Raw genomic sequence first — 57,671 nt, 5'->3', positions numbered from 1 at the left:
TGGGGGATGAAGCCATGCACAACTGGGGCTGGCGCATTCCTTTCCTGATTGCCGGGCCGTTGGGGCTGGTGGGGCTGTGGCTACGAACCAACCTTGAGGATACGCCGGTCTTTAAAGCGATTGAACAGTCCGGCGAGGTCGAGAAAAATCCGCTGCGCACCGCATTGCGCAGCGAGTGGCGGGCGCTGTTATTCTGCGTTGGCTTTGTCGCCATTAAGGCGGTGGGGCACTGGGTGCTGCAGGCCTTTATGCCCAGCTATCTGATTCAGAACCTGAACTATTCGAAGATCGCCTCGTACTCCATTACCACCACCGGCCTGCTGGCGATTGCCATTCTGGTGCCGGTGATGGGACTGCTTTCGGACAAATATGGCCGTAAGCCGCTGATGCTGGCGGGCTGCGGCGGCTTTATTTTGCTGACCTGGCCTGCGCTGGTCTGGATGAGTCAGGGGGATGTGGCCTCGGCGCTGATGGCGATGTTGGTACTGGGAGTGTGCATTGCCGCCTTCGACGGCGCCTGTAGCGCGGCGATGGCGGAACTGTTTCCGACCCGTATTCGCTATGGCGGCATGTCGGTGGCCTATAACCTGACCGTCGCCTTCTTTGGCGGTATCACACCCTGGTTCTCGAGCTGGCTCATTCAGAGTACCGGCAGTAATGTCGCTCCCGCTTTCTACGTCATGGGAGCTGCACTGATCACCTTTGTGACGATACTCAAGGCGCGGGAAACGGCGGGCACGCCGCTGCGCCATCGCTAAGCCTTCGGCGGGCGGTTGCACTGCCGCCTGCCGGAGTTTGCTTTTGCTGGCACCGGCGATAGAATCGTTTTTTTCTCGACCGGGCCTGTTATGTCATCTCAACCCAACCAGAGTCTGATTGACGGTATTCGCTGTCTGCAATACCTGGTCTCCTGCGGCCGGGCCGTCGGCTGTCGTGAGCTGGCCCGACTGATGGGGCTCAATCCCACCCGCGTCAACCGGCTGTTAATGACCATGGCCGCCATCGGCCTGACCCAGCAGGATGAGCAGCGCCGCTATCTGCCGGGGCCGGGAATTCACGCGCTGGCGGCTCAGGCGATTCGCGGCTCCGCGCTCTTTTCCCATGCGCTGCCCCTGCTGGAACGCCACGCGCCCGCCGACGTGGTGGTGGCGCTGGGGGTACTGTGGGAAGATCAGGTGATCTACCTTTACCATTCGGAGCCCGGCGCCCGGGTTAGTCAGGCGCTGGCCGGTTTTGAAATGCTGCCTGCATGGCGTTCGGTCATCGGCATGAGCTTGCTGGCAACGGAGAGCGACGACAGGCTGCGCGAGCGTCTGACGCCGGAGCAGTATGCCCAGGTACAGCCTGCCATCGCCCGGCAGCGCGAGCAGGGATATGTGGTGTGGCATCACGACGACGGCGAAGTCTCTATGGCCCAGCCTCTGGGGGCTCACAGCGCCGCGCTGGCGCTGGCCGGTATGTGGCATATTTCTGATGATGAAGTCGCCAGCCGACTGGCGCAGCTTAAGCAACTGGTAGGTTGTCTGGTGAACCCGCTTTAAACTTAATACGGAAATCATGATGAATCACATTATCCGCGCCACGCCCCAACTGTTTCCGGCCCTTGGCGATGTGTGGGAAGCTTCGGTCAGAGCCACGCACCATTTTTTGCCGGAAGGTGAAATCGAAACCCTGCGCCCGCTGGTGCGTGACTGTTATATGCCTGCGCTTCAGGTATTTGCTTATCTTAATGAACAGAATATCCCGCTGGGATTTATGGGGGCTGGCGACGATCGACTGGAGATGCTGTTTGTCGCGCCCGAAGCCCGGGGGCAGGGGATTGGAAAAACGCTGCTGCGTTACGGCGTGGAAGTATGCGGCGTTCAGGAACTGGACGTTAATGAACAGAACCCGCAGGCCTGCGACTTTTACCGCCATATGGGGTTTGAAGTGGTGGGCCGCTCAGAGCGGGATGGCGAAGGTCGCCCTTTTCCGTTACTGCATATGCGGCTGGCGGAATAGTAGACTCAGGACAGTGGCTAAAAGTCAGGGGGATTGTATGTTATAAAAGCGTTGTGCCGCATATACCCCGATGATGTTATTTAAGGTAATGCTGTGATTACAGAGGTGAGAGAAAATACGATGAAAAAGTGTCTGCTTGCTTTGAGTTTTATTTCCGCTACCTGCTTTGCGGGAGGATTGTTTGATAAGCCGGTGAGTGAGGATCCTGAAAATTTCACCATGGCTAAGGTGGGGTCTCTGGATTTTCAACCGGTGCAATCGACTTCTCGTCTGGTGATGAGGAACGGCCATTTGAGTATTGATGGTGGCTCAGAGGCGGCTTGTCGTATTGAGAAAGGATTTGAAGGGCGTATGTCATCGAATCATACTGGTTTTTATGAGCTTAATAAGAATGGTTGCCATATTTTGGTCACGATAGATCCTTCAGTCGTCGGGGATAAAATAACATACAGCAGTACTGTTAGACTTTCACCCGGCTCTGGAAAAGCAGCCTGTCGATCTTATTGTCACACTGGAGATATCGATGCACTGGAAGGAATCTATAAATGAAATGCTACTTTTTACTTTTGCGTGGGAAGAATATAATCCTACCGATAAATACGACCAGGCATGTAATTACAGTGAAGATTAACCAATAAGTCTCTGGTAAAAAAAGGCTGGCAACATAAGATAGTCCGAAAACGATAAATATCTCAGCCGCCCATAGGACCCAGGCTTTTAAGTCGAAGATTAACATATCTATAAGTCTCATTCGAGGCTCCGTAATGTATACATGATAGCATTATAAACGGTATCCTCGGAATACGAAGGGATACTCAGGTAGCGGCGCAAAACTGGCTCGACAAAATACCACCAGGTCTCTAATCCTTCCTTATAGAGTATCTGATAGAATTCCGGGTTGATACGCTTAAGTGAATCGGCAGATGCTATTCTTTCCTGTAATAAGCCATAATGTTCTATTAGTGAAAATACTCCGGATGAAAATCCAGAGGCCAGTCTACCAAGGCTTCTGGAACCGATTGTAAAATTCACCAGGCCATAGGTTAATGCTTTTTTTGTCACTGAGCCAGAAACCATAATACCTAATTTATGTATATGGCCTCGTAAGAATGGATCCTGCTTCATTCTGTTATATATTCTATCGATTTGCTCATCAGATATACGACTTAATAGGTAATTAAAAAACAATGTAATTATTTTTCTTGTTGCGTCACCCTGGGAATATCCATGGGCAATAGATTGGAAGTGACGAGCATCTTCTCCCCGCAATTTGGAGCACACATCCTGGTAGTCATCAAATAAGCAGGAGGAATACCAGGAGAGACGAACTAACCCTTGATAGATATTAGTCAGTAATTCTTTACCATTTTCACCATGGAGTTTGTAACCTTTCTCTAAGGCGAGTGCTAATTTTTTATCATATTCATTTCTTATTTCAATAGCCCTTTCCGCCTGATTCATACTCTTTCCCCTCTGTTGTTTTAATTGATACGGTCTTTACCCCTGCCGTTCGAACCAGCTTTCCAGAATCACTACTGCCGAGGCGGAATCGACGCTGCCTTTATCCAGCGCCCGATAACCGCCGTGACTGAACAGGTCCGCACGGGCCTCTACGGTGGTGAGCCGCTCGTCGTGGAGCGTTACCGGAACGCCGAAGCGGCCATGAAGCCGGTTGGCGAATTTGCGCGCCCGGGCGGTCAGCGGTTGTTCGCTGCCGTCCATATTAAGCGGCAGGCCGACAATCACCTCGTCGGGCTGCCACTCCTTAAGCAGGCGCTCCAGCGCCGCCCAGTCGGGAATGCCGTCCCGGGCCTTTAGCGCCCCCAGCGGGCGGGCGGTGCCGGTAATGCTTTGCCCTACGGCCACGCCGATGCTTTTGGTGCCGAAGTCGAAAGCCAGCAGGGTTCCTGAAGCCATCAGGCATGCCCCGCAACGCCTGGCATGGTGAAGATATCCACACCGATCAGCCTTGCCGCATCGCGCCAGCGATCGGCGATGGGGGTCTGGAATAACAGGGCGGGATCCGCCGGGGCCGTCAGCCAGGCGTTATCCAGAATCTCGCTTTCCAGTTGTCCTTTTTCCCAGGAGGAGTAGCCCAGCGCAACCAGCGACTGCTTCGGTTGCTTCGGGGTGCCCAGAGTTTCCAGCACGTCACGGGAAGTGGTGATAACCGTTGCGTCGCTAATCAGAATGCTGGAGGTGAACATATCTGGCGGGCTGTGCAGAATAAAGCCGCGATCCTCCGCCAGCGGGCCACCAAGGAACACAGGGCGGTCAAGACGAATGGCCGGATCGCGCGGTTCCGGCACGATCTCCAGCTTTTCCAGAACTTCCCCAACGTTCAGGTTTTCCAGCGGTTTATTGATAATAATGCCCATCGCCCCATCGTCGTTATGCTCGCAGATATAAACCACGGCACGTTTGAACATGGGATCCTGCAGACCAGGCATGGCAATAAGAAAGTGGTGCTGTAAATTCATTGTCAGTCGTTTATATCCGGTTAGAACGGAGTCGATGTCCCGTCGTTATCAAAAAGCGCCATGGCCGGTATGACACACAGGGCGCGCCAGCAGCGCGCCCTACAGCATCTTATTTTGCCAGACGCTTTTCAATGGCGTCCATTAACATTCCGGTAATGGAAACAGGGAATTCGGCTTCGATTTCGCGCACGCAGGTCGGGCTGGTGACGTTAATTTCAGTCAGGCGATCGCCAATGATATCCAGGCCCACGAAAATTAGCCCCTTTGCTTTTAGTTCTGGCGCCACGCGGCGGGCAATGGCCCAGTCGCTTTCGGTGAGCGGGCGCGGTTCGCCGCGGCCACCAGCGGCCAGATTGCCGCGGGTTTCGCCGCCCTGGGGAATACGGGCCAGGCAGTAAGGCACCGGCTCGCCATCCACCACCAGCACGCGCTTATCGCCATCTTTAATTGCGGGCAGGTAGTTCTGTGCCATGCAGTAACGGCTGCCGTGTTCGGTCAGGGTTTCCACAATCACCGGCAGGTTAGGATCGCCCTCTTTAACCCGGAAGATGGAAGCGCCTCCCATGCCGTCCAGAGGCTTAAGGATGATATCGCCATGTTTTTGCCAGAAAGCTTTAATCTGCGCCAGGCTGCGGGTCACCAGGGTATCTGGCGTCAGGTCGGCGAACCAGGCAGTGTAGAGCTTTTCGTTGCAGTCACGCAGGCTCTGGGGCTTGTTGACGATGAGCGTACCCTGCTCTTCTGCGCGCTCCAGGGCGTAGGTGGCATAGATAAATTCGGTGTCGAACGGCGGATCCTTACGCATCAGGATCACGTCGAGTTCGCCCAGTCCAATCTCCTGCTCGTCCCCAAACTGATACCAGGCCTCATAGTTTTGCTCTACGCTCAGCTTACGGGTACGGGCGCGGGCTTCGCCATTGATCAGAAAGAGATCGTTCATCTCCATATAGTGCAGCTCATAGCCGCGGCGCTGGGCTTCCAGCAGCATAGCGAAGCTGGTGTCTTTCTTAATATTGATGGTTGCGATGGGATCCATCACGATGCCGAGCTTGATCATTATTTTCTCCTTAGCCCAGGTCGCCGAACCGGACCTGAAGTGCGGTTATGGCGGTCAGTGCTGTAGTCTCTGTACGCAAAACGCGTGGGCCCAGCAGAATGTCGGTAAAGCCGTGGCGCGCGGTCATGGCTATCTCATCCGCTGATAGCCCTCCCTCCGGGCCAATTAGCAACCGCAGACGCTGTACGGGCAGAGGAAGGGTATTGATACTGTGGCTGGCGCGCGGGTGAAGGTTAAGTCTCAGACCCTCTTCCGGCTCTGCGCACCAGGCTTCAAGCGTCATGGCGGGCCGGATCTCCGGTAGCCGGTTACGGCCGCACTGTTCACAGGCGGCGATAGCGATCTTACGCCACTGCTGAAGTTTTTTCCCGAGTCTCCCTTCATCGAGTTTAACCCCGCAGCGCTCCGAAAACAGGGGGGTAATGGTATTTACTCCCAGTTCGATGGATTTCTGTATGGTGAATTCCATCTTTTCGCCCCGGGACATCACCTGACCCAGATGCAAATTCAGGGGCGATTCGCGATCGTCAGTCGTGGCGTCAATCACCTGAACGCTTACCCGCTTTTTGCCTGCTTCGGTGATAGTGGCGTTAAAAACCTGGTTGCTGCCGTCGAACAACTGCAGCGCCTGGCCCGCTCCCATGCGCAGTACCCGGCCCACGTGGCCAGCGGCATCGTCGCTGAGGGCAATTTCTGTGTCGATCTGAAGAGGCTCAGGATGATAAATGCGGGGTATACGCATAGGGTTTCCAGTCCGGTTTGGCAGGTGCGCGCAAAGGTGCCGCGCAGTTTAACAATTGGCTGCTAGTGTAGGTTAGCCATTTTGCCGCTGGCAAGCTTTCAGCACCCAGGGGTTATGATTGCCCTGAATTCTGGCGATACGCGCATCGCGCTCGCACTCCCATGTTGTCACGGGGTAAAGCCTGTCCCAGGCTTCGAAAAGCCGGGTCTGCTGGCGCGACAGGCGCATATGATAAGTATCGCGCATATAGAAGTAAGTTCGGGCGATAGCGCCCCGAGCCTGCTGCGGTGGTTCAGCGCGTTTACCTTTAAAATCCACTTTCATGGCGCACTGGCCGTACTGGCCTTCGCCGCCGTTCCACTGACTGTACTGGAAATTATTGCGATCGCCGTTCACTTCCCCGATGGCGGGCTGCAGGTTATGCAGATCGGTTTCTATCTTGCGGTACACCGGGTCTTTATTGCAGTTCTTACGTCCGCCATTCTGCCAGCACTGGCGCTGATGGCCGAACTCCCAGGCGGGCATGACGTGTTCCCACTCAATGCGTGAGGCGCGATTTTGATTCTTACGTACCTGGTAGCCGCAGGAGGCCAGATCCGGCTCGCCTTTTTTGCCTTTCCAGGTGATTTTACACCCGCAATAGAAGGTGCCGGGGGCGTCAGCATTCAGTTTTACGCTGGCGGCTTTCGCCTTATAGAAACTGGTAATAGCCGCCTGGCTGGCGCCGCTCCACAGGGCGGTGCTGAGCGCGGCAGCGGCGGCCGCGAAAGCGATATTGCGATACATCTTCAACTCCGTGTCAAAACGAGCACGGATCCTGAAACAGACATCGCTTTGTTGCAATCAGTAAGATCGGTAAATTTCCAGAAAATCAGTCCGCTGAGGGCGCAGGACGTAAAAGCTGGCCGCAGTGTACGCAACGGTATTCGGCTTCGCCGCGCAGCACCCGGTTATGGCGGCGTACGGTCAGCTGGTGCGGCTGGCAGCCGCAGTGATAAGGAAAGGTCTTACGCGGCAGGGACTGCGTCGAAAAAGCGTGAGTGCGGCGGGCCGGTACTTCCAGCACTCGCTCCATCATCCACTTCCACTCTTTGCCGTGAGGGGCCACCCGGCCAAAGCGTTTCCACACCAGCAGGTGCGCCAGCTCGTGGGGCACCACTTCATCAATAAACGCCTGCTGGTTTTCCATCAGCAATACAGGGTTCAGGCGGATCTCATACTGCTCCAGCCAGGCCGTTCCGGCTGATGTGCCGCGCTGGTTCCAGAGCACCCTGGGTTCCGGATAGTCGCGACCCAGACGCTGGTTAGCCAGGCGTAACTTTTCCCGCAGGCAACGCATAACGGCCTGCTGTAGAGCGATGGGGAGGCGAGGGGTTTTCATGGGGCCAGAGCATAGTGGGGCTGGGCGGTGGGTGCAAGTGAATGGTCCATCACATCATCATATTCTGCTGATTTAGGTCTTCAAAAGCGTCACGCTAACCCTTAAAAAAACGCGGCGGGAATCACTCCCCGCCGCGTCCTTTCCTGCTGAAAGCGCAATTATTCGCTGGCGCCGATCTCACGCAGCGGGCGGCCTTTCATCAGGTTACGCTCGATATGCTCCAGAGAGATATGCTTGGTTTCAGGCACCAGCGCCAGGGTCAGGATAATAAAGAACAGGTTCAGACCCGCGTAGACCCAGAAGGTGTTGGCGTTGCCCAGGCTGTTGAGCATGGTCAGGAAGGTGGCCCCGACGATCATATTGGCGATCCAGTTGGTGGCGGTGGAGCAGGTAATGCCGAAATCGCGCCCCTTCAGCGGCTGGATTTCCGAGCACAGCACCCAAATCAGCGGACCAGCGCTCATAGCGAAGCCGACGATAAACATCAGCAGCATCGCAACCGCAAAATACTGGGCCGATGGTGAGGCGATGCCCACATTCATCATGGTACCCAGGGTCCCCATACCGATAGCCATCACCAGAAAACCCAGAATCAGAGTTGGTTTACGGCCCCAGCGATCCACCAGGCCGATGGCGATAAAGGTGGCCAGTACGTTGGTCAGACCGACAATCACGGTGCCCCACATCTGTTCGGTGGTGTTGCTGTAGCCCGCCAGTTCAAAAATCTTCGGCGCGTAATACATGATGACGTTCATCCCGGTGAACTGCTGCATCACCTGGAGCAGTACGCCCAGAAACACTGCGCGGCGGAAATTACGATTCTCTTTAAACAGCGCCCAGCCGCTCTGTTTCACCTTAAGACTCTCACGGATCTCATCCAGCTCGCGTCTGGCCTCTTCGCCGGTATCACGCAGGCGGGTCAGCACTCGCTCGGCGTCGTGAAAGCGGCGCTTGGCAGCAAACCAGCGCGGGCTATCCGGCAGAAAGAAGACACCTATCAGCAATAGCGCCGCCGGAATGGTGATGACGCCCAGCATCCAGCGCCATTCGCCGGAATAGCTAAAGGCGGTATCGGAAAGATAGGCGCCCAGAATACCGATAGTGATCATCAACTGGTACATGGAAATCATACTGCCGCGAATACGCTCCGGCGCGATTTCGGACAGATAGAGCGGCGCGGTATAGGACGCGACGCCCACCGCCAGCCCCAGCAGAACGCGGGAGACGGTCAGCACCTCTACGTTTGGCGCCAGCGCCGAAGCCAGAGAGCCGATAACAAACAGCACGGCGCCAATCATCAGACTATATTTGCGCCCAAGGCGGAAAGAGAGCCAGCCGCTGCCCACGGCGCCGACTGCCGCGCCAAACATCATTGAACTGACCACCCACTCCTGCTGGTGTGCAGTTATCTGGAACTCCTGAGAGATAAACGGCAGGGCGCCGGCGATAACGCCGATATCAAGCCCGAACAGCAAACCTGCCAGTGCGGCAAGGAAGCAAACAAAGAATGTCATGACTTTGTTTGAGTGCCGCTGTTTTTTATTGTCAGGCATAGCGCCCTCCGGTTGGATTAATCAGGTAACGGGTTAAGGGTAGGTAATGGGAAGGTGAAAATATGTGATTTCAATCACGAAGGTGTAATCGGTTACATAAATGTCAAGAAGTGTCAGTATGTAATTATTCTTTATTTTCATAAGGTTGCTTTAAGTTTTTTCCCTAAGGAAAGAAATATTTCGGATGATGCTGAAGGGGAATGTAATCTTTGACGTCTGTTTTTTCTGGCCGATAGAGGTCAGGAGGGGAGTCAGTAACAGGATTGGGTGTAATCGATTACAATTTAAAGGTCAGTAAGATTTGTTATTGGCCAGGCTCTGCTTATCCGCAGCGACTCCAGTGCTACAGAGGGGGAGAGTTAAAATTTGCCCGACAAAAATTTGAAAATCTTTGCGTTAAATCTCGTCAGTAATTAACCCAAAAATGTCCATCCCATATCAGGCGTTATCCCTTTATGGAATAAGGATTTTAGGATGATCCTTGTCTTTAAATTTCGTCAGTTTTCTGAAGCAATCGCATTATTTGCACTTTATTTTAACTATTATTTAACATTGCGCCGTATCGTAAGTAGGAAATTTCTGTTAATTTGCAGAATATTCCTGGCGGGGCGCGCAGCCTGTAAGGCTTGCCGTCTGGAAATTAGAATTCCACTGGTGTTTTAAATGGAGTTTCTTATTCCGACATCCGTTTGGCTATTTTTTTGTTAGCTAATCTTAGCCTTTATTGCGATCTGATAAGTTAACGCCGCCTGACGCTTATTCGGAATAAAACCTGGTTATTTCTTAGTTCTTAGCAAAATTAGCTAAGGCGAAAGAAAAGGCGCTTCAGGAGTGACTGCGAGATCGGGCAAGCAGTATCGGTAACAGGGATGAGAGCATATGGGACGCTTTATTGTAACAAGGATGGTTGTGCTGATACTTGTGATCTCCCTTCCGGGGTTTGCCGCGCCGTTGCCGCAATGGGCCAGCGGCCCGGGCGTGGCCCGCGTCGGTTCGGTCACGTTAAAAGAGAGCATTCTGTTTGCGCTCGATCGCGACCCCTCGGTGGGCGAGCAGGCGGCGCAACTGGGTATTGGTCAGGCGCAGATTGATGAGGCGCGCAGCGCCTGGTTCCCTCAGCTTTCCCTGAGTGGCAGCGCAGGACACAGTGAAAGTACCGACTCCAGCGGTTCGCTCAATAGCTCTGCCGTCTGGGGGCTAACGCTGACTCAGTTGATCTACGACTTTGGCAAAACCAACAACGCCATCGATCAGCGGAAGAACCAGCGGGAAAGCTATCGCTACCAGCTAATGTCAACGCTAACCAGCGTGGCGGAAGAGACCGCGCTGGCCTATGCGGAGGTGAAGCGCTATGACGAACTCAACGCGGCAGCGGAGCAGCATATCAATGCGTTGCAGGATGTTCTGCGTATGGTAAGCCTGCGCGCGGACGCCGGTCTGAGCTCTCGTTCAGACGCGTTACTGGCTGAAACTCGCATTGCCGGTATGCGCTCAACCCAACAGCAGTATCGCGCCGCGCTGCGTAGCGCCCGCGCCAGATTGGGGGTGTTGACGGGGATGGAAGCCAGCCAGTATTCCGCCATGCCGACAGCGCTGGCCCATGACCAGACCCCGCTCGATAACATTCAATACTCACGTATTCCTTCGGTACTGGCCGCAGAGTCTCTGGAAGTCTCTTCCCGATATGGGATCAGCCGTGCAAAGTCCGATCGCTGGCCAACGGTCAGCCTGAAAGGCGGGCGCACCCGCTACCAGACCGATAACCGCAACTACTGGGACGACCAGGTACAAATAAGTGTTGATGCTCCACTGTATCAGGGGGGGGCCGTCTCAGCCCGGGTTCGTCAGGCACAAGGCGAGCGCCAGAAAGCGCTCTCTAAAGTGAATCAGGCGAAGTTCGACGTGCTGCAAAAAGCGTCGGTCGCGCTGGCGGAATGGCAGGGCGCTCAGGGCCGTGAACAGGCCGGACGCCAGCAGTTGGAAAATGCGCTGCGCACCCGCCAACTCTATAAAAGCGAATATAAGCTCAGCCACCGCAGTCTTAGCGATCTGCTGAGCGTGGAACAGGATATCTGGCAGGCATCGTCTTCACGTATTACTGCCGATTATGACGGCTGGGCGGCGGCAATTAATTATGCTGCGGCGCTCGATACGCTTTTACCTTTAGCGGGAATTCAGAAGAACACGGCAAACCAGCTACCAGACTTAGGATAATCATCCTGCATGGAATGGAATTAAAGGAATGTGGATATTGCCTCAGAGGCACCCATTGCGCAAAAAAAGATAAATATATCCAGGACGGATATACGCAAGGAGATAAGACAGTGAGTAAGATCGTTGATGTCATTATTCGTAAGAGTGCGGAAAAAACGGTTTTAAACGCCGAAGGTAATCTGTCGGTTTCTATTTCTGCACCGAGCGTTATTCAAATCCACGCCTCTCCCACAGAGGTTGTTCGTTATGAACGTGTGGGGAACGATCTGCTGATTTATATGCAGGATGGCAGCGTGATTCGCTGTAACGGCTATTTTATCGGTGACCTGGAATCGGAGGATCGGCAATCGGTGCTGGTCTTTGCCGATGATCAGGGTCTGACTCATATCTCCTTTGCCGATATCGGCCAGGGCCAGGGGCTGACTCCGTTCACCCTGACGCCTCAGGCTACTGCTATCGACAGCATCGAACCCTTCCTGGAAAGCAGCTTGTTTGAAGGCGATACGCCCTGGGGATGGATCGCCGGAGCGGCGCTGGGCGGAGGAGCCATAGGCGCGCTGCTTGCTCACGACGGCGACGACCATACCCGCACCGAGGTTATCGATAACACCAAAGAGGTGGAAAGCATCACGCCGACCTTTACGGTTTCCGATAAGCAGGGCGATCGTCAGGGGCTGCTGGCCGCTAAGGCGATAACCGACGATGCCACTCCGACCTTTAGCGGTACCGGACAGCCGGGAGCCACCATCCAGATCAAGGATGCCAGCGGTAGCACCATCGCCAGCGCCATGGTCGGGAAAGACGGCACCTGGAGCGTCCTGTTGCCGACCCAGAGCGATGGTACCCACACCTGGTCAGTGGTGCAGATAGACGGCAACGATAGCACCAAAGCAGGGGATATCACCCTGACCGTCTCCACTAAAGAGGCGGCAATCACCCTTAACGCCACGGCAACAGATAACGTGGTAAACGGCGCCGAGCAGGCGGCGGGCTTTACCCTGTCCGGTAGCAGCAGCCAGTTCGCCAGCGGCAGCGTACTGACGGTGACCCTGAACGGTAAAAGCTACAGCGCCACCGTGGGGGATAACGGCGCCTGGAACGTTAAGGTACCGGCAGCGGACGCTCAGGCACTGGGCGACGGGAACTGGACGGTCAGCGTGACCGGTAAGGACATCACCGGTAATACCATCAGCGGCTCTCAGGCACTGAGCGTGGATACCCGGGCGCCGACCCTGACGCTCGATCCCGTGACCGCAGACAGTGTGATCAATGCCCAGGAGAAGGGCGAGTCGCTGATTCTGACCGGCCGCAGCGATGCTGAGCCGGGGCAGACCGTAACAGTCAGTCTGAACGGCAAAAGTTGGAGTGCGACTGTCGGTAGCGACGGGCGCTGGAGTGTTACCCTGGATGCCGCCAGCGTTGCGATCCTGGCCGAGGGTAAGCACAGCATTAGCGCCAGCGTCAGCGATAAAGCCGGCAACCAGACCAGTACTCAGGGCAGCTTTACCGTGGATACGTCCACGCCAGTAGTGATCCTGGACGCTATCGGCGGCGATAACGTGCTGAACGGCAGCGAATTGTCGACCACCCAGACGATCTCCGGCCGCGTTACCGGCGCGTCTGCCGGTGATACGGTGGTGGTGAAGCTCGGCGAACACAGCCTCAACACCATCGTACAGGCCGACGGAAGCTGGAGCGTGGCGGTCCCTCCCAGCCTGCTGAATGATTTTACCCGGCTTCATCAGATGCCGGTTTCGGTTTCCGTAACTAACGCGGCAGGCAATAGCGGCAGCGCCAGCAGCACGGTAACCCTGAGCAGCGACGGACCCACCTTCACGGTAGATCCCATCAGTCAGGACAGCGTGCTGAATGCGCAGGAAGCGCAGCAGCCTCTGAGCCTGAGCGGCACCAGTAACCTGACGGACGGCAGCACCGTTATCGTTACGTTCAATAATCAGAGTTACCAGACCACCGTCAACGGCGGTCAGTGGCAGCTTCAGGTGCCGGTTGAAGATGTGCTGAAACTGGCGAACACCCTGTATACCGTAACGGTCAGCGGCGCGGATGAAGCCGGGAACCCGGGCTCGGCTAGCGCCTCTGTACTGGTGGATACGGTACTGCCGACGGTGATTATCAACACCTTTGCGGGCGATAACCAACTGAATGCCAGCGAACTGGCGCAGGTGCAGACCTTAAGCGGCCGGGTGACCGGCGCGGTAGCTGGCGATATTGTCACTATCAGGATTGGCAACCTTAGCTATGAGGTGAAGGTAGAGGACAATCTGACCTGGAGCCTGGATCTGCCCGGCAGTGCGCTGTCGTCACTGGGCGACGGCGCATTAACCGTTGAGGCATCAGTGACCAACGGCCATCACAATACCGGTAACGGGACGCTGAATATCAGTATTACTGCCCAACTGCCGGGGATCCGTATCAACACCGTCTCCGGCGATGATGTAGTGAACGCCATTGAACGGCAGCAGGATCTGACCATTACCGGCACCAGCGAACATCTGGCGGAAGGAACTACGGTTACCGTTATCGCTAACGGCAAGAGCTATATCACCGCCGTTGATGCCAGCGGCAACTGGCGAATTGGGGTATCTGCCCGTGAGCTGGCGGACTGGCCCGCTGGCGATGTGGTTATTCGCGCCAGCGCGCAGGACGTAGCCAGTAACCCGGCTGGGTTTGAGCAGACGGTCACTGTCGATCTTAACGAGGTGGCTATTACTATTGATACGGTCAGCCTGGATGACGTGATTAACGCCGCGGAAAAAGGGACGATACTGGCTCTGAGTGGTATGACCCAGGGCGTGGAGCCAGGGCAGAGCGTGGTGGTGAGCTTTGCGGGTCAGCGCTGGAGCGCCAAAGTTCAGGATGACGGTAGCTGGCATCTGGAAGTACCGGCTACCGCAATGGATGGTCTGATGGACGGGCGCGCGGAAATTAGCGTGAGCGTCACCAACGTTCACGGCAACAGCGCTCAGGCTGGTCATCAGGTGATTATCGACAGCGCAGCGCCAACGCTTACCATCAACGCGCTGGCGGTGGACGATGTCCTGAATGCGCTAGAGCAGGGCCAGCCTCTGACCATTAGCGGTAACAGCACGGCGGAAACCGGGCAGACGGTGACCGTCATGCTGAACGACAAGTCTTATACCGCCACCGTAAGCGCCGATGGTCGCTGGAGCCTGAAGGTTGAGGCGACCGATCTGGCAGACCTTTCCGACGGTAACTTCACGGTTAATGCCAGGGTGGCGGATAAAGCCGGTAACCCGGTATCGGCCGATCGCGAGTTGACCGTGGATACCGCCATACCGACCATCACCATCAATACCGTAGCGGGCGACGACATCATTAATAGTACCGAGCACGGGCAGAACCTGATCGTCAGCGGTAACAGCAGCGGCCTGAAAGCGGGCTCCAGCGTGACGTTGGTGATCAACGATAAGAGCTACAGCGCGATTGTGATGGACGATGGCAACTGGCAGGCAGGGATACCGGCCGTTGACGTTTCCCAGTGGCCTCAGGGAGGGCTGACCGTCAGCGCCAGTGGCGCCAGTAGCGCCGGAAACCCGGCCAGCGCTCAACGCCCCGTCACGGTGGAAGTGGCGGAAGTCAGCATCGCCATCAATACCCTGGCGACGGATGACGTGATTAATGCCGCGGAGAAGGGACTGAACCTGACGCTTTCCGGCACTACCGGTAACGTTGAAGTCGGGCAGACCGTCACTCTGGCCTTTGGCGGCCGTACTTATACCACTCAGGTACAGGAGGGCGGCGTCTGGAGTCTGGAGGTATCGGCGGCAGATCTCAGAACCCTGGCGGATGGTGATGCCAGCGTGCAGGCCAGCGTCAGCAACAAAGCGGGCAATGCGGCTTCCGACAGCCACGACTACCGGGTAGATACCCAGGCGCCGGGGCTGACCATCGATACCCTGGCGGGTGACAATATTCTTAACGCCGCAGAAAAAGGCCTGCCTCTGACCGTCAGCGGCACCAGTACGGCGGAAGCCGGGCAGACGGTGACCGTCACCCTGAATGGTAAACCCTATACCGCCATTGTTCAGGCGGATGGTAAATGGAGCCTGGAGGTTCCGGACACCGATCTGGCGGCGCTGAAAGATGGCAACGTCACCATAAGCGCGACGGTAAGCGATAAAGCGGGTAACGAATCCACCACTGCGGGATCGATGCTGGTGGACGCCACCCGTCCGGAGATCGCGATCAATGATTTCGCCATCGATAATGTCATTAACCAGAGCGAACAGGCTCAGACCCAGGTGGTCAGCGGTCGCGTTAGCGGCGCGGCGGCGGGCGATAAAGTCACCGTCACGCTGGGCGAAAATAGCTGGACCACGGTACTGGATGCCAGCGGCAACTGGAGCCTGGGGCTCCCGGCGTCGACGATCGAGTCTCTGGAAGACGGCAGCTATACCCTTTCCGTGTCGGTCACCGATGCGGCAGGCAATACTGGCACCCAGGAGCGCGACTTCACGGTCAACACTCAGCTTCCGATCATCGCTATCGATACTATCGCGGGCGATGACGTGATTAACGCCCTGGAAAAAGGCGGCGAGCTGGCGGTCACCGGCACCAGCAACCAGCCGTCCGGCACTACCATCACCCTGATGCTTAACGGCGTTAGATATACTGCCACCACCGGCGATAACGGGGTCTGGAGCGTTACGCTGCCCGCATCGGCACTGGGAGCGCTGGGCGAAGCGAACTACACCCTGACCGCCAGCGTCACCGACGTTTACGGCAACAGCAACAGCGCCGATCGCGCGGTACAGGTGGACAGCGCCCGGCCGCAGGTGACTATCGACTCTGTCACCGCCGACAACATCATTAACGCCGCCGAACTGGCGGCAGGCCAGATGCTGACCGGTAAGGTCAGCGGCGCGGTCTCTGGCGATACCGTCACCGTGATGATGGGCGGCAAGAGCTACGAGGTGAAAGTACAGGACGACCTGAGCTGGAAGCTGGAACTGAGCCCGGAAATACTGAAAGCGCTGGGTGACGGTGAGCTGACCATCAGCGCCAGCGTCACCAACGGCCACGGCAACAGCGGCGGCGCGGAGCGGGATATCGCCATCGATGCCAACATTCCGGGGCTGCGTATCAACACCGTCTCCGGCGACGATATCGTTAACAGTATCGAGCACAACCAGGCGCTGGTGATTAGCGGCAGCAGTGAAGGACTGAACTCTGGCGCTACCGTTACTCTGACCATTAACGGCAAGACCTATACGGCCACTGTCAAAGCTGATGGCAGCTGGCAGACCGGGGTGGAGGCCGCAGATGTGGCCCAGTGGCCGGAAGGCAAACTGGTGATTGATGCCAGCGCGCAAAGCAGCGCCGGTAACCCGGTGGAGATCGGCCACCAGGTGACGGTGGATCTGGATGTCGTGGCAATCACCATCGACAGTGTTACTGCGGATGATGTGCTGAACGCCGCCGAGCGCGGCGAAGCCCTGACGCTCTCCGGCACCACCAGCAATGTGGAAGCGGGTCGTACCGTCACCATCACCTTTGGCGGCAAGACGTACACCGCCAAAGTGGCGGACGGCGGCGGCTGGAGCCTGGAAGTGGCAGCGGCGGAGCTGGCGAAGCTGCCGGAAGGCACCGCCAGCGTGCAGGTGAGCGTCACCAATAACGCAGGTAACGGTGCTTTGGCAGGCCACGAATATCGGGTGGATACTCAGGCGCCGGGCATCACCATCGAGACCCTGGCGGGGGATAACATCCTGAACGCCGCCGAACAGGGGCAGCCCCTGACCGTGAGCGGGACAACCACGGCGGAAGCCGGGCAGACGGTGACCGTCACCCTGAACGGCAAGCCGTACACCACAACAGTCAATGCCGACGGTAAATGGACGCTGGATATCCCGGCGGCTGACCTGGCGAATCTGAATGACGGCAACATCACCCTGAACGCCTGCGTCACCGATAAAGCCGGTAACCCGGCATCGGCGGCCAGCGAACTGCTGGTCGATGGCAGCGTTCCCACTGTGACCATCCATAACATCACCGCGGATAACGTGGTTAACCAGGCAGAGCACGGCCAGGCGCTGGTGATTACCGGCAGCAGCACCAACGCTCAGGCTGGCGATCGCATCACCATTACCCTGAACGGCAAAACCTATATCACAACCCTGGATGCCGACGGCAGCTGGAGCCTGGGGATTCCGGCGGCGGATGTCGGTCTGCTGACGGGGCAGGACTACACCCTGACGGCGAGTCTGACCGATAAAGCCGGTAACCAGGGAGCGGGGAGCCATGACTTTAAGGTGGAGCTCTCCGCTCCCTCGATTGCTATCGACACTATCGCGGGCGATGACGTGATTAACGCCCTGGAAAAAGGCGGCGAACTGGCGGTTACCGGCACCAGCAACCAGCCGTCCGGCACCACCATCACCCTGGTGCTTAACGGCGTTAGCTATACAGCAACCACCGGCGATAACGGGGTCTGGAGCGTTACGCTGCCCGCATCGGCACTGGGAGCGCTGGGCGAAGCGAACTACACCCTGACCGCCAGCGTCACCGACGTTTACGGCAACAGCAACAGCGCCGATCGCGCGGTACAGGTGGACAGCGCCCGGCCGCAGGTGACTATCGACTCTGTCACCGCCGACAACATCATTAACGCCGCCGAACTGGCGGCAGGCCAGATGCTGACCGGTAAGGTCAGCGGCGCGGTCTCTGGCGATACCGTCACCATCATGATGGGCGGCAAGAGCTACGAGGTGAAAGTACAGGACGACCTGAGCTGGAAGCTGGAACTGACCACAGAAATGCTGAAAGCGCTGGGTGACGGTGAGCTGACCATCAGCGCCAGCGTCACCAACGGCCACGGCAACAGCGGCGGCGCGGAGCGGGATATCGCCATCGATGCCAACATTCCGGGGCTGCGTATCAACACCGTCTCCGGCGACGATATCGTTAACAGTATCGAGCACAACCAGGCGCTGGTGATTAGCGGCAGCAGTGAAGGACTGAACTCTGGCGCTACCGTTACTCTGACCATTCATGGCAAGACCTATACGGCCACCGTCAAAGCTGATGGCAGCTGGCAGACCGGGGTGGAGGCCGCAGATGTGGCCCAGTGGCCGGAAGGCAAACTGGTGATTGATGCCAGCGCGCAAAGCAGCGCCGGTAACCCGGTGGAGATCGGCCATCAGGTGACGGTGGATCTGGATGTCGTGGCAATCACCATCAACAGCGTCACTGCGGATGACGTGCTGAATGCCGTGGAGCGCGGCGAAATTCTGACGCTTTCCGGCACCACCAGCAATGTGGAAGCGGGTCGTACCGTCACCATCACCTTTGGCGGCAAGACGTACACCGCCAAAGTGGAGGACGGTGGCGGCTGGAGCCTGGAAGTGGCAGCGGCGGAGCTGGCGAAGCTGCCGGAAGGTACCGCCAGCGTACAGGTGAGCGTCACCAATAACGCGGGTAACGGTGCTTCGGCAGGCCACGAATATCGGGTGGATACTCAGGCGCCGGGCATCACCATCGAGACCCTGGCGGGTGATAACATCCTGAACGCCGCCGAAAAAGGCCAGCCCCTGACCGTGAGCGGGACAACCACGGCGGAAGCCGGGCAGACGGTGACCGTCACCCTGAACGGCAAGCCGTACACCACAACAGTCAATGCCGGCGGTAAATGGACGCTGGATATCCCGGCGACAGATTTGGCGAACCTGAACGACGGCCAGGTAATGGTCAGCGCCAGCGTCTCTGACAAGGCGGGTAACCCGGTTCAGACCCAGAGTGAGTTGCATGTCGATGCCACCGTACCGGTTATCACCATCAGCAGCATTACGGCGGATGATGTGATTAACCAGACCGAACACGGTCAGGCGCTGATTATCAGCGGCGGCGTTAAAGGGGCGGCCACCGGCGATGTGGTCACTGTGACTATCGGCAGCAATAGCTGGGTTACCACCGTGGATGCGGCGGGTAAGTGGAGCGTGGGGATCCCGGATACGGCGGTGTCTGCGCTTGAGGATAATGGTTACCGCGTGATCGTTTCCGTGACCGATGCGGCAGGCAACAGCAGTAGCGAATCCCGCGATTTCACCGTAGATACCGCGGTACCGACGCTTTCGATCGGCACCATCACGGGTGACAATATTCTGAATGAGGTGGAAAAAGGGCAGCCGCTGACCATTAGCGGCGGCTCTGACGGACTGGCCGCCAATACCACCGTCACGGTAACGCTCAACGGTAAAAACTATACCGGCACCACCGATAGCAGCGGCAACTGGAGCGTGACGGTGCCCGCTGGCGATTTGACGGCGCTGGGCGAAGCCTTCTACCAGGTGAGCGTCTCCGCCACCGATAGCATCGGCAACACGGGTAACGCCAGTCATACCCTGGGGGTGGATTCCCAGTTGCCTGGCGTGGTTTTCGATACGGTCGCCGGGGATGATGTGATTAACGCTGCCGAACTGGCGGCGGGCCAGTCCCTGACCGGCAAGGTCAGCGGCGCAGCCCCCGGCGATACCGTCACCGTGATGATGGGCGGCAAGAGCTACGAGGTGAAAGTTCAGGACGACCTGAGCTGGAAGCTGGAACTGACCACAGAAATGCTGAAAGCGCTGGGTGACGGTGACCTGACCATCAACGCCAGCGTCACCAATGCCAGCAATAATACCGGTAGCACCAGCCACGAAATTACCATCGATGCCAACATTCCGGGGCTGCGTATCAACGCCGTTTCCGGCGACGATATCGTTAACAGTATCGAGCACAACCAGGCGCTGGTGATTAGCGGAACCAGCGAAGGGCTGAGCGCCGGTGCCAGCGTGACCCTGACCATTCACGGCAAGACCTATACGGCTACCGTCAAAGCTGATGGCAGCTGGCAGACCGGGGTGGAGGCCGCAGATGTGGCCCAGTGGTCGGAAGGCAAACTGGTGATTGATGCCAGCGCGCAAAGCAGCGCCGGTAACCCGGTGGAAATCGGCCACCAGGTGACGGTGGATCTGGATGTCGTGGCAATCACCATCAACAGCGTCACTGCGGATGATGTGCTGAACGCCGCCGAGCGCGGCGAAGCCCTGACGCTCTCCGGCACCACCAGCAATGTGGAAGCGGGTCGTACCGTCACCATCACCTTTGGCGGCAAGACGTACACCGCCAAAGTGGAGGACGGCGGCGGCTGGAGCCTGGAAGTGGTAGCGGCGGAGCTGGCGAAGCTGCCGGAAGGCACCGCCAGCGTGCAGGTCAGCGTCACCAATCAGGCAGGCAACGGCGCCCAGGCAGGCCACGAATATCGGGTCGATACCCAGGCCCCGGGCATCACCATTAACGCCCTGGCGGGCGACGATGTGCTGAATGCCGCCGAACAGGGCCAGCCCCTGACTGTGAGCGGGACAACCACGGCGGAAGCAGGCCAGACGGTGACCATCAGCCTGAATGGCGAAACCTACAGCGCTACGGTCCGGGCGGACGGTAGCTGGAGCCTGGATATTCCGGCGGCTGACCTGGCGAATCTGAATGACGGCAACATCACCCTGAACGCCAGCGTCACCGATAAAGCCGGTAACCCGGTCACCGCAGATCGCGCCATGACCGTGGACGCCACCATTCCGGTGGTGACCATCAATACGGTGGCGGGCGATGACGTGATTAACCGGACTGAACACGGTCAGGCGCAGATTATCAGCGGCAGCGTCACCGGTGCGAATACTGGCGACAAAGTGACCGTAACCCTGGGCGACCACAGCTGGACCACGGTGGTGGATGCGGCGGGCAACTGGAGCCTGGGCGTACCGGCGGATGTGGTCAGCGCCTTGCAGGACGGAAAGGTCAGCATCGACGTGACGGTAACCGACGCCGCAGGCAATAGCGGCAGCGCCAGTCATAACGTAACGGTGGACACCGGTCTGCCCTCGCTGAGCTTCGATACCCTGGCGGGCGACGGCATTCTGAACGCCACCGAGAAGGGCCAGCCGCTGGTACTGAGCGGCGCCAGCGCTCACCTGGCGGCAGGTACGGTGGTGACGGTCATGCTGAATGGTAAGGGCTACAGCGCTACCGTGGATGACAGCGGAAACTGGCGCACGGAAGTGCCGGTGGCTGACCTGGCCGGTCTGGGCGAGGCGGGCTACACCCTGACCGCCACGGCCACCAACGGCGTGGGCAACAGCGTGAATGCCAGCGGCAGCCTGACGGTGGATACTGCCAGACCGCAGGTGACCATCGATTCACTGACGGCCGACAACATCATTAACGCCGCCGAACTGGCGGCGGGTCAGACCCTGACCGGTAAGGTCAGCGGCGCGGCCTCCGGCGATACCGTCACCGTGATGATAGGCGGCAAGAGCTACGAGGTGAAGGTTCAGGACGACCTGAGCTGGAAGCTGGAACTGACCACAGAAATGCTGAAAGCGCTGGGTGACGGTGAGCTGACCATCAGCGCCAGCGTCACCAACGGCCACGGCAACAGCGGCGGCGCGGAGCGGGATATCGCCATCGATGCCAACATTCCGGGGCTGCGTATCAACACCGTCTCCGGCGACGATATCGTTAACAGTATCGAGCACAACCAGGCGCTGGTGATTAGCGGCAGCAGTGAAGGACTGAACTCTGGCGCTACCGTTACTCTGACCATTAACGGCAAGACCTATACGGCTACCGTCAGGGCCGATGGCAGCTGGCAGACCGGGGTGGAGGCCGCAGATGTGGCCCAGTGGCCGGAAGGCAAACTGGTGATTGATGCCAGCGCGCAAAGCAGCGCCGGTAACCCGGTGGAGATCGGCCACCAGGTGACGGTGGATCTGGATGTCGTGGCAATCACCATCGACAGCGTCACTGCGGATGACGTGCTGAACGCCGCCGAGCGCGGCGAAGCCCTGACGCTCTCCGGCACCACCAGCAATGTGGAAGCGGGTCGTACCGTCACCATCACCTTTGGCGGCAAGACGTACACCGCCAAAGTGGCGGACGGCGGCGGCTGGAGCCTGGAAGTGGCAGCGGCGGAGCTGGCGAAGCTGCCGGAAGGTACCGCCAGCGTACAGGTGAGCGTCACCAATAACGCGGGTAACGGTGCTTCGGCAGGCCACGAATATCGGGTGGATACTCAGGCGCCGGGCATCACCATCGAGACCCTGGCGGGTGATAACATCCTGAACGCCGCCGAAAAAGGCCAGCCCCTGACCGTGAGCGGGACAACCACGGCGGAAGCCGGGCAGACGGTGACCGTCACCCTGAACGGCAAGCCGTACACCACAACAGTCAATGCCGACGGTAAATGGATGCTGGATATCCCGGCGGCAGATCTGGCGGCGCTGAAAGACGGCAACATCACCCTGAACGCCAGCGTCACCGATAAAGCCGGTAACCCGGCCACCGCAGATCGCGCCATGACCGTGGACGCCACCATTCCGGTGGTGACCATCAATACGGTGGCGGGCGATGACGTGATTAACCGGACTGAACACGGTCAGGCGCAGATTATCAGCGGCAGCGTTACCGGTGCGAACACCGGCGACAAAGTGACCGTAACCCTGGGCGACCACAGCTGGACCACGGTGGTGGATGCGGCGGGCAACTGGAGCCTGGGCGTACCGGCGGATGTGGTCAGCGCATTGCAGGACGGAAAGGTCAGCATCGACGTGACGGTAACCGACGCCGCAGGCAATAGCGGCAGCGCCAGTCATAACGTAACGGTGGACACCGGTCTGCCCTCGCTGAGCTTCGATACCCTGGCGGGCGACGGCATTCTGAATGCCGCCGAGAAGGGCCAGCCGCTGGTACTGAGCGGCGCCAGCGCTCACCTGGCGGCAGGTACGGTGGTGACGGTCATGCTGAATGGTAAGGGCTACAGCGCTACCGTGGATGACAGCGGAAACTGGTGCACGGAAGTGCCGGTGGCTGACCTGGCCGGTCTGGGCGAGGCGGGCTACACCCTGACCGCCACGGCCACCAACGGCGTGGGCAACAGCGTGAATGCCAGCGGCAGCCTGACGGTGGATACTGCCAGACCGCAGGTGACCATCGATTCACTGACGGCCGACAACATCATTAACGCCGCCGAACTGGCGGCGGGTCAGACCCTGACCGGTAAGGTCAGCGGCGCGGCCTCCGGCGATACCGTCACCATCATGATGGGCGGCAAGAGCTACGAGGTGAAGGTTCAGGACGACCTGAGCTGGAAGCTGGAACTGACCACAGAAATGCTGAAAGCGCTGGGTGACGGTGAGCTGACTATCAGCGCCAGCGTCACCAACGGCCACGGCAACAGCGGCGGCGCGGAGCGGGATATCGCCATCGATGCCAACATTCCGGGGCTGCGTATCAACACCGTCTCCGGCGACGATATCGTTAACAGTATCGAGCACAACCAGGCGCTGGTGATTAGCGGAACCAGCGAAGGGTTGAGCGCCGGTGCCAGCGTGACCCTGACCATTAACGGCAAGACCTATACGGCCACCGTCAAAGCTGATGGCAGCTGGCAGACCGGGGTGGAGGCCGCAGATGTGGCCCAGTGGCCGGAAGGCAAACTGGTGATTGATGCCAGCGCGCAAAGCAGCGCCGGTAACCCGGTGGAAATCAGCCACCAGGTGACGGTGGATCTGGATGTCGTGGCAATCACCATCGACAGCGTCACTGCGGATGACGTGCTGAATGCCGTGGAGCGCGGCGAAGCCCTGACGCTCTCCGGCACCACCAGCAATGTGGAAGCGGATCGTACCGTCACCATCACCTTTGGCGGCAAGACGTACACCGCCAAAGTGGCGGATGGCGGCGCCTGGAGTCTGGAGATTGCGGCGGCGGATTTGGCGAAGCTGCCGGAAGGCACCGCCAGCGTGCAGGTCAGCGTCACCAATAACGCGGGTAACGGTGCTTCGGCAGGCCACGAATATCGGGTGGATACCCAGTTGCCGGGCCTGACCATCGATACCATTGCCGGGGATAACCTGATTAACGCCTCCGAGGCGGGCGCGGGGGTGACCGTGAAGGGCACCAGCGATGCCGAAGCCGGTCAGACGGTAACCCTAACCCTGGGCGGTAAGCAGTACCAGGCCAGGGTACAGGCCGATGGTAGCTGGAGTCTGGAGCTGCCTGGCAGTGACCTGACGCTGCTGGCCGATGCCAGCTATCCGATACAGGCAAGCGTCAGCGACAAGGCCGGTAACACCACCAACGCCAGTACCCAGGTGATTCTGGATACTCAGGCGCCGACCCTGACCTTTAATAAGGTGGCGGGGGATGATGTGATCAACCGGGTCGAGCACGACCAGGCGCAGATTATCAGCGGTAGCGTCACCGGCGCGAATACCGGCGATAAGGTAACGCTCACCCTGGGCGATCACAGCTGGACCACCACGGTGGATGCCGCCGGTCACTGGAGCGTCGGCGTACCGGCAGGGGTTATCGCCGCCCTTGAGGACGGTACCCTGACCCTGAACGCTACCGTGGTAAACAGCGCGGGCAACAGTGCGAGCCAGAGCCATGATCTGGTGGTCAGCACGACCGAAATTAGCCTGAGCGTGAATACTGTCGCGGGTGATGATGTGATTAACGCTACGGAAGCGGGCGGCGAACTGACCATCAGCGGCGGTAGCCACGGGCTGAAGAGCGGCGCGGCGATTAGCGTCAATCTGAACGGTAAGGATTACAGCGTTACCGTTGGCGATAGCGGCGCGTGGAGCCTGACCATTCCGGCAGAGGATGTGGCCGCGCTGGCAGACGGCGGCAGCTACAGCGTGATCGTTTCGGCCCAGGATACGGTGGGTAACAGCGCTTCGGCCAGTCATGCCATCACCGTAGATACCAGTGCGCCGGTGATCACCCTGGCGGCTATCTCGACCGACAATATGCTCAACGCGCTGGAACAGCAGCAGCCGCTGACTATTCGCGGCACCAGCAGTGCTGAGCCGGGCCAGACCGTCACCGTTACCCTGGGCGAGGCGAGCTATACCACCACCGTTCTGATAGACGGTAGCTGGACGCTGAATGTGCCGGTAGAGGACCTGGCGTTACTTGCCGAAGGGGCGCTGAACGTTACCGCAAGCGTGAGCGATAAGGCCGGTAACAGCACCAGCCAGAGCGCCACGCTAACGGTGGATACCCTGGCGCCGACCCTGACCTTTAACGCGGTGGCCAGCGACAACGTGATTAATATTGCTGAACAGCAGGCCGGACAGAGCATCAGCGGCACTACCACAGCGGAAGTCGGCCAGGTGGTGACGGTGAGCTTTAATAACCGCACCTATACCGCGACTGTGGGCGAAGGCGGCATCTGGTCGGTCACGGTTCCGGCAACCGACTTTAATGGTATGGCCGACGGTAATCACGGCTTTAGCGCCACGGTAACGGATAAGGCGGGCAACAGCGTGACCCAGTCCGGCTCCCTGAGTCTGGATCTGACCGCGCCGACCATCACCTTTAGCCCGGTGGCGACCGATGACGTGGTTAACGCCGCCGAGCAACTGACCGGACAGACCGTGAGCGGCACCACCACGGCAGAAGCCGGGCAGACCATCACCGTGACCTTTAACGGAAACGACTATACCGCCACGGTGGGTGAAGGCGGTAACTGGTCCATTACGCTGTCGGCAGAGGATTTCAACGGCCTGCAGGATGGTCGCTATACCCTGAGCGCGAAGGTGACGGATAAAGCCGGTAACGGCGGTTCCGGAAGCCACGAGTTTGCCCTGAGCGGTGAAGTGCCTTCTATTACCATCGATACCATCGCCCAGGATGACATTATCAATGCCGCCGAACTGGCGGACGATGTTTACACTTACCAGATGCGGGTGGTGGACCAGGCCGGCAACGTGAGCGCGACCACCAGCCAGCAGGTCACCGTGGATACCACGCCGCCGGACAACCTGGCGACCATCGTGGAATACAGCGACGATGTCGGGGCTTCTCGCGGCCGCTTCGGCGCGGGCACCACCACCGACGAGCGTACGCCGGTGCTGCATGGCACCCTGGGCGAAGCGCTGGGCTACGGCGAAATCGTGCGTATCTACACCGCCGATGGCGTGCTGCTGGGCGAAGCGGCGGTGAACGGTACCGAGTGGAGCTTTGCGCTGACTGAACCCGCCAGCGATGGCGATACCCCGGCTTACCAGGCAGTGGTGGTGGATGCCGCAGGCAACGAAGGCAGCCGCTCCCCGGAATTCAGCTTCACGGTGGATCTGCCGCTGATCGTCAACGCTCAGGATACCCTGGACACCACGCCGATCGTCTCTGGCACCATCGACTTCCGGATGCTGGATGGCGAATACATGGAGGTCACGATTAATAACGTGACCTACAGCTCACGCACCGGCGCGGTGGTGATCGATCCCAATAACAGCACCTGGTATGTGCAGATCCCGGATAGCGACGCGCTGGACATCAAAAGCTATGAAGTACAGGCAACGCTCTATGCTGCGGATGGCACCAGGGTTACCGCAGATGATAGCACCAGCGAACTGATGGTGTCCCCGACCCCGGAGATCACCTTTACCGCGACGGCTGCCTCTTCTGACGATACCGGTACCGCGCTGACCATCGGCGAAGACGGTACCTGGCGGATCCTCAGTAACTCGACAATCTTTACCCAGAACGGCACCAACTCTTCGACTTTGGGCTCTTTTAGTTCGGTGTCGGTTAAAGGGACGGATACCCAGCAACAGTCGTCATTTATCGACTTCGATCGCGATGGTTTGATGGATCTGATGGGGGCGGATACCAGCTATATTAACGGTCAGCAGTCCTTTAAATATAACGAGGACGGTACCTGGACCGCCTTCCAGGTAGGGGCGAATGGCGCCGCCGGTCAAGCCAATGACATCAATGGTAATACCTGGGTGTGGTATGGCGGCTTTATGGGGATCGATATCGATGGCGACGGCTATGTCGATCTGGTTTACGGCGATGAAACGCCCAACGATGCCAATGGGGCCGGTGGCTATGATTCACAGATAGTGATGAATACCGATGGCACCATTACCGGTTTCGATAAGACCGGCGCCTATGTGGAAACGGCTACCAGTCAGGATGGCGTGGCGGCCACCAATACCGGTAACGCGACCCCGGACCGCGAAGTCTCTGGCGTGGACCTGAATAACGACGGCTATGTCGATATTGTCTACCACGGTACAGTGGGTACTAACAGAACGTCGGGAGGCGGTTCCAGTGCCTCTTTGAATCGTCTGGTGGTGGTCAGCAACGGTGAGGACAGCAATGGCAACTACACGCTGACCAATACCCAGATCGTCACTAACGTATTCTGGGGTGATTCTGGCGTAGATAACTACTACACCACCATGACCTGGGCCGATCTGAACGGTGATGGCTATATGGATCTGTTCCTGGGTGGCATGACAAACCAGGGGGGAACCTATAGTCCTGCCAGTACCGTTTTGTATAACGACGGAAGCGGGAACTTAACTGCGGCCACAAACGGTGCGGGGACTGCTTCTAACCTCCAGAGCCTGGGCGACAACGTTAACAGTATGACCTCGCTGGCGGTGGACTGGAACGGCGACGGCAGGATGGATCTGATCGAAATTGCCGGTGCTGCAGGGAATACCGCGACCAACAACGCGGCTAACGTTGGTCTGCTGTGGCTGAATAACGGGGTGAACAGCGCCACCGGGCAGGTGAACTGGTCATCCAGCACTCTCATTACCAATGCCAACAACGGTACCCGAAACTTCGCCACTGGCGCCCTGGCGCTGGACCTGGACTACGATGGCGATCGCGATCTGGTGATGTTCCGCGCCGCTGGCGGCGCCACGGAGTATGTCGAGAACACCAGCGTTATCAACGACGGCACCAGCATTATCCTGCGTATCACCGATGTTAACGGTATAAACAGCTTTTACGGCAACACGGTGCTGCTGGTGGATGAGGCGACCGGCAAGGTGGTCGGCTCCCAGGTGATCAACCCGCAGGGCGGCGTCAACATGAACGACTCTTCGGCGCTGGTCTACTTCTACGGACTGGATGCCGATAAGTCCTACAGCGCGGTGCTGCTGGCGAACGGCAATGATTACGGCGGTATCGCTTCGGTGACCCTGGACTCTTCCGGTGTGACCAACGATATCGAAAACGTCAATGCCAGTTGGGGGGGGCTGAAGGCGGTCGAGAAGAACCACGCCTATGCGTTGACGGCGGAAGATGGCGCGGCGGCATCCGACAGTGCCCAGGCAGCCACCGACGGTACCAACAGTGTGGGCATTCTGGGCACCGGTTATAACGACACGCTGTATGCCACCGCGGGTACTCACGTCTACAACGGCGGTGGCGGTAGCAAGGTGGTGTCTGACACCAACGTCTGGAGCGCCGATGGCGGTATGGACATCGTCGACTACAAGCTGGCGGGGGATTCGGCGCTGACCGTCGACCTGAGCAGCAATGCACAGCAGGATACCGGTTTTGGCAAGGCGACCTTTGTCAATATTGAAGGCATCGCCGGTGGCGGCGGTAACGACACCTTTACCGGCAGCAGCGGTGATAACACCTTCGAAGGTCGCGGTGGTAACGACACCTTTAATATCGGTAACGGCGGCCAGGACACGCTGCTCTACAAACTGCTGAACGCGAACGATGCCACCGGCGGTAACGGCAGCGACGTGGTGAACGGCTTTACCGTGGGGACCTGGGAAGGTACGGCGGATACCGATCGCATCGACCTGCGGGAGCTGCTGGCTGACAGCGACTATAGCGGCAGCGGTTCTGCGACTTACGTCAATGGCGTTGCCACCCTGGATGCCAGCGCGGGCAACATCAGCGACTATATCCAGGTGGTGCAGAACGGCAGTAACACCGAAATTCGGATCGATCGCGACGGAACGGGCAGCCACTTTGACTCCAGTGCCGTGATTACCCTGAACGGCGTACAGACCGATCTGGCTACGCTTTTGGCTAACCACCAGTTGCAGTTGGTGTAACACAGAGGGAAGGCCCGCCTTCGGCGGGTCTTTTATAAGATTTACCTTAAGCCTGATAACTACAGACTGATTTTGGTATTGATCTGTCATCATCCGGCGCCTCTTTCGGGAAGGCGCCATTGCCGCAGAATCGGCCATGTCTGTTCACAGGAAGTGAAAAATGAGTACAACATCCCCCCGTTACGAACCCTGGCTGGAGGCGATGCTGAATATCGCCCGCCATTACCGGCTCGATTATTCAGAAGAGCATGTGCGTGTCGCCATCAGTCACGAAAGCCATCTGCCGCACCATCAGGTGCTGGAAGAGATGGCGCGCCAGTTGGGACTTGGCGCCCATAGCGTGCCGCCCGATGTTTCGCTGATTGACCCCTGGCGTCTGCCGCTGGTGGCGGAATTCAGCGAGGGGCAGATTGCGGTGCTGACCCGCATGGACGGCGACCAGAACGTTGTGTTGCAGTTTAGCGGCGATGGCGGCCTGGAAACCACCATGCCGCGCGCGGAACTGGTGCCACGCCTGGAGGCGTTGCTGGTGCTGCGTCCGCTGGAATCCATTCCCGACGCCCGGGTGGACGACTACGTGAAGCCCTGGCAGAAGAACTGGTTCTGGTCTCTGGCGCTGAAGGACTGGCGGCGCTACGGCGATATTATGCTGGCGGCGATGGTGGCTAACGTGCTGGCGCTGGCCGGGATGCTATTTTCGATGCAGGTTTACGACCGCGTGGTGCCTGCCCAGTCGCAGCCCACTTTATGGGTGCTGTTCGGCGGCGTGATGCTGGCGATTCTGTTCGAATTTATGATGCGGATGCTGCGCACCCACGTTTCTGACGTGGTGGGCAAACGGGCCGATCTGCGAATTTCCGAACGGGTGTTTGCCCACGCGCTGCGTATCCGCAACGGCGCCAGGCCGAAATCTACCGGTTCGTTTATTTCCCAGATTCGCGAGCTGGAAGCGGTACGCGATCTGATTACCTCCACCACCATCAGCGCGCTGTCCGACCTGCCATTCTTCCTGCTGTTCGTCTTTATTCTGTGGATGATCGGCGGGCCGCTGGTGTTTGTGGTGCTGCTGGCGATTCCGCTATTGTTGATCCCCGGGCTACTGGTGCAGAGGGCGCTGGCGCGACTTTCCAGCGAAGGGATGCGCGAGTCGGCGATTCGTAACGCCACCCTGGTCGAGGCGGTACAGGGCATTGAGGACATCAAACTGCAGCGCGCCGAGCAGCGCTTCCAGAACCAGTGGAACCATACCAACGATGTGGCCGCCTCGGTGGCGATGAAGCAGCGCTGGATCACCAGCATGCTGCTGACCTGGACCCAGGAGGTACAGTCCATCGTCTATGCCGTGGTGCTGCTGGTGGGCTGCTATCTGGTGATCGACGGCGATATGACCACCGGCGCGCTGGTGGGAACCTCGATTCTCGCTTCGCGCACCATCGCGCCGCTGTCGCAAATCTCCGGCATTTTGTCGCGCTGGCAGTCGGCAAAGGTGGCCCGCAAAGGGCTGGACGATCTGATGCAGCGGCCAATCGACGATCCGGGGCACGGTAAGCGGGTTCACAAGGCTCATTTGCGCGGCCACTACCAGTTGAAGAACGTCGGTTTCTACTACGACGAAGAGGCAAAGGTGAACGATGTCACCATTGCGGGGTTGGAAATTAAGGCCGGTGAGCGTATTGCGATTCTGGGCCGCAACGGCGCCGGTAAGAGCACGCTGCTTCAGTTACTGGCGGGAATGCAGATGCCGCAGCAGGGGCAGATTCTGCTGGATAACACCGGCCTGTCGCGACTGGATCCTCAGGATGTGCGCCGCGATATGCAGCTACTGAGCCAGCAGGCGCGTCTGTTCTTTGGTTCTATTCGCGACAACATTACCCTGGGACGGCCGCTGGCCAGCGATGAGGAGATCTACCAGGCGCTTTTGATCAGCGGCGCCGATGAGTTTGTACGCAAGCAGAAAGAGGGGCTGAACTACGCCATTGCCGAAGGGGGGGCCGGGCTGTCGGGGGGACAGCGCCAGGCGTTGCTGCTGGCAAGGGCGCTGATTGCGCGTCCCAATATTCTGCTGCTGGACGAGCCCACGGCCTGGCTGGATGAGATCAGCGAGAAACGCTTTATCGCCCATTTGCAGCAGTGGTTGGGCCCCAGCCGTACTCTGGTGGTCTCCACCCATCGCCTGTCGATTCTGGCGCTGGTCGAGCGGATTATCGTGATGGATGGCGGACGCGTGGTCATGGATGGACCGCGGGATGTGGTGCTTAAACAGTCGGGGCTGAACGTACCGGCGCCGGTATCGAAACAGGCGGCGGCGATGACCCGGGCGCAGACTGAAGCTATCATGGAGGAGGGCGTATGAATACAACATCTAACCTGCGGGAAAAGCGTCTGCCGCGCTCGTCGTTGATTATCTGGTTGCTGGCCGCGCTGTTGGTGGCCTTCCTGAGCTGGGCCAGCCTGTTTCATTTGGATGAGGTCACGACCGGTAGCGGCAAGGTGGTGCCGTCGTCCCATGAGCAGGTGATTCAGTCGCTGGAAGGTGGGATCGTCCATAAACTGTCGGTACGGGAAGGGGATCTGGTGGAGCGCGGCCAGGTGTTGGCGCAACTGGATCGTACCAAGACTGAATCGAGCGTACTGGAAAGCGTATCGCGGCTGAATGCCGCTCTGGCCACAGCCGCGCGTCTGAATGCCGAGGTGAGTAATAGTGAACCAGTGTTCCCTCAGGAGCTGGAAGGCGATTCTGAGTTGATACGTCAGGAGACGGCGCTGTGGAAGTCCCGACGCGACAGCCTGGAAAAGGGGCTGGCCGGGCTGAACCAGGGCGTGGCTCTGGTTCAGCGTGAACTGACCATGACGATACCGCTGGTGAAGGAAGGGGCAGCCAGCCAGGTCGAAGTATTGCGGCTCCAGCGTCAGAAGAACGAGCTGGAGAATAAGATCACCGAAATGCATAACCAGTACTACGTACGGGCCCGCGAAGAGCTGGCGAAAGCCAATGCTGAAATTGAAACCCAGCGTTCGGTGATGCGCGGTCGTGCCGACTCCCTGACCCGGCTGACCTTTACCGCGCCGGTGCGCGGCATTGTGAAAAATATTGAAGTCACCACGGTGGGGGGCGTGATTCCGCCTAACGGTAAGCTGATGAGCCTGGTGCCGCTGGACGACCAGTTGGTGATTGAGGCGAAGATCTCGCCGCGGGACGTTGCCTTTGTTCACCCCGGCCAGCAGGCAATGGTCAAGATCACCGCCTATGACTACTCCATCTATGGCGGACTGAAAGGGAAGGTGACGATGATTTCTCCTGATACCATTCAGGATGAGGTGAAGCGCGATATTTACTACTACCGGGTCTATATCCTGACCGATAACAATTATCTGACCAACAAGGACGATGATAAGTTTCCGATATTTCCGGGGATGATCTCCACGGTAGATATTAAGACCGGTAGTAAAACGATTCTGGATTATCTGCTGAAGCCGTTGAATAAAGCTCAGGAGGCACTGCGCGAACGTTAATTTTCATTCAGGGCCGCTGCGATTCGCTGGCGGTCTCTGAATGAATGATTCTGGTTCAATGTTTAAATAGTGGAACGCCCATGAAAAATAAAATCCCATATAGTCCTCCACCAGTGTGAAATAGGCGGGGTGGAGTAAAATATCTCCCGAGGGTAACTCGCTCAACAATTCTCTCTCTGCGGCTGCCTGGATCAGGCGGCGAATATGTGTGCGGGAAACTGAAAATTTACGAGCCAGTGCTTTCCAGGAGCAGCAGATAATGACACTGGGCTCCTGGCTTTGGCGGCGTGCTTCGCTATACAGCTCCAGCATAATCATTCTTCCGGCATCTTTATCCAGAAACAGGCAGGCTTCGGGCAGCATGTTTTTATAGACGATGCCGCGAAACAGATAGTCGGCGGCGCGATTAAAGAAGTCGCGCCGCTGCTGCTTGCGATCGAGCAGGGAAGGCGAGAAGCTATAGCCAGGGCACAGCAGGGCAAGAGGCCGGAAGGTGCCTTCCATATAGTGCTTCAGATCGTTCAGTCCTTTATCCGTAGGCTCAATCAGTATCTTGCGCCTGTCCTGACTATCCCGGAATGTACGCAGTCGGCCGCCGACTTTCAGCAGGCTGATAATAGCAATCACGCTATTCGGGCTGGCTATTTTATAGTGGGCGCATAATTCTTTTATCTGAGAAATTGACGAGGCCTGATGACCATATACCAGGCAGCAGGCTGCCAGTACGATGTTAAATCGCGTTTCCTGAAGAATGATTTTGTAGAATAACGGCTGCTTGCGGTAGATTTCCTGATTTATTTGGTAATGCAGGCTGATTGCCTCATGAAAATTTGGCAGCGTCTTTACCTGTTCGCAACGCAGGCGTAGTTTTTCCTTCAAGTGTTTTATTTCCATTTTTTACAATAAATGTCGCTGTGCACTGTTGTTATGATGTTAGTGGCCGGGGATCCGGATGCAAAGACTATTATTACACAGTTCCATAAAAAGATCCTTGCCTGGAAATAAATCTTGGGAGGAATCCTTATTTCACAGCAATAAAGGGTAATAAGGCTTCAAAAAAGATAAACGGTGCTTATTAATAAACAGGGTGTTTATTATTCAGCATAGAGTTATCAGGTGGGAAAGAATAAATTCAGGCTATCTGAAGATGATGGACCAAAAAAAGGGCCAGCACAGTGCTGACCCCGGATTCGACAGGCTGAAGAATTACTTCAGACCGGCAGCTTCACGCAGCTGAGCCGCTTTGTCGGTTTTTTCCCACGGGAAGTGTTCGCGACCAAAGTGACCGTAAGCAGCGGTTTCACGGTAGATCGGGTGCAGCAGATCCAGCATCTGAATCAGGCCGTACGGGCGCAGATCGAAGAACTCACGAACTAGCAGGGTCAGCTGTTCGGTCGGCACTTTCTCGGTACCGAAGGTTTCCACCATGATGGAGGTCGGTTCCGCCACGCCGATAGCGTAGGAAACCTGAATCTCACAGCGATCCGCCAGACCGGCAGCGACGATGTTTTTCGCCACATAGCGCGCCGCATAAGCTGCAGAGCGGTCAACCTTGGACGGATCCTTACCGGAGAAGGCGCCGCCGCCGTGGCGGGCCATGCCGCCGTAGGTATCGACAATAATCTTACGACCGGTCAGGCCGCAGTCGCCCATCGGGCCGCCGATAACAAAACGGCCTGTCGGGTTAATAAAGTATTTGGTGGATTCGTTCAGCCATTCAGTCGGCAGAATCGGCTTGATTACCTCATCCATCACCGCATCGTGCAGATCGGCCTGAGAAATATCCTCGGCGTGCTGGGTGGAAAGCACCACGGCATCGATGCCGACGATTTTGCCGTCGTCGTACTGGAAAGTGACCTGGCTTTTGGCATCCGGGCGCAGCCACGGCAGGGTGCCGTTTTTACGCACTTCAGCCTGACGCTGTACCAGACGGTGGGCATAGGTCACCGGTGCCGGCATCAGAACATCGGTTTCGTTGGTGGCATAACCAAACATCAGACCCTGGTCGCCAGCGCCCTGTTCCAGCGGTGAGCTGCGGTCAACGCCCTGATTGATGTCCGGAGACTGCTTGCCGATGGCGCTCAGTACCGCGCATGAGTTAGCGTCGAAACCCATATCAGAATGGATATAGCCGATATCGCGCACCGTATTACGGGTGATCTCTTCGATATCCACCCAGGCGCTGGTGGTGATTTCACCGCCGACCAGCACCATACCGGTTTTTACGTAAGTCTCGCAGGCCACGCGTGCTTTAGGATCCTGCTCCAGAATGGCGTCCAGCACCGCATCGGAGATTTGGTCAGCAATTTTATCGGGATGCCCTTCTGATACAGACTCGGACGTAAAAAGGTGTTTTGCCATGATTTCTTCACCCTAAGATCGATTCGTTGAGATTAGACTGCTGCGTAATGAGGTCCGAACAGCGCAATGTGCTGTGTCAGGAGGCTTGCGCAGGTAATCCACAGGAAGTCTGTGTGTTAATCAGTATAGATGGATTAACTTCTGGACGGCTATTCTAGGTTATTCCCTCCGCGCTTTTCCAGTCATTTTTGAAGATGGACACATTGTGTTAAACATTTATCCCTACGGTTTAACCCTAAATGGGGAGATTTTCCGGCTATTTTTGCTTTGCTTTTTGGCGCTGATATCGGTATAAATCGCCGCTACGCGGCATATAGCGTAAAGCATGATGTGAGACTTTATCGCCAGGCGAAGGCGAGGAGGTGATACGACAGATGAACCACCGTTTCCTGCATATGATTTGCGCCCAGCGTGCCGCGATAACGCCACCCTATATTTCCCTTCCGCATTTTTCTGGTCGGTTACCCCATACCGGCGCTTCTCAGGACTCCCGAGCCGGTTTGGCTGGAATTCATAATTAAGGTCGCTCCGTTTTTTCGGGGTTTTCTCGTGATGTTCCGGTGTCTTTAACGATGATAAATATGGGATCGTTTACCCCTAACGGCTGGCGACGGCCTGATGTCGATGGAACGCTATTTTCCGCAGTAGCGGCATATAGTTATACACTTATCAGCAACACTGAGGTTCGCAATGTCTGACGACATTTCTTTTGTTTCGGGTTCGTCAGCAGGCGAACAGGGCACACTCCGTTCAATGCAGGAGGTGGCAATGAGTTCCCAGGAGGCTAGCAGGATGCTGCGTACCTACAATATTGCCTGGTGGGGCAATAATTATTACGACGTCAATGAACTGGGCCATATCAGCGTCTGCCCGGATCCTGATATTCCGCAGGCGCGGGTCGATCTTGCCCGTCTGGTGAAGGAGCGCGAAGCGAAAGGGCAGCGTCTGCCCGCGCTGTTCTGCTTTCCCCAGATCCTGCAGCACCGGCTGCGTTCCATTAACGCAGCCTTTAAGCGCGCCCGGGAATCTTACGGCTATCACGGCGACTATTTTCTGGTCTATCCGATCAAGGTCAACCAGCATCGCCGGGTGATTGAATCGCTGATCCACTCCGGCGAACCGCTGGGGCTGGAGGCCGGTTCTAAGGCAGAACTGATGGCGGTACTGGCTAACGCCGGTATGACCCGTTCGGTGATTGTCTGTAACGGCTATAAGGATCGCGAATATATCCGCCTGGCGCTGATCGGCGAAAAGATGGGCCATAAAGTCTATCTGGTTATCGAAAAGATGACCGAGATCGCCATGGTACTGGAAGAGGCGGAGCGCCTGAATGTGGTGCCGCGCCTGGGGGTACGTGCGCGCCTGGCCTCTCAGGGATCCGGTAAATGGCAGTCTTCCGGCGGCGAGAAGTCCAAATTCGGGCTGGCGGCCACCCAGGTTCTGCAACTGGTGGAAACGCTGCGCGCAGCGGGGCGTCTGGAAAGCCTGCAACTGCTGCACTTCCACCTGGGCAGCCAGATGGCGAACATCCGCGATATCGCCACCGGGGTGCGTGAGTCGGCGCGCTTCTATGTGGAGCTGCATAAGCTGGGCGTTAATATCCAGTGCTTCGATGTTGGCGGCGGTCTGGGCGTGGATTATGAAGGTACCCGCTCGCAGTCCGACTGCTCGGTGAACTACGGACTGAACGAATACGCCAACAACATTATCTGGGCCATTGGCGACGCCTGCGAAGAGCACGGCCTGCCGCATCCGACGGTGATTACCGAATCCGGCCGCGCCGTGACCGCCCACCATACCGTGCTGGTCTCTAATATTATCGGGGTCGAGCGCAACGAATATACCGTGCCTCAGGCGCCGGAGCCGGATGCGCCCCGGGCCCTGCAAAGCATGTGGGAAACCTGGCAGGAGATGCACGAACCGGCTAACCGCCGTTCGCTGCGCGAATGGCTGCACGACAGTCAGATGGATCTGCACGATATCCACACCGGGTATTCGTCCGGCAGCTTCGATCTGAGCCAGCGCGCCTGGGCCGAGCAGCTGTATCTCAACATGTGCCATGAGATCCAGAAACAGCTCGATCCGCAGAACCGCGCTCATCGTCCGATTATCGATGAATTACAGGAGCGGATGGCGGATAAGCTTTACGTCAACTTCTCGCTGTTCCAGTCGATGCCGGATGCCTGGGGGATCGACCAGTTGTTCCCGGTGCTGCCGCTGGAAGGGCTGAATCATGCCCCCAGCCGCCGTGCCGTGCTGCTGGATATTACCTGCGATTCCGATGGCGCCATCGACCACTATGTGGACGGCGACGGGATAGCCACCACTATGCCGCTGCCGGATTACGATCCGGAAAATCCGCCGCTGCTGGGCTTCTTTATGGTAGGCGCCTATCAGGAGATCCTCGGCAATATGCATAACCTGTTCGGCGATACCGAAGCGGTGGATGTGTTTGTGGATGCCGAAGGCAATGTGACCGTAGAGCTTTCCGACGAGGGCGATACGGTGGCGGATATGCTGCGCTACGTGCAACTGGACCCTGATACGCTGCTGACCCGCTTCCGGGATCAGGTGAAACAGACCGGTCTTGACGATGCACTACAGCAGCAGTTCCTGGAAGAGTTCGAAGCCGGACTATATGGCTACACCTATCTGGAAGATGAATAAAACGTGGCGAGTCAGGGATAATTTTTCGCTGGCTCACACTCTTTGCTTCACCGACGCGCCGCGGGCTATCTGCCTGTTGAACAGTCGGACGAATGCGGCCATAATTCGAGGGCAAAGATAAATATTCAATCCCTTCCTCGTCGGGTCTAACGACGAGGAAGGGATTTTTTTTACCTATCCGAGAGGAAAAATCATGAGCACCTTAGGCCATCAGTTTGACAACTCCCTGGTATCCAATGCCTTTGGTTTTTTACGTTTACCGCTGAACTTCCAGCCTTACGACAGCGATGCAGAGTGGGTGATTACCGGCGTTCCCTTCGATATGGCGACTTCCGGTCGGGCCGGTGGCCGTCACGGGCCTGCGGCGATCCGCCAGATCTCCACCCAACTGGCCTGGGAAGGTAACCGTTTCCCGTGGGACTTCGATATGCGCGAGCGCCTGAATGTCGTGGACTGCGGTGACCTGGTTTACGCCTTCGGCGATGCCCGCAACATGAGTGAAAACCTCCAGGCTCACGCTGAAAAGCTGCTGGCGGCCGGTAAACGTATGCTTTCCTTCGGTGGCGACCACTTTGTGACGCTGCCGCTGCTGCGCGCTCACGCGAAACACTTTGGCAAAATGGCGCTGGTGCACTTCGATGCCCATACCGATACCTACGGCAACGGCAGCGAGTTTGACCACGGCACTATGTTCTATACCGCACCGAAAGAGGGTCTGATCGATCCGACCCGTTCCGTGCAGATTGGTATCCGTACCGAATTCGATAAAGACAATGGCTTTACGGTGCTGGATGCCCCGCAGGTGAACGATCGTAGCGTGGATGACGTACTGGCCCAGGTGAAGCAGATCGTGGGCGATATGCCGGTCTATCTGACCTTTGATATCGACTGTCTGGATCCCGCCCATGCGCCGGGTACCGGCACGCCGGTGATTGGCGGCCTGACCACCGATCGCGCGCTGAAGCTGGTGCGCGGGCTTAAAGATCTGAATATCGTGGGGATGGATCTGGTGGAAGTGGCGCCAGCCTACGATCAATCGGAGATCACCGCGCTGGCTGCCGCAACTCTGGCGCTGGAGATGCTCTATCTGCAGGCGTCGAAGAAAGGGCAGTAAATAACGGATATTTGTATATTTCAGCGCCCATCCCGGGCGCTATGCCCTTATTCTTCAACTGCGGGAATATTATTTTCTACGTATAGCGCATTTTTATTCCAGGATAGATAGTTAAGATATATGGAAAACCCAAATGGTATGCTACGCAGGAATAACATGACTGACCATAGAAAATATTCTAATCCAAAACCACAGGTGTATAGCGTTAGTGTTGATAACGTGATAAGTGATAATAAAATGATCGCTTCAGAAACATGGCTACCCGAAGAGAATAAACGTGTTTTTTTATTTGACTCCTTTGGTGTTATAACAAACTTCTTTTTACCCGGAAGTAATGCACAAACGACCGCTTTCGCAATGGTGTAATTTAGAGACTGGCTGGCAATAATTGAGAGCGCAGCACCACGAATTTTATCAGGGCTATACCTTATGTATAATAAAAATTGAGTTAATAACGTCATACAAAACGCGCTAACTAAAGAGACTGAAATCGCTAATGGCAATGACAGTTTTTCATCAGGATAAGTTAACTTAATGAGAGTCCAGCCGATTAATATTAAGGTAAGCAAAATGCTTATCGGTTGAATTATCCAGTGCATCCACCCTGCAATAAACTGATAACGTTGCTGGCAGGATAATTTTTCTCCGCCTGGCAGCAGAGATGACAAATGGGCACGTATTATCTGCATTGCCCCCATTGCCCAGCGAGAGCGTTGTTTTTGATAATCATGAAAATTATCAGGCATCAATCCTTGTCCGTAGGAGACTGGAATATATTTCATTTTATAATTATTTTGTAGGATTCTTAGCCCAAGCTCTGCATCTTCACAAATACACCATTCTGCCCATTTTAATTCTTTTAAAACAGATGCTCTTATCAGCGTCATCGTTCCATGAAGAATGATCGCGTTAAAGCTATCTCTGATAATCATTCCGGTATTAAAGAAACTCTTATATTCGTAGTAACATATCTGGTTGAAAAGATAATCTCTATTTCTGTAATTCTGAGGCGCCTGGACTACTGCGATATCAGGATCTGAAAAGAAATAGGTAAGTTTGAGCCAGTCTGATTCTACCTGATAGTCTGAATCAATGACCGCGATGACATCTGTTTTATCATCTGTCTTTTCAAGTAAGAAATTAAGAGCGCCACCTTTAAACCCCTTTAGATTGTCGACGTGCCAGAATTTATATTTATCACCCTGTGTCAGGCAATAATTTTCTATGGGTTTCCAGAGTAACTCATCACTGGTATTATTATCAATAACCAGTACTTCATAGTTTTCATAATCAAGAGAAGATAATTTGGATAGCGTTTTGATTACCATTTCAGGTGGTTCGTTTCGACATGCGATATGAAAAGAAACCTTACGCGCATTGGGTGAATAGTCCTGCATTTCTGGCAATGCGGAGATGTTTGATGGAATGAAGAACCTTTCCAGAGTTTCACGTATACTAATAAATGAATTGGTATAAAACCATAATGACCAGCATGTTATAAATAAGAGGGATAATATTTCCGACTGCGTATCTAATAGATAAATAATACCTTCCGCCAGAACGAGAAACAAACTGAAAAAAACTAATGCCAATGATAACTTCCCTGATCGTGAGCTGATGAATTCAAATAGAAAAACAGCCAGGCTCTTGTTTGCTATAGTATCTTTTCCGGTTAGAACAAATTTTGGTTTGCCATTCTTTTTTATTAATCCCCAGTTTGCACCAACGGTGCCTTCTACTGATTTCCATTTTTGGTCAAAGGCTTCTACAACGTTATAATCTATATGCTCACTATTTAAATAATTTGATATTATTCTTATGTGTTCTGCTTGCTGGTACATATCACATGGTAATGTATTGAGACTATGTCCAGCAGAAGGCCATCCTATTTCACCAACATAAATATTACGACCAGGAAAATGGTTTTTTACTTTTCTAATTGCATCCTTTATGAAATCAATGGATTTTTCACTGGATATATTTTCCCAATACGGAAGGATATGTATAGTTAATTCATCAACATTATCAGCAAGGTGAGGTGTATCCATCCATATGTGCCATAATTCGGCAGTGGTAACCGGAATATCTACAGCTTGTTTTACTTGGAGAATGTACTCTTGTAATTTACGTAGGGGGACATCATGACGGAACAATACTTCATTCCCAACAATAACGCGTATAATGTTTTTGTTTTCTTGTATGATCTCTATAGCTTTTTTTATTTCTTCTTGATTCTTTTTTTCATCATTGCCTATCCAAATTCCAAGACTGACTTTAATGCCTAACTTTGTAGCGATGCCGGGGATCTCTTTTTGCATTTCCGAGACTGAATATAATCTAATTTGTGATGTATATTGCGTTAGTATGGATAGCTCTGATTTTACTTTTTGCAATGATACAGGGCGACTTTTTTTTAGAGGAGAACCCGTTGAAAATGGCGAATAAGACACGCTTTTTATTGATACGGTGGAAGGGATCTTTTTGGTTTTATATTGGCGTATAAACAAAAAAAAAGGGAGAGGTAACGATAAGCAGATAATACCTAAAAATATAACCTGTAACCAAGTCATGCGTTATCCTTGCCACGTTAATTATAGGTACGGAAACTCAAAATTTGATTGGTTTCATTGACTAACTGATATTAATGTAGTGTTGGTTTTATATTTTTGCAAACGTGAAATGTAGATTTTTTTCTACAAAATAATTACCCTGATAAATTCTAATGTTAAATTCGGAAGGTGTTTCTCGTAGTAAGAAACGGGAATGGATTTGAAGGGATCTGTTTTAATCAGAGGGCGCCAACATAAAAATCAGCGTTCCCGAAGAAAAACTAACGTAGTGTTAAAATTTTTCCAGTGTGCAAGCCAGTTTGCGCTGGCTTGCTGGGATTATTCGTATGTATACGGGTCACGCCATCAGCGCCGTTGAACGGCGCATTTTCACCAGCAGCATGGTCCCCGCCGCCAGCGTTATCAACTGTGACGCGACCAGCACCGAAAAACCGGCGCTGACCGACCCCATCCAGCCCATCACCCCTCCCATTAGCATTGGAATAAAGGCGGCGCATAGATTGCCGATGCCGTTAATAATGCCGTAGGCGCTGCCTACCGCTTCCGATGGCGCACGCTGTTGTACCACCACCGGAATCGCCGCCCCCTGAATTCCCCAGCAGGCATTTGCCGTCAGCATCCAGAAGGCCAGCCAGCCAGGCTGGTGGCTCAGCATGAGCCCGCTTACCGCACAGGCCGTAGTGGCGCCGCCGACGATAAACAGCAGGGGAGCCCTGTCCGGCGGCAGTTTATCCAGCAGCACGCCGCCCAGAAATTTGGCGCCCAGGCTTAGCAAAAACGGCAGCGCCGCCAGCAGGCCGGTGGCCTGGAGTGAAAAGTGATGTTCGTCGCGCAGCCAGGCCGGTAGCCAGGCGCTGTTGCCCCACAGATAACTGAGAGTGGCGATCTCTACCAGCAGGATCCAACCCAGCAGCGGAGTACGCCAGGCAAGCAGAAAAGTGGTGCGAAAGCGCAGACGGTTCAGACGACGCAGGGCCGGCGGCGGCGGCAGAAAGCCCCACACCAGACCACCGCCGATAATCAGGTTGAGCAGTGCCAGAACATAAAAGGAGCCGGTCCAGCCCAGATGCTGCATCAGCCAGGTAATCAGCGGAAAGCCCACCGCCAGGCCCAGAGAGATACCCAGGGCGCTTACGGCGTTTGGCTTGCCCAGTTCGTTGGTGGCGAAGCGATCGCTGATATAGCGGGTTTTCATGGAAAACAGCGGCCCTTCGGCCACGCCAAGCAGCAGACGAGCGACCAGCAGCCCCATCAGCGAGCCCAGTAATGGCGAGACAGCGCAAATAATTGCCCAGATCAGGATACTGACCAGCAGCCCCTGACGATAATGCATTTTACTTTCCATTAGCGGTGTTAATAACAGGGCGGAAAAACCGTAGCCCAGCAGGAACAGCGTCATTAACATTCCCTGTAACATCCTGTTATCATTAAGCTGGAAATGGGCGGCGAATTCGGGGTTAAGAATCATCACCGAAATATTTACCCGGTCCACATAAGCGATCACGATTAATAAAAGTAATGCCAGTACGCCTTGCCATCTTGCGGAAAACATTGGCATTCCCTCCTGTTGGACAGATACAGCCGCAGATTAACCTTAAGTCATCGTGACAGTTTCGACACGAAATGAAATATCTTGAAAAATTCTTTGTTTTTCAGTTGGTAAGTGTTATGTGGTTTCATATTTGAAACCGTTATTAGCGCATGGATATTCTGTGTTTAGCGGGTTTTAATAAAAACTGTCAATAGACAGGGCGGATCTGATAGCGGAAAAAATAAATATAACTAAGCGACATCACAAAACAGAAAATAAATCACAATTTCATATACCAACAATTTTTCGTGATCAATTGCACACTTGTGCGATATTCCTTATTTCTTTTAACAAATCTATCACATTGGCCCTTGACCTGAAAAACCTCACTCTTATATTGGCTGTATTAAATAAGAAACAATGTTTCATATATGAAACAAAGGCCTGGAGGATCGCGATGAGCTGGATAGGCGTGTGTGATGTTGCACAAGTACAGGAAGATTTTCCCTTTAGCGGCAGCGTAGAGGGGAAAGAGATTGGGGTGTATCTGGTCGATGGCGAATATTTCGCGCTGGAAGATGTCTGCCCCCACGCATATGCCCTGCTAAGCCAGGGATTCGTTGAAGATGGCAAGGTGGAGTGCCCCCTGCATGAAGCGGTTTTTGATGTCCGCACCGGTACCTGCCTGCACGGCCCGGGCGGGCGTAACCTGAACCGTTATCCGGTTCGGGTATTTGAAAATCAGATCCAAATTACCTTTATACCGGAGACAGTAGAATGAGCGACACGTTGGACTTTAACCCCCAACTGCCGGAAACCCGGCAGTTTACCCCACCGGCAGAAGGCGGCAATGGTGCCATTCATCAGCCGGGCCAGTATCAGAACATTATCTGGCAGACCCGTCCCCGCGTACCGGAGCCTTTTGAACTTCGGCTGATTGATGCCCTGGAACAGCTATTCGACCAGGGCGCCGAAACCCTGGAAGCGCTGGTGGATGGCCTGAATGCGCAGCGGATCTTCGATCACCAGGGTGAACCCTGGAACGAACAGAGCTTCCGGGCATTTTTGCAGGTTAACGGTTACTGAGGGGGAAAAGATGACAACGACAGTTCGTGAATATCTGGACAAGGGGCTGCGCGGCCAGTGGTATCCGGTTCTGGCAAGCTGGGAAGTACAGTCGGCGCCGGTGGGCATTACCCGGCTGGGTGAGCAGATTGTTATCTGGCGCAATAAAGACGGCCAGGTACAGGCGCTGGAAGATCGTTGCCCGCACCGCGGCGCCCGCCTGTCTATGGGCTGGAACCTGGGCGATCGCATCGCCTGCTGGTATCACGGTGTGGAAGTGGCTGGCAGCGGCGAAGTGAAAGACGTTCCGGCGGTGGATCGCTGTCCGCTGGTGGGTCAGCAGTGCGTACGCAGTTATGCGGTGCAGGAAGCACACGGCGCCATCTTCCTGTGGTTCGGCGTGACCGACGAAGCGCCCACTGAGCTGGTGTTCCCCCAGGAGCTGGCGGATACCGACAGCTACAGTAACTTCCTGTGTACCGCCGCCTGGAACTGTAACTACCAGTATGCGCTGGAAAACGTGATGGACCCGATGCACGGCACCTACCTGCACTCCTCTTCCCACTCCATGGCGGAAGGGGATCGCAAAGCCGATATGCAGCTACTGCCCACTGAAACCGGTTTTATATTTGAGAAAAAAGGCCAGAGCGGCGTGAACTTCGACTGGGTGGAGTTTGGCGCCAGCGGCGCTTACTGGATGCGTCTGTCCATTCCGTATAAGAAGCGCTTCGGGCCGGGCGGCCACTTCTGGATCGTCGGCATGGTGGTGCCGGAAGACAACGACAACTGCCGGGTCTTCTTCTGGCGTATCCGCAAGGTGAAGGACTGGCAGCGCGACCTGTGGCGCTTTATGTACCGCAATCGTCTGGAAAAACTGCACTGGGAAGTTCTGGAGCAGGATCGCGTGGTGCTGGAAAGCCTGGCGCCGAATGCCCGCGACCATGAGTATCTGTATCAGCACGATGTCGGGATGTCGCGCCTGCGCCGCGTCATGCAGAAAGAGGCCACCCAGCAGCTTGCCAAACGCGAAGCCCAGAAGGGGGCCGCCTGATGTCCGGGCTGCTGGCGGATAAGCGCATCGTCGTTACCGGCGCGGCGCGCGGGCTGGGGGCGGACTTTGCCGAAGGCCTGGCGCGCCAGGGCGCCCGGGTGGTGATGTGTGACATCCTCGCGGGCGAGCTGGCGGAGTGCGCCCAGCGCCTGAGCGCCAGCGGTTGTGAGATCGAATCGTATCCCATCGATCTGGCCGATCCTGCTGCAATCGAGGCAACCTTCAACGCCATTGGCGAACAGGGAGCCATCGACGGGCTGGTGAATAACGCGGCGCTGGCCACCGGCGTGGGCGGTAAAGACATGATGGAGTACGACCCGGATCTCTGGGATCGGGTGATGCAGGTGAACGTGAAGGGCACCTGGCTCACCACTCGCGCCGCCGTACCGCTGCTGCGCGAAGGGGGAAGCATCGTCAATGTGGCTTCCGACACCGCGCTGTGGGGCGCACCGCGCCTGATGGCCTACGTTGCCAGCAAAGGCGCGGTGATCGCCATGACGCGATCCATGGCTCGCGAACTGGGCGAACGACGGATTCGGGTGAACGCCATTGCGCCGGGACTGACCCGGGTAGAAGCCACCGAATACGTACCCGCCGAACGCCACCAGCTATATGAAAACGGACGGGCGCTGGCGGGGGCTCAGCATCCGCAGGACGTCACCGGTAGCGTTGTCTGGCTGCTTTCCGATCTCTCCGGCTTTGTCACCGGACAGTTGTTACCGATTAACGGCGGTTTTGTTTTTAACTAAGGAACGACGATGGCGGATGCACAACCCTGTAAGTATCTGATTCCCGGACTGGAACGCGGTCTTCAGCTGCTGCTGGCCTTTAGCGAACAGCATCAGGATCTGACCTTTGCCGAACTACACCGGCTGGTGGATATGCCGAAAGCCACCGCCTACCGGGTGGTGCAGACGCTGGAACACATGGGCTTTCTGGAGCGCAACGCTCGCACTAACACCTTCCGCTTAGGGATGAACGTGCTGCGCCTGGGCTTTGAATATATTTCGTCGCTGGATGTGGCTCAGGTGGGGCAACCTGTTATCGAGCAGCTACGCGACAGCAGCCAGTGCAGCAGTCACCTGGCGATTCGCGACGGCCGGGATCTTATCTACATCGCCCGGGTCAGCGCCGCCGGAGCGCGCATCAACCAGGTCAGCGTCGGTACCCGGTTGCCGGTGCACTGCACTTCGCTGGGCAGAATGCTGCTGACCGATATTTCACGCGCCGAATTTGAGGCGCTGTTTCCGGACGAGCGCCTGCCGGGTAATACCCCCGGGCAACCCCGGGAGCGCGAGGCGCTGTGGCAGATGGTTCAGGCCGACCGGGCGCGCGGCTTTGTGGTCGGTGAATCTTTTTTCCGGCCGGGCATCTCCTCCATTGTCTACCCCATCTACGATCGCGACGGTCGGGTGGCGGCGGTGATAAGCATTATGGTGCCCTCCGATGAAGTACCAAAAAGCGACAGGGAACGTCTGCAAAATGAAGTCAGACTGGCGGCGGACAAAATTTCCGGTTTTTTAGGGCACCTGTCGCAGGCTTCATAAAATCAACAAGTTAGATAAAGGCACTTGATGGTGTCGGGACCCTTTTACGCCCGAATCCGGGCACAGAACGAATAACGAGGCGAATAACCATGAGCGTAACGGGAATTGAAAAGCTGGAATTCGGCGTCGAAGACATGACGCGTAGCGCCACCTTTATGCGTGATTTCGGCCTGCGTGATGACGGTTCACAGCGCCGTTTCACCACGCTGAGCGGTGCCCGGGTTGAACTGTCTCCGCTGGACGACGGCGAACTGCCCCCGGCGTTTGAACAGGGCTCTACGCTGCGCCGTATGACCTGGGCCGTGGCCGACGACCAGGCCCTGGCGGCGCTGCGCCCGAAGCTGAGCGCACAGCCGGGCTTCCGCGAGCTGGACGGTGCGCTGGAGTGTCGCGATCCCAACGGCATGACCCTGCGGGTGCAGGTCACACAGCAGCAGCCGGTGACACTTGACGTTGACCCCATCAACCAGTGGGGCGATATGCGTCGGGTGGATAAACCCAGCCCGCTCTACGAAAAAGCGGAGCCTATCAACATCGGTCACGTGGTGTTCTTCGTGGACGATCTGGCGGCGGTGGAGCGTTTTTACTGCGACGTGCTGGGCTTTCAGGTTTCCGATCGCTACGTGGATCGCGCCGTGTTTTTGCGCACCCAGGCCCGGGGCGGTCACCACAATCTGTTCCTGTTGCAGTTGCCGCATCGCGGGCGCGGCCTGAATCACGTGGCCTTTACCGTTCGCGATATTCACGAGGTGATAGGCGGTGGGCTGGCGATGAACAAGCAGCAGTGGAGCACCTTTATCGGTCCGGGGCGTCACCCCATCTCTTCGGCCTACTTCTGGTACGTCAACAGCCCCACCGGCGGCGCTTTTGAGTACTACACCAACGAAGATTACCTCACCGAAAACTGGCAGCCGCGTGAGCTGGAACATTCGCTGGTCTCCTTCACTGAATGGGCGGTGGAAGGGGGGATCGACTATGAAACCCGACGCCAGCAGAAAAAGTCGGAGGCGGCATGACGGCGCGCATTGTCATTATCGGCGGCGGTCAGGCTGGTGGCTGGGCGGCAAAGACCCTGCGCGACGGCGGCTGGCAGGGAGAGATCTGCGTGGTGGCCCAGGAAGATCAGGATTTCTACGAGCGTCCGCCGCTTTCCAAGGGGGCGCTGCTGGAAGAGAGTCCGGCTCTGCCGCGGCTGTTTAGCGAAGAGGTGCAACAGCAGCTCGACCTGCGCTGGTATCGCCCGAAGCGCGCCGAAGCCATTCTGCGCGACGAAAAGGCGGTTGTGCTGAACGACGGTGAAAAGCTGCATTACGACCAGTTGCTGATCGCCACCGGCGGGCGGGCCAGAGTGCCGGACGAAACCTGGCGCGCTCATCCGTATGTTTACACCCTGCGCGACTGGGAAGATGCCCGACGCCTGAAGCAGAGACTGGGGCAGTCTCAACGGCTGGCCGTGGTGGGCGGCGGCTGGATAGGGCTGGAGATTGCCGCTTCGGCGCGTAAATCCGGCGTGGCGGTCACGCTGTTCGAACAGCAGCAGGCTCTGTGCCAGCGTTCGGTGTCGCCCCTGGTTTCCGCCGAACTCCAGGCGCTGCATGAAGCGCAGGGCGTGGCGATCCGCTGCGGCTGCGGGCCGCTGGAGCTGAGCGATGACGCGGGACTGCCGGTGATTCACTGTGACGGACGGCGCGAGTCGTTTGACGCCGTGGTGGTTGGGATCGGGGTGGATCTTAACGTCGGGCTGGCGCGGGATGCCGGTCTTGCGGTTGAGCGCGCCATTGTGGTGGATGCTCAGGGGCGCACCAGCGATCCGGCGATTTTTGCCGCAGGCGATGTGGCGCAGCATCCGCGCTTTGGCCTGAGCCCCCAGTCCTGGGCTTTTGCGCAAAACCAGGCCATTGCCGCCGCCAGAGCGATGCTGGATGCCACAGCGCCAGGTTATGACGAAGAGGTATGGCTGTGGTCGGATCAATATCAGCACAACATTCAGATCCTTGGGATCCCGCAGCCCGACACCCGGACCCTGGTGCGGCGCGACGCGCGCGGTACGCTCTTTTTCTCGCTGGATGCGCAGGGACGGCTGACGCAACTGGTGGCCTTTAATGACCCCCGCACCGTCAAACTCGCCAAACGCTGGATGGCTGCCGGGCGGGATCTGTCGCAGCAACCGCTGACCGATCCTGACTTTTCACTGATGTCCCTGCGTTAAGGGAAAGCCATACCCGCGAGGGGGAGTGCAAGCATGACTACTTTAGAGACAGACACCGCGCCCCGGGCGGCGAGCGGTGAGGGGGAGCGCACGTCCGAAATGCCGGTCCGCTGGTCGATTCCGCTGGCCCTTCTCGCCTGCGTACTGCTGGCCTTTTTCGACAAGATAAGCATAGCGGCGCTGTTTTCCGACGACGGATTCCAGCAGGCCATGGGCATCGGTTTCGATACCACCAAACTCGGTCTGCTGATGACCGCCTTCCTGCTCAGCTATGGCTTTTCATCCATGCTGTTGAGCGGCCTGGGCGATCGCATTGCGCCGGTGCGCCTGCTGACCTGGATGATGGTGAGCTGGTGCGGGCTGATGGCCCTGATGGGTTTTACCCACTCCTATAACGCCATGCTGGTATTGCGCATCCTGCTGGGCATTGCCGAAGGGCCGCTGTTTTCACTGGCCTTCGCGATTATTCGCCACTCGTTCCCGTCTCATTTGCAGGCGCGCGCCACCATGATGTGGCTGCTGGGCACGCCGCTCGGCGCCGCCATCGGTTTTCCGCTGTCTATCTGGCTGCTGAACCACTTCGGCTGGCAGAGCACCTTTTTCACCATGGCGATTCTGACCCTGCCGGTGCTGTTTCTGGTGCGATTCGGACTGCGCCACGTGCGGATGGAAGCCGGGCAGAACAAGGCGAGCGCTCCCACGCCGGAAGCCCGCAGCGCCGCACGCCGTGAGCTGTTCGCCAGCCCGTATTTCTGGATGGTCTGCATCTTTAACATCGCGTTTATGACCTACCTGTGGGGCATTAACGGCTGGCTGCCGGGCTATCTGATTAAGGGAAAAGGCATTCACCTGGAGCATGCGGGCTGGATGTCGTCGCTGCCCTTTATCGCCATGCTGGTGGGGGAAGTGATCGGCGCCTGGCTGTCGGATCGCGTGGATCGCAGGGCCGCCGCCTGCTTTATCTCGATGGGGGGCGCCGCCATCGGTCTGTGGCTGGTGCTGCATCTGAATACGCCGCTGGCGGTCATTGCCGCCATGAGCTTCAGCACCTTTATGTGGGGTACCGGTGCGCCCAACATCTTCGCGCTGCTGGCTAAGGCGACCCGACCGGCGGTCAGCGCCACGGCGGGCGGTGTGTTTAACGGACTGGGTAACTTCGCCGGCGCGCTGTCCCCGGCGGTGATGGGGGCGCTTATCGCCTTCACCCACAGTATGGACAGCGGTCTGATCTTTCTGGTGGTGATTGCGGTGCTGGGCTGCGCGCTGTTACTGCCGTTACTGAAACGCTATTAAGGAGACGATGATGTCTGAGACCACAACCCTGGCGTCCGGCGCCAAAATGAAGCCGGAAAACCTGAGCATGGAAGAGTGGGTGGAGTCGCGTATCGCCCGTTTCGAAGGGCGTAAATATGACTGGAACGCCCTGAAATTCCAGGCCGATTTCGACCCGAAATACCGCCGCGCCCAGATGCGCTACATCGGCACCGGCGCTACCGGCGTTGCCAGCGACACCAACACGGTGCCCGCCGAACACTTTACCTTTTCCACCATGGTGCTGCCGTCGAAGTGTGAAGGGCCGCTGCATCTGCATGACGACGTGGAAGAGGTGTTCTTTATGCTCAAGGGCACCATCACTCTGATGATTCAGGACGGTGACCAGTATTACGAAACGGTACTGCGCGAGCGTGACCTGATTTCGGTTCCGCCGGGGATTTACCGCGGGTTGCTGAACCACGGCGAGGAAGAAGCGCTGATGTGCGTGATGCTGGGTACGCCGAAGCCGCATATTCCGAGCTATCCGGAAGATCATCCGCTCTCCAAAGTGAAGCGCGATAAAAAATAAGGAGCGGCTTATGACCTGCTGGCGCGAGACGGGGAGCGGTACGGCGCTGACGCTGCTGCACGGCATCAGTTCCGGCAGCCGTTCCTGGTATAAGCAGATGGCGGTGTTGAAGGAGTACCGCCTGCTGGCCTGGGATATGCCGGGTTACGGCGACAGCCCGATGCCTGAAGAGGAAAAACCGATGGCGGCGGACTACGCCGATGCCCTGGCGGTCATGCTGGACAGGGCAGGGGTAGAGAAAACCGTGCTGCTTGGCCACTCGCTGGGGGCGCTGGTTGCCAGCGCCTTCGCTGCCCGCTATCCCGGACGGGTGATGCGCCTGATCCTGGCGGATCCGGCCCAGGGATACGGACAGGCGGCCCCGGAGCAGCGCGAGCAGGTCTGGCGCCGTCGCGAACGGCAGGCGGCGGAGGGGATGGAAAACCTGGCCCGCACCCGGGCGGACAAACTGCTGCGCCCGGGTGCCCATCCTGAGGATATCGACACCGTGGCGGAGGGTATGCGCCGCCTGCGTCGGGAAGGATTCCTGGCAGCGGCCCGGATGCTGGCCGACGACGATATCCATCGCTGGCTGGGGGATTGCCGCTGTGAGCTGGAAGTGTGGTGTGGCGAACAGGATGCCATTACCCCCCCGGAAAACGCCTGGGGACTGGCCCAGCGCTGGAATGCGCCAGGGGTCGCCATCCCTCAGGCGGGGCATGCCAGCTATCTCGACAATGACAGTTTTTTTAATCAACAGCTTATACGGGTAATGCAAGAGGCGAGCTATGAATGCACAAATTGAGGACCGCGTAGCGGTGGTCACCGGCGGCTCCTCGGGAATCGGCTTTGAGACCCTGCGCCTGCTGCTGGGCGAAGGGGCGAAGGTGGCCTTCTGCGGTCGCGATGACGACCGGCTCGCCAGCGCGCTGGCGGCACTCCAGGGGGAATACCCGGAAGCCGAAATTCTGGCGCAGCGCTGCGATGTATTGCAGGAAGAGCAGGTTAAACAGTTTGCCGCCGCGGTCGCCGAACGTTTTGGCGGCGTGGATATGCTGATCAACAACGCAGGTCAGGGCTTTGTGGCCCATTTTGCCGACACGCCACGTGAAGCCTGGCTGCATGAAGCCGAACTGAAGCTGTTCGGCGTGATTAATCCGCTCCAGGCGTTTCTGCCGTGGCTGGAACGTTCGGATATCGCCTCTGTCACCTGCGTTAATTCGCTGCTGGCCCTGCAACCGGAAGAGCACATGATTGCGACCTCCGCGGCGCGGGCGGCGCTGCTTAATATGACGCTGACGCTCTCGAAGGATCTGGTCGAAAAAGGGATCCGGGTGAATTCGATTCTGCTGGGGATGGTGGAATCCGGGCAGTGGCGACGCCGCTTTGAAAATCGCACCGATAAATCCCAGAGCTGGCCCCAGTGGACAGGCGAGATAGCCCGTAAGCGCGGTATTCCGATGGGGCGGTTGGGTAAACCCCAGGAACCCGCCCAGGCGCTGCTGTTCCTGGCTTCGCCGCTGGCGTCTTTTACTACCGGTGCGGCGCTGGATGTGTCCGGCGGTTTTTGCCGACACCTGTAAGGAGCGCGACCATGAAAAAGGTGATGCTAATCGGTTACGGCGCGATGGCGCAGACGGTGATTGAGCGACTGCCAGAGGGCGTGGAACTGGGCTGGATTGTGGCGCGCGAGCGCCATCATGCCGCTATCCGCGACCGCTTTCACGGGAAGGTGGAAGCGCTGGCTGAGGTGAATGATTGCACGGGCGCCCCGGACCTGGTGCTGGAGTGCGCCAGCCAGCAGGCGGTGGCGCAATATGGCGCGGCGGTGCTGGCCCGGGGCTGGCATCTGGCGGTGATTTCCACCGGCGCGCTGGCGGATGCGGCGCTGGAACAGCGTCTGGCGGCTGCCCGACGCGCAGGCAACGGCAGGCTGACCCTGCTCGCCGGTGCGGTGGCCGGCATTGACGGACTGAAGGCCGCAAAAGAAGGGGGGCTCTACCGGGTGACCTACCGTTCGCGTAAAAGTCCGGCCAGCTGGCGCGGTAGCCACGCGGAAAAGCTGATCGACCTGGATTCGGTTAGCGAAGCGCAGATCTTCTTTGAAGGCAGCGCCCGTGAAGCAGCACAATTGTTCCCGGCCAATGCCAACGTAGCGGCCACTGTGGCACTGGGCGGCGTGGGCATGGATGAAACCCGGGTTCAGCTCATGGTGGATCCGCAAACCACCCGTAACACTCACACCCTGCACGCTGCCGGGGGCTTTGGCGAATTTAGCCTGGAGCTGAGCGGGCTGCCGTTAGCCAGTAATCCCAAAACCTCGACCCTGGCGGCGTTAAGTGCGGTGCGTGCCTGCCGTGAACTGGCGCAACAGTAAGGAGTAACCATGGAACCTCTGGATATTTTTGTTGGCGGAGAGTGGCGCCGCGGTGGTGGCAATTTGATGCATAGCCGCTTCCCGGCGGACGGCTCCGTGAATGCCGAACTTTATGCGGCAGATCTGGCCGATCTGGAAACGGCGGTCGAGCGTGGCGAAGCGGCGTGGCGAGATCCTGCATGGCGCAACAGCCTGCCGCATCAGCGGGCGCGGATCCTCTCGCGGGTGGCTGAGATCATTGAATCACGGGTGGATACGCTGGCAGAACTTCAGACCCGTGATAACGGTAAACCGCTGGCGGAAACCCGCGGCCTGGTCATGAGCGCGGCGGGAACGGCCCGCTACTTTGCGGCAGCCTGCGAACTGCTGGAAGGGGAGTTGCCGACGCCGCGTATTCCCGAGGTGATGACTCTGAGTCACTACGAGCCTCTGGGCGTGGTGGCGGCAATCACCCCCTGGAATTCGCCGATCGCCAGTGAAATGCAGAAGGTGGCACCGGCCATCGCTGCCGGTAATGCGGTTGTCCTGAAACCTGCCGAAGCGACGCCGCTGATGGCGCTGGAGCTGGCCAGGATCTTCGAACAGGCCGGGCTGCCTGCCGGGTTGCTCAGCGTACTGCCGGGGAAAGGATCGATAATCGGCGATGCGCTGGCCCGTCACCCGAAGGTGCGCAAAATCTCGTTTACCGGCGGTACTTCCACCGGGCGTCATCTGGCCCATGTGGCGGCGGAAAAACTGATCTCCACGTCGCTGGAGCTGGGGGGCAAGTCGCCCACCATCGTACTGGAAGATGCCGATATCGAGCAGGCCGCGCGCGGTATCTGCTACGGCATTTTCAGCTCTGGCGGTCAGGCCTGTATCGCAGGCGCTCGCCTTTTTGTTCACAGCAGCGTTTACCAGCCGCTGATGACCCGGCTGCTGGAACTGACCCGCGGTTTGCGGATCGGTCATCCGCTGACGCCGGGCACCCATATCGGGCCACTGATTAGCCCGCAGCATCGCGACAAGGTGATGAGCTACGTTCAGATGGCCCGTGACGAAGGGGGCGAAGTGCTGTGCGGTGGCGAGATCCCGGCCGATCCTCAACTGGCGGCCGGTAACTGGTTCCAGCCCACCATTATTGAAGGGCTGGAGAATACGGCTCAGGTCTGCCAGGAAGAAATTTTTGGGCCGGTGCTGGTGGCGATGGCCTTTGACGACGAGCAGCAATTAATTGCCGAGGCTAATGATTCGGTCTACGGCCTGGCTGCGGGTATCTGGAGCCGGGATACCGGGCGGGCGCTGCGGCTGGCACAGGCGCTTGAGGCGGGCACTATCTGGATTAATACCTACAAAGTTTTTTCTATTTCCACGCCGTTTGGCGGCTTTAAAGAGAGCGGTTTGGGCCGCGAGAAGGGCATTCAGGGGCTGAAAGCCTGGATGCAGCAAAAGAGCATCTATCTGGCGACCGGTAACGGCGTTAACCACTGGTGCGACTAACAAAAGGGCTGATGATGAGCGAAATGATTACCGTGGGCGAAGCCGTCGCCCGTACCCTCGAACTGTACGGCGTCGATACCCTGTATGGCGTGATCTCTATTCATAATCTGCCGGTGGCCGATGCTATCGGGCAGCGCGGCAATATCCGTTTTGTCCCGTCGCGCGGAGAGGCAGGTGCGGTCACCATGGCCGACGCTCACGGACGTTTTTCCGGCCTGGGTGTCGCGTTAACCAGCACCGGCGCCGGAGCGGGCAATGCGGTGGGGGCGCTTGTAGAGGCCATGAACGCCAGTACGCCGCTGTTGCACCTGACCGGCCAGGTGGAAAAGGCCTGGCTGGATGCCGATACCGGCTTTATTCATGAAACCCGCGACCAGATGGGCTATCTGCGGGCCAGCTCTAAGCGCGCTTACCGGGTATCCAACGCTAATCAGGCGGTGGCTATTGTACAGCGGGCGATTCAGGAGGCTCAGACGCCGCCCTGCGGGCCGGTTTCGGTTGAGATTCCTATCGATATCCAGGGCAGCAAAATTCCGGCGTCGCTGGTAACGCTCCCTGCGGCGCCGCTGAGTGCTCAGGCGCCGGATGCTGAAAGCGTAGAACGTCTGTGGCAGCGCCTGCGTCAGGCAAAGCAGCCGCTGCTGTGGCTGGGGGGCGGCGCGCTGGAATGCGGCGAGGCGGTGGCCCGCCTGGCGGACGCCGGGGTGACGGTGATTTCCAGCACCCACGGACGCGGCATTTTGCCGGACAGCCATCCGCGCAGCCTGAGGGCGTTCCATAACTCGCCGTCGGTGGAAGAATTACTGGCGCAGTGCGATATGACGCTGGTGGTGGGATCGCGGCTGCGCAGCAATGAAACCCGCTCATGGACCCTGAATCTGCCTGAGCCACGGGTTCAGATCGATATCGATCCGGCGGCGGCCAGTCGTAACTATCTGATGGATGAAACCCTGGTGGCGGACAGTGCGCTGCTGCTGACGGCGCTGGCCGAAAAAGCGCAGGGGCGGATATGGGGCGATGCCCGGTGGGATGCGCAGATTCGCGATGCGCTCAGCCTGGCGGTGAAGGGGCTGCGCGATCAGTGCGGCGCCTATGCGGCTCTGAATGACGCCATCGAACAGGCACTGCCTGCCGACGGTATTCTGGTGCGCGATATTACGGTTTCCGGCAGCCTGTGGGGCAGCCGTCTGTTCCGCGCTAACGGTCCGTTGGGCAATATCCATTCGCTGGCCGGCGCCATCGGCATGGGGTTGCCGATGGCGGTCGGTACCGCGCTGGCCAATCCGCAACGCAAAGTGGTGGGGCTGGTGGGCGATGGTGGCCTGAGCCTGAATCTGGGCGAGATGGCGACTCTGGCGCAGGAGAAGGCCAACGTGACGCTGCTTATCATGAACGATGGCGGCTATGGCGTGATGCGCGGCATCCAGGACAAATACTTCGGCGGCCGTCAGTACTACAACGAGCTGCATACCCCGGACTTTACCGCGCTGGCTCAGGCGATGGGGCTTCAGGCCTGGTCCGTAGAGCGGGAACAGGATTTCCAGGCGGTGCTGGCGGAAGCGCTGGCGATGCCGGGACCTTCGGTGGTGGAGGTGCGTATGGGGGCGATTGGCCCGCTGCGCTTTGCCGGACCGCCGCAGAAAACATTGTATTGAGCTATCAGGGGCCGCACTGCGGCCCTTTTTTATTTCTGAACCGGTCGCGCATTTACTGCATTTTGCCTTCCTCTGGTACCCCACCGCTGTCGTACCTTACTTACTGAAATGGTAAAAAAGTGAACCTGATCGTGTACAAAGTACTCCTGTGTGTGTACCTTGTACCCTGGCAAGGAAGAACGACTGATGATGGAATTTATCGAAACGTCCATGTTTACCCGGCAGATCAAGCAGATCGCCACCGATGATGAGCTCATGGCGCTTCAAAGAGAGCTGATTGCGTTTCCGGACAGAGGCGAAGTGATACAGCAAACCGGTGGGTTGCGTAAAATCAGGATGGCGACGGGCGCCCAGGGAAAAAGCGGCGGCGCCAGAGTGATTTACTTTCTGGCAACCCGGGAGATTGTCTGGTTAATCATGGCGTATCCTAAAAATGTTAAAGACAGCCTGACCGATGCCGAAAAAGCGGCGCTGAAGAAACTGACCTGGCAACTGAAAAACGAGGTGTAAGATGGATTTTTTTAACGACCTGAAAACGTCCCTGGAAGAGGCGGTGGATATTAAGAAAGGGGCGCAAGCGCCCGGCCGTGTGACCCGCTATGACATTGCGGATGTAAAGGCGATTCGCGAGCAGTTGAATGTTTCCCAGAGCGAAATGGCGAAAGCGCTGGGCACCAGCGTCGACACCATTAAAAGCTGGGAGTCGAAGCGGCGTAATCCGACTGGATTAGCAGCAAAGGTGCTGGCGACCATCCAGTCGGATCCCGCGTTTTTTTATGCCCTTGCGGCGCACTGATGTAGACAGACAACATCCCCGTAAGGAGTCTGTATGAAGCTATGGCCTGTGGTAAGCGGCGTTGTTCTGGCGTTAACGCTGGTGGCCTGTCAATCGCCAACGCCGCCAAAGGGTGTGAAACCCATTCCCCGTTTTGATGGCGAACGCTACCTGGGTAAATGGTACGAAATAGCCCGTCTGGAAAACCGTTTCGAGCGGGGGCTGGAGCAGGTGACGGCAACCTATGGTAAGCGCCCCGACGGCGGTCTCAGCGTACTAAATCGGGGTTATGATCCGGTGCAGCGACGCTGGAAGGAGAGCGAAGGTAAAGCGTACTTTACCGGCGATCCTACGACTGCAGCGCTGAAAGTCTCATTTTTTGGACCATTCTATGGCGGCTATAACGTGATTGCGCTGGATGACGACTACCGCTACGCCCTGGTCAGTGGACCGAACCGCGACTACCTGTGGATTCTGGCTCGCACGCCGGAAATTCCGGAACCAATAAAACAGGACTATCTTTCTGTTGCCCGTGGGCTGGACTTCCCGGTTGATAAACTGGTGTGGGTTAATCAGCGGGCCAGGTAACTCTTCTGCCCGG

Annotated in this window: 39 protein-coding genes (1 of these 39 running past the window's edge); 27 read left to right on the top strand and 12 right to left on the bottom strand. The window is 57.3% G+C overall.

From position 1 onward, the window contains the following. The 4 genes from SCU88_RS20970 to SCU88_RS20955 form a co-directional block, all read left to right on the top strand. Positions 1–758 carry the 3' portion of an MFS transporter gene (locus SCU88_RS20970; RefSeq protein ID WP_138093574.1) on the top strand. Its footprint begins 589 nt before the window's first position, so 758 of the gene's 1,347 nt are visible here — the last part of the coding sequence; its start codon lies off the left edge, out of view; its stop codon occupies positions 756–758. Between the two features lie 90 nt (positions 759–848). After that, complete coding sequence (locus SCU88_RS20965) at positions 849–1,541, top strand: IclR family transcriptional regulator (protein ID WP_138093571.1); 693 nt, start codon at positions 849–851, stop codon at positions 1,539–1,541. A 19-nt stretch (positions 1,542–1,560) separates the two neighbouring features. Further along, positions 1,561–2,001, top strand: coding sequence for a GNAT family N-acetyltransferase (locus SCU88_RS20960; RefSeq protein WP_175340858.1), 441 nt, complete (start codon positions 1,561–1,563; stop codon positions 1,999–2,001). Between the two features lie 93 nt (positions 2,002–2,094). Beyond that, positions 2,095–2,550, top strand: coding sequence for a hypothetical protein (locus SCU88_RS20955; protein ID WP_175340680.1), 456 nt, complete (start codon positions 2,095–2,097; stop codon positions 2,548–2,550). A 198-nt stretch (positions 2,551–2,748) separates the two neighbouring features. Here SCU88_RS20955 and SCU88_RS20950 read toward each other — a convergent pair whose 3' ends face one another. The 8 genes from SCU88_RS20950 to SCU88_RS20915 all read right to left on the bottom strand — a co-directional run bounded on the left by SCU88_RS20950 (position 2,749) and on the right by SCU88_RS20915 (position 9,214). After that, complete coding sequence (locus SCU88_RS20950; RefSeq protein WP_175340679.1) at positions 2,749–3,462, bottom strand: hypothetical protein; 714 nt, start codon at positions 3,460–3,462, stop codon at positions 2,749–2,751. 36 nt (positions 3,463–3,498) lie between these two features. Further along, complete coding sequence (gene ruvX / locus SCU88_RS20945; RefSeq protein WP_175340678.1) at positions 3,499–3,918, bottom strand: Holliday junction resolvase RuvX; 420 nt, start codon at positions 3,916–3,918, stop codon at positions 3,499–3,501. After that, the gene (locus SCU88_RS20940; RefSeq protein ID WP_175340677.1) at positions 3,918–4,481 is read right to left on the bottom strand and encodes a YqgE/AlgH family protein; all 564 of its coding nucleotides are present in this window, start codon (positions 4,479–4,481) and stop codon (positions 3,918–3,920) included. Before SCU88_RS20940 ends, ruvX begins: the two co-directional genes overlap by 1 nt. Positions 4,482–4,590: 109 nt before the next feature. Further along, positions 4,591–5,538, bottom strand: coding sequence for a glutathione synthase (gshB, locus tag SCU88_RS20935; RefSeq protein ID WP_138093550.1), 948 nt, complete (start codon positions 5,536–5,538; stop codon positions 4,591–4,593). Between the two features lie 10 nt (positions 5,539–5,548). Further along, complete coding sequence (rsmE, locus tag SCU88_RS20930) at positions 5,549–6,280, bottom strand: 16S rRNA (uracil(1498)-N(3))-methyltransferase (RefSeq protein ID WP_175340676.1); 732 nt, start codon at positions 6,278–6,280, stop codon at positions 5,549–5,551. A 72-nt stretch (positions 6,281–6,352) separates the two neighbouring features. Continuing rightward, entirely contained in the window at positions 6,353–7,066 is a 714-nt protein-coding gene (endA, locus tag SCU88_RS20925; RefSeq protein ID WP_175340675.1) for a deoxyribonuclease I, read from the bottom strand. Positions 7,067–7,151: 85 nt separating this feature from the next. Beyond that, positions 7,152–7,661 (bottom strand): SprT family zinc-dependent metalloprotease, encoded by a 510-nt coding sequence (locus SCU88_RS20920; RefSeq protein WP_175340674.1) that lies wholly within the window; start codon positions 7,659–7,661, stop codon positions 7,152–7,154. 158 nt (positions 7,662–7,819) lie between these two features. Continuing rightward, a complete protein-coding gene (locus tag SCU88_RS20915) occupies positions 7,820–9,214 on the bottom strand; it encodes a sugar porter family MFS transporter (protein WP_138093537.1) in 1,395 nt (464 codons plus the stop codon). Positions 9,215–10,117: 903 nt separating this feature from the next. Between SCU88_RS20915 and SCU88_RS20910 the strand changes: the two genes are divergently transcribed. From SCU88_RS20910 to SCU88_RS20895, 4 genes are all read left to right on the top strand, one after another. Then, entirely contained in the window at positions 10,118–11,428 is a 1,311-nt protein-coding gene (locus tag SCU88_RS20910) for a TolC family outer membrane protein (protein ID WP_431810183.1), read from the top strand. Between the two features lie 110 nt (positions 11,429–11,538). Continuing rightward, positions 11,539–29,334 carry an Ig-like domain-containing protein gene (locus tag SCU88_RS20905; protein WP_431810054.1) on the top strand — a complete coding sequence of 5,932 codons (17,796 nt, stop codon included), beginning with the start codon at positions 11,539–11,541 and terminating at the stop codon, positions 29,332–29,334. 160 nt (positions 29,335–29,494) lie between these two features. After that, a complete protein-coding gene (locus tag SCU88_RS20900) occupies positions 29,495–31,687 on the top strand; it encodes a type I secretion system permease/ATPase (protein WP_175341055.1) in 2,193 nt (730 codons plus the stop codon). Continuing rightward, on the top strand, positions 31,684–32,847 hold the full coding sequence (locus SCU88_RS20895) for an HlyD family type I secretion periplasmic adaptor subunit (protein ID WP_175341054.1): 1,164 nt from the start codon (positions 31,684–31,686) through the stop codon (positions 32,845–32,847). The genes SCU88_RS20900 and SCU88_RS20895 overlap by 4 nt, the downstream gene beginning before the upstream one ends. Positions 32,848–32,850: 3 nt before the next feature. Here the strand turns inward: SCU88_RS20895 and SCU88_RS20890 are convergent, their stop codons facing one another. Next, positions 32,851–33,726 carry a MarR family transcriptional regulator gene (locus tag SCU88_RS20890; RefSeq protein ID WP_431810053.1) on the bottom strand — a complete coding sequence of 292 codons (876 nt, stop codon included), beginning with the start codon at positions 33,724–33,726 and terminating at the stop codon, positions 32,851–32,853. 327 nt (positions 33,727–34,053) lie between these two features. Next, on the bottom strand, positions 34,054–35,208 hold the full coding sequence (gene metK, locus SCU88_RS20885) for a methionine adenosyltransferase (RefSeq protein WP_138093520.1): 1,155 nt from the start codon (positions 35,206–35,208) through the stop codon (positions 34,054–34,056). Positions 35,209–35,898: 690 nt separating this feature from the next. On the opposite strand from metK, the gene speA reads away from it, so the two are divergent. Further along, positions 35,899–37,875 carry a biosynthetic arginine decarboxylase gene (gene speA / locus SCU88_RS20880; RefSeq protein WP_138093517.1) on the top strand — a complete coding sequence of 659 codons (1,977 nt, stop codon included), beginning with the start codon at positions 35,899–35,901 and terminating at the stop codon, positions 37,873–37,875. 193 nt (positions 37,876–38,068) lie between these two features. After that, positions 38,069–38,989 (top strand): agmatinase, encoded by a 921-nt coding sequence (gene speB, locus SCU88_RS20875; RefSeq protein WP_138093513.1) that lies wholly within the window; start codon positions 38,069–38,071, stop codon positions 38,987–38,989. Between the two features lie 47 nt (positions 38,990–39,036). Here the strand turns inward: speB and SCU88_RS20870 are convergent, their stop codons facing one another. Beyond that, positions 39,037–41,559: a glycosyltransferase gene (locus tag SCU88_RS20870; RefSeq protein WP_175341052.1), complete on the bottom strand. Its 2,523-nt coding sequence runs from the start codon at positions 41,557–41,559 to the stop codon at positions 39,037–39,039. A gap of 337 nt (positions 41,560–41,896) precedes the next feature. Next, on the bottom strand, positions 41,897–43,111 hold the full coding sequence (locus tag SCU88_RS20865; RefSeq protein ID WP_175341051.1) for an MFS transporter: 1,215 nt from the start codon (positions 43,109–43,111) through the stop codon (positions 41,897–41,899). A gap of 436 nt (positions 43,112–43,547) precedes the next feature. Here SCU88_RS20865 and SCU88_RS20860 point away from each other — a divergent pair, with 436 nt between their 5' ends. From SCU88_RS20860 to blc, 17 genes are all read left to right on the top strand, one after another. Continuing rightward, positions 43,548–43,871 carry a Rieske (2Fe-2S) protein gene (locus tag SCU88_RS20860; protein ID WP_138093507.1) on the top strand — a complete coding sequence of 108 codons (324 nt, stop codon included), beginning with the start codon at positions 43,548–43,550 and terminating at the stop codon, positions 43,869–43,871. Beyond that, positions 43,868–44,176 (top strand): recombinase-like helix-turn-helix domain-containing protein, encoded by a 309-nt coding sequence (locus SCU88_RS20855; RefSeq protein WP_138093504.1) that lies wholly within the window; start codon positions 43,868–43,870, stop codon positions 44,174–44,176. The genes SCU88_RS20860 and SCU88_RS20855 overlap by 4 nt, the downstream gene beginning before the upstream one ends. A 10-nt stretch (positions 44,177–44,186) precedes the next feature. Further along, the gene (locus SCU88_RS20850; RefSeq protein ID WP_175341050.1) at positions 44,187–45,206 is read left to right on the top strand and encodes a Rieske 2Fe-2S domain-containing protein; all 1,020 of its coding nucleotides are present in this window, start codon (positions 44,187–44,189) and stop codon (positions 45,204–45,206) included. After that, on the top strand, positions 45,206–45,955 hold the full coding sequence (locus SCU88_RS20845; RefSeq protein ID WP_138093498.1) for an SDR family oxidoreductase: 750 nt from the start codon (positions 45,206–45,208) through the stop codon (positions 45,953–45,955). Before SCU88_RS20850 ends, SCU88_RS20845 begins: the two co-directional genes overlap by 1 nt. 9 nt (positions 45,956–45,964) lie before the next feature. Further along, a complete protein-coding gene (locus SCU88_RS20840) occupies positions 45,965–46,753 on the top strand; it encodes an IclR family transcriptional regulator (RefSeq protein WP_138093495.1) in 789 nt (262 codons plus the stop codon). A gap of 89 nt (positions 46,754–46,842) precedes the next feature. Beyond that, positions 46,843–47,769: a VOC family protein gene (locus SCU88_RS20835; protein ID WP_175341049.1), complete on the top strand. Its 927-nt coding sequence runs from the start codon at positions 46,843–46,845 to the stop codon at positions 47,767–47,769. Further along, a complete protein-coding gene (locus tag SCU88_RS20830) occupies positions 47,766–48,962 on the top strand; it encodes an FAD-dependent oxidoreductase (protein WP_175341048.1) in 1,197 nt (398 codons plus the stop codon). Before SCU88_RS20835 ends, SCU88_RS20830 begins: the two co-directional genes overlap by 4 nt. Before the next feature lie 33 nt (positions 48,963–48,995). Beyond that, a complete protein-coding gene (locus SCU88_RS20825; protein WP_138093486.1) occupies positions 48,996–50,255 on the top strand; it encodes an MFS transporter in 1,260 nt (419 codons plus the stop codon). A 46-nt stretch (positions 50,256–50,301) separates the two neighbouring features. Next, positions 50,302–50,805 carry a cupin domain-containing protein gene (locus SCU88_RS20820; protein WP_421805384.1) on the top strand — a complete coding sequence of 168 codons (504 nt, stop codon included), beginning with the start codon at positions 50,302–50,304 and terminating at the stop codon, positions 50,803–50,805. A gap of 10 nt (positions 50,806–50,815) precedes the next feature. Then, positions 50,816–51,589: an alpha/beta fold hydrolase gene (locus SCU88_RS20815; RefSeq protein WP_175341047.1), complete on the top strand. Its 774-nt coding sequence runs from the start codon at positions 50,816–50,818 to the stop codon at positions 51,587–51,589. Continuing rightward, positions 51,573–52,367, top strand: a complete 795-nt coding sequence (locus tag SCU88_RS20810) for an SDR family oxidoreductase (RefSeq protein ID WP_138093477.1) — start codon at positions 51,573–51,575, stop codon at positions 52,365–52,367. The genes SCU88_RS20815 and SCU88_RS20810 overlap by 17 nt, the downstream gene beginning before the upstream one ends. A gap of 11 nt (positions 52,368–52,378) precedes the next feature. After that, positions 52,379–53,161: an aspartate dehydrogenase gene (locus SCU88_RS20805; protein ID WP_175341046.1), complete on the top strand. Its 783-nt coding sequence runs from the start codon at positions 52,379–52,381 to the stop codon at positions 53,159–53,161. Between the two features lie 9 nt (positions 53,162–53,170). Next, complete coding sequence (locus SCU88_RS20800) at positions 53,171–54,640, top strand: aldehyde dehydrogenase family protein (protein WP_175341045.1); 1,470 nt, start codon at positions 53,171–53,173, stop codon at positions 54,638–54,640. Positions 54,641–54,654: 14 nt separating this feature from the next. Beyond that, positions 54,655–56,295, top strand: a complete 1,641-nt coding sequence (locus tag SCU88_RS20795; RefSeq protein WP_175341062.1) for a thiamine pyrophosphate-binding protein — start codon at positions 54,655–54,657, stop codon at positions 56,293–56,295. Between the two features lie 186 nt (positions 56,296–56,481). Continuing rightward, positions 56,482–56,805 carry a type II toxin-antitoxin system RelE/ParE family toxin gene (locus SCU88_RS20790; protein WP_175341044.1) on the top strand — a complete coding sequence of 108 codons (324 nt, stop codon included), beginning with the start codon at positions 56,482–56,484 and terminating at the stop codon, positions 56,803–56,805. A 1-nt stretch (position 56,806) separates the two neighbouring features. Next, positions 56,807–57,091 carry a NadS family protein gene (gene nadS, locus SCU88_RS20785; protein WP_175341043.1) on the top strand — a complete coding sequence of 95 codons (285 nt, stop codon included), beginning with the start codon at positions 56,807–56,809 and terminating at the stop codon, positions 57,089–57,091. 33 nt (positions 57,092–57,124) lie between these two features. Further along, on the top strand, positions 57,125–57,658 hold the full coding sequence (blc, locus tag SCU88_RS20780) for an outer membrane lipoprotein Blc (RefSeq protein WP_175341042.1): 534 nt from the start codon (positions 57,125–57,127) through the stop codon (positions 57,656–57,658). The last annotated feature ends 13 nt before the right edge of the window (positions 57,659–57,671 follow it).

It is taken from the genome of Jejuibacter sp. L23 (genome assembly GCF_050815825.1).
Taxonomy (GTDB): domain Bacteria; phylum Pseudomonadota; class Gammaproteobacteria; order Enterobacterales; family Enterobacteriaceae; genus Jejubacter; species Jejubacter calystegiae.
This window is presented reverse-complemented; position numbering and strand designations above follow the sequence as displayed.

What these genes read in the sequence shown, in the direction of transcription:
- SCU88_RS20965 (WP_138093571.1), top strand. Translation starts at nt 849, where the DNA reads ATGTCATCTCAACCCAACCAGAGTCTGATTGACGGTATTCGCTGTCTG.
- SCU88_RS20960 (WP_175340858.1), top strand. Translation starts at nt 1,561, where the DNA reads ATGAATCACATTATCCGCGCCACGCCCCAACTGTTTCCGGCCCTTGGC.
- SCU88_RS20950 (WP_175340679.1), bottom strand. Translation starts at nt 3,462, where the DNA reads ATGAATCAGGCGGAAAGGGCTATTGAAATAAGAAATGAATATGATAAA.
- ruvX (WP_175340678.1), bottom strand. Translation starts at nt 3,918, where the DNA reads ATGGCTTCAGGAACCCTGCTGGCTTTCGACTTCGGCACCAAAAGCATC.
- SCU88_RS20940 (WP_175340677.1), bottom strand. Translation starts at nt 4,481, where the DNA reads ATGAATTTACAGCACCACTTTCTTATTGCCATGCCTGGTCTGCAGGAT.
- gshB (WP_138093550.1), bottom strand. Translation starts at nt 5,538, where the DNA reads ATGATCAAGCTCGGCATCGTGATGGATCCCATCGCAACCATCAATATT.
- rsmE (WP_175340676.1), bottom strand. Translation starts at nt 6,280, where the DNA reads ATGCGTATACCCCGCATTTATCATCCTGAGCCTCTTCAGATCGACACA.
- endA (WP_175340675.1), bottom strand. Translation starts at nt 7,066, where the DNA reads ATGTATCGCAATATCGCTTTCGCGGCCGCCGCTGCCGCGCTCAGCACC.
- SCU88_RS20920 (WP_175340674.1), bottom strand. Translation starts at nt 7,661, where the DNA reads ATGAAAACCCCTCGCCTCCCCATCGCTCTACAGCAGGCCGTTATGCGT.
- SCU88_RS20915 (WP_138093537.1), bottom strand. Translation starts at nt 9,214, where the DNA reads ATGCCTGACAATAAAAAACAGCGGCACTCAAACAAAGTCATGACATTC.
- SCU88_RS20910 (WP_431810183.1), top strand. Translation starts at nt 10,118, where the DNA reads ATGGTTGTGCTGATACTTGTGATCTCCCTTCCGGGGTTTGCCGCGCCG.
- SCU88_RS20900 (WP_175341055.1), top strand. Translation starts at nt 29,495, where the DNA reads ATGAGTACAACATCCCCCCGTTACGAACCCTGGCTGGAGGCGATGCTG.
- SCU88_RS20895 (WP_175341054.1), top strand. Translation starts at nt 31,684, where the DNA reads ATGAATACAACATCTAACCTGCGGGAAAAGCGTCTGCCGCGCTCGTCG.
- metK (WP_138093520.1), bottom strand. Translation starts at nt 35,208, where the DNA reads ATGGCAAAACACCTTTTTACGTCCGAGTCTGTATCAGAAGGGCATCCC.
- speA (WP_138093517.1), top strand. Translation starts at nt 35,899, where the DNA reads ATGTCTGACGACATTTCTTTTGTTTCGGGTTCGTCAGCAGGCGAACAG.
- speB (WP_138093513.1), top strand. Translation starts at nt 38,069, where the DNA reads ATGAGCACCTTAGGCCATCAGTTTGACAACTCCCTGGTATCCAATGCC.
- SCU88_RS20870 (WP_175341052.1), bottom strand. Translation starts at nt 41,559, where the DNA reads ATGACTTGGTTACAGGTTATATTTTTAGGTATTATCTGCTTATCGTTA.
- SCU88_RS20865 (WP_175341051.1), bottom strand. Translation starts at nt 43,111, where the DNA reads ATGTTTTCCGCAAGATGGCAAGGCGTACTGGCATTACTTTTATTAATC.
- SCU88_RS20860 (WP_138093507.1), top strand. Translation starts at nt 43,548, where the DNA reads ATGAGCTGGATAGGCGTGTGTGATGTTGCACAAGTACAGGAAGATTTT.
- SCU88_RS20855 (WP_138093504.1), top strand. Translation starts at nt 43,868, where the DNA reads ATGAGCGACACGTTGGACTTTAACCCCCAACTGCCGGAAACCCGGCAG.
- SCU88_RS20850 (WP_175341050.1), top strand. Translation starts at nt 44,187, where the DNA reads ATGACAACGACAGTTCGTGAATATCTGGACAAGGGGCTGCGCGGCCAG.
- SCU88_RS20845 (WP_138093498.1), top strand. Translation starts at nt 45,206, where the DNA reads ATGTCCGGGCTGCTGGCGGATAAGCGCATCGTCGTTACCGGCGCGGCG.
- SCU88_RS20840 (WP_138093495.1), top strand. Translation starts at nt 45,965, where the DNA reads ATGGCGGATGCACAACCCTGTAAGTATCTGATTCCCGGACTGGAACGC.
- SCU88_RS20835 (WP_175341049.1), top strand. Translation starts at nt 46,843, where the DNA reads ATGAGCGTAACGGGAATTGAAAAGCTGGAATTCGGCGTCGAAGACATG.
- SCU88_RS20830 (WP_175341048.1), top strand. Translation starts at nt 47,766, where the DNA reads ATGACGGCGCGCATTGTCATTATCGGCGGCGGTCAGGCTGGTGGCTGG.
- SCU88_RS20825 (WP_138093486.1), top strand. Translation starts at nt 48,996, where the DNA reads ATGACTACTTTAGAGACAGACACCGCGCCCCGGGCGGCGAGCGGTGAG.
- SCU88_RS20820 (WP_421805384.1), top strand. Translation starts at nt 50,302, where the DNA reads ATGAAGCCGGAAAACCTGAGCATGGAAGAGTGGGTGGAGTCGCGTATC.
- SCU88_RS20815 (WP_175341047.1), top strand. Translation starts at nt 50,816, where the DNA reads ATGACCTGCTGGCGCGAGACGGGGAGCGGTACGGCGCTGACGCTGCTG.
- SCU88_RS20810 (WP_138093477.1), top strand. Translation starts at nt 51,573, where the DNA reads ATGAATGCACAAATTGAGGACCGCGTAGCGGTGGTCACCGGCGGCTCC.
- SCU88_RS20805 (WP_175341046.1), top strand. Translation starts at nt 52,379, where the DNA reads ATGAAAAAGGTGATGCTAATCGGTTACGGCGCGATGGCGCAGACGGTG.
- SCU88_RS20800 (WP_175341045.1), top strand. Translation starts at nt 53,171, where the DNA reads ATGGAACCTCTGGATATTTTTGTTGGCGGAGAGTGGCGCCGCGGTGGT.
- SCU88_RS20795 (WP_175341062.1), top strand. Translation starts at nt 54,655, where the DNA reads ATGAGCGAAATGATTACCGTGGGCGAAGCCGTCGCCCGTACCCTCGAA.
- SCU88_RS20790 (WP_175341044.1), top strand. Translation starts at nt 56,482, where the DNA reads ATGATGGAATTTATCGAAACGTCCATGTTTACCCGGCAGATCAAGCAG.
- nadS (WP_175341043.1), top strand. Translation starts at nt 56,807, where the DNA reads ATGGATTTTTTTAACGACCTGAAAACGTCCCTGGAAGAGGCGGTGGAT.
- blc (WP_175341042.1), top strand. Translation starts at nt 57,125, where the DNA reads ATGAAGCTATGGCCTGTGGTAAGCGGCGTTGTTCTGGCGTTAACGCTG.